This window comes from Flavobacterium amnicola (genome assembly GCF_004122165.1).
Classification (GTDB): domain Bacteria; phylum Bacteroidota; class Bacteroidia; order Flavobacteriales; family Flavobacteriaceae; genus Flavobacterium; species Flavobacterium amnicola.
In genome coordinates this window covers 1,153,427-1,211,097 of sequence record NZ_SBKO01000001.1, presented here as the reverse complement: position 1 = coordinate 1,211,097, position 57,671 = coordinate 1,153,427, and the positions used below count along the sequence as shown (strand labels likewise).

At 35.6% G+C, this 57,671-nt stretch carries 44 protein-coding genes, 1 tRNA gene and 1 riboswitch (2 of these 46 running past the window's edge); of the genes, 14 read left to right on the top strand and 31 right to left on the bottom strand.

Going from position 1 to position 57,671, the window contains the following annotated elements; genetic code table 11:
* The 17 genes from metF to EQG63_RS05185 form a co-directional block, all read right to left on the bottom strand.
* Positions 1-291, bottom strand: partial view of a methylenetetrahydrofolate reductase [NAD(P)H] gene (gene metF, locus EQG63_RS05265; protein WP_129435148.1) — the start only. Its footprint begins 666 nt before the window's first position; 291 of the gene's 957 nt are visible here — the first part of the coding sequence; it begins with the start codon at positions 289-291; its stop codon lies beyond the left edge, outside the window.
* 1 nt (position 292) lies between these two features.
* On the bottom strand, positions 293-2,968 hold the full coding sequence (metH, locus tag EQG63_RS05260) for a methionine synthase (protein ID WP_129435146.1): 2,676 nt from the start codon (positions 2,966-2,968) through the stop codon (positions 293-295).
* A gap of 25 nt (positions 2,969-2,993) precedes the next feature.
* The gene (locus EQG63_RS05255; RefSeq protein WP_129435144.1) at positions 2,994-3,983 is read right to left on the bottom strand and encodes a homocysteine S-methyltransferase family protein; all 990 of its coding nucleotides are present in this window, start codon (positions 3,981-3,983) and stop codon (positions 2,994-2,996) included.
* 83 nt (positions 3,984-4,066) lie between these two features.
* Positions 4,067-4,190: riboswitch (SAM riboswitch) on the bottom strand.
* A 129-nt stretch (positions 4,191-4,319) separates the two neighbouring features.
* Positions 4,320-6,728: a bifunctional aspartate kinase/homoserine dehydrogenase I gene (thrA, locus tag EQG63_RS05250; protein WP_129435142.1), complete on the bottom strand. Its 2,409-nt coding sequence runs from the start codon at positions 6,726-6,728 to the stop codon at positions 4,320-4,322.
* A 69-nt stretch (positions 6,729-6,797) separates the two neighbouring features.
* The gene (locus tag EQG63_RS05245; RefSeq protein WP_129435140.1) at positions 6,798-7,772 is read right to left on the bottom strand and encodes an alpha/beta fold hydrolase; all 975 of its coding nucleotides are present in this window, start codon (positions 7,770-7,772) and stop codon (positions 6,798-6,800) included.
* 481 nt (positions 7,773-8,253) lie between these two features.
* Positions 8,254-9,708 (bottom strand): TSUP family transporter, encoded by a 1,455-nt coding sequence (locus EQG63_RS05240; protein WP_129435138.1) that lies wholly within the window; start codon positions 9,706-9,708, stop codon positions 8,254-8,256.
* A complete protein-coding gene (locus EQG63_RS05235) occupies positions 9,701-10,447 on the bottom strand; it encodes a DUF2490 domain-containing protein (protein WP_129435136.1) in 747 nt (248 codons plus the stop codon). Before EQG63_RS05235 ends, EQG63_RS05240 begins: the two co-directional genes overlap by 8 nt.
* On the bottom strand, positions 10,444-12,090 hold the full coding sequence (locus EQG63_RS05230; RefSeq protein WP_129435134.1) for an NADPH-dependent assimilatory sulfite reductase hemoprotein subunit: 1,647 nt from the start codon (positions 12,088-12,090) through the stop codon (positions 10,444-10,446). Before EQG63_RS05230 ends, EQG63_RS05235 begins: the two co-directional genes overlap by 4 nt.
* A 47-nt stretch (positions 12,091-12,137) precedes the next feature.
* Positions 12,138-13,790, bottom strand: a complete 1,653-nt coding sequence (locus EQG63_RS05225) for a diflavin oxidoreductase (RefSeq protein ID WP_129435132.1) — start codon at positions 13,788-13,790, stop codon at positions 12,138-12,140.
* Complete coding sequence (gene cobA, locus EQG63_RS05220; RefSeq protein ID WP_129435130.1) at positions 13,780-14,598, bottom strand: uroporphyrinogen-III C-methyltransferase; 819 nt, start codon at positions 14,596-14,598, stop codon at positions 13,780-13,782. The genes EQG63_RS05225 and cobA overlap by 11 nt, the downstream gene beginning before the upstream one ends.
* Before the next feature lie 80 nt (positions 14,599-14,678).
* Complete coding sequence (cysK, locus tag EQG63_RS05215) at positions 14,679-15,587, bottom strand: cysteine synthase A (RefSeq protein WP_129435128.1); 909 nt, start codon at positions 15,585-15,587, stop codon at positions 14,679-14,681.
* Positions 15,588-15,793: 206 nt separating this feature from the next.
* Positions 15,794-16,609 carry a serine O-acetyltransferase EpsC gene (gene epsC, locus EQG63_RS05210; RefSeq protein ID WP_129435126.1) on the bottom strand — a complete coding sequence of 272 codons (816 nt, stop codon included), beginning with the start codon at positions 16,607-16,609 and terminating at the stop codon, positions 15,794-15,796.
* 1 nt (position 16,610) lies between these two features.
* Entirely contained in the window at positions 16,611-17,843 is a 1,233-nt protein-coding gene (locus tag EQG63_RS05205) for a sulfate adenylyltransferase subunit 1 (protein ID WP_129435124.1), read from the bottom strand.
* Positions 17,844-17,861: 18 nt separating this feature from the next.
* Positions 17,862-18,767: a sulfate adenylyltransferase subunit CysD gene (gene cysD, locus EQG63_RS05200; RefSeq protein ID WP_129435122.1), complete on the bottom strand. Its 906-nt coding sequence runs from the start codon at positions 18,765-18,767 to the stop codon at positions 17,862-17,864.
* A gap of 18 nt (positions 18,768-18,785) precedes the next feature.
* On the bottom strand, positions 18,786-19,481 hold the full coding sequence (locus EQG63_RS05195; protein WP_129435120.1) for a phosphoadenylyl-sulfate reductase: 696 nt from the start codon (positions 19,479-19,481) through the stop codon (positions 18,786-18,788).
* Positions 19,482-19,983: 502 nt separating this feature from the next.
* Positions 19,984-21,465 carry a PLP-dependent transferase gene (locus tag EQG63_RS05190; RefSeq protein WP_164974455.1) on the bottom strand — a complete coding sequence of 494 codons (1,482 nt, stop codon included), beginning with the start codon at positions 21,463-21,465 and terminating at the stop codon, positions 19,984-19,986.
* Complete coding sequence (locus EQG63_RS05185) at positions 21,465-22,637, bottom strand: trans-sulfuration enzyme family protein (protein ID WP_129435116.1); 1,173 nt, start codon at positions 22,635-22,637, stop codon at positions 21,465-21,467. The genes EQG63_RS05190 and EQG63_RS05185 overlap by 1 nt, the downstream gene beginning before the upstream one ends.
* 509 nt (positions 22,638-23,146) lie before the next feature.
* Between EQG63_RS05185 and metK the strand changes: the two genes are divergently transcribed.
* Both metK and EQG63_RS05175 read left to right on the top strand, forming a co-directional pair.
* A complete protein-coding gene (metK, locus tag EQG63_RS05180) occupies positions 23,147-24,397 on the top strand; it encodes a methionine adenosyltransferase (protein ID WP_129435114.1) in 1,251 nt (416 codons plus the stop codon).
* Positions 24,398-24,497: 100 nt separating this feature from the next.
* The gene (locus EQG63_RS05175) at positions 24,498-25,340 is read left to right on the top strand and encodes an outer membrane beta-barrel protein (protein WP_129435112.1); all 843 of its coding nucleotides are present in this window, start codon (positions 24,498-24,500) and stop codon (positions 25,338-25,340) included.
* A 44-nt stretch (positions 25,341-25,384) separates the two neighbouring features.
* Here EQG63_RS05175 and EQG63_RS05170 read toward each other — a convergent pair whose 3' ends face one another.
* Both EQG63_RS05170 and EQG63_RS05165 read right to left on the bottom strand, forming a co-directional pair.
* On the bottom strand, positions 25,385-28,090 hold the full coding sequence (locus EQG63_RS05170) for a TonB-dependent receptor (RefSeq protein ID WP_129435110.1): 2,706 nt from the start codon (positions 28,088-28,090) through the stop codon (positions 25,385-25,387).
* A gap of 1 nt (position 28,091) precedes the next feature.
* Positions 28,092-28,982, bottom strand: a complete 891-nt coding sequence (locus EQG63_RS05165) for a GLPGLI family protein (RefSeq protein ID WP_129435108.1) — start codon at positions 28,980-28,982, stop codon at positions 28,092-28,094.
* 122 nt (positions 28,983-29,104) lie between these two features.
* Between EQG63_RS05165 and EQG63_RS05160 the strand changes: the two genes are divergently transcribed.
* Both EQG63_RS05160 and EQG63_RS05155 read left to right on the top strand, forming a co-directional pair.
* Positions 29,105-29,896: a hypothetical protein gene (locus EQG63_RS05160; protein ID WP_129435106.1), complete on the top strand. Its 792-nt coding sequence runs from the start codon at positions 29,105-29,107 to the stop codon at positions 29,894-29,896.
* Positions 29,896-30,510: a deoxynucleoside kinase gene (locus tag EQG63_RS05155; RefSeq protein WP_129435104.1), complete on the top strand. Its 615-nt coding sequence runs from the start codon at positions 29,896-29,898 to the stop codon at positions 30,508-30,510. Before EQG63_RS05160 ends, EQG63_RS05155 begins: the two co-directional genes overlap by 1 nt.
* Before the next feature lie 53 nt (positions 30,511-30,563).
* Here EQG63_RS05155 and EQG63_RS05150 read toward each other — a convergent pair.
* The 7 genes from EQG63_RS05150 to EQG63_RS05120 form a co-directional block, all read right to left on the bottom strand.
* Positions 30,564-30,636 (bottom strand) — tRNA-Gly (locus EQG63_RS05150).
* A gap of 124 nt (positions 30,637-30,760) precedes the next feature.
* Positions 30,761-33,343, bottom strand: a complete 2,583-nt coding sequence (locus EQG63_RS05145) for a sodium-translocating pyrophosphatase (RefSeq protein WP_129435102.1) — start codon at positions 33,341-33,343, stop codon at positions 30,761-30,763.
* Between the two features lie 113 nt (positions 33,344-33,456).
* Positions 33,457-34,314 (bottom strand): T9SS type A sorting domain-containing protein, encoded by an 858-nt coding sequence (locus tag EQG63_RS05140; protein WP_164974454.1) that lies wholly within the window; start codon positions 34,312-34,314, stop codon positions 33,457-33,459.
* A gap of 65 nt (positions 34,315-34,379) precedes the next feature.
* Complete coding sequence (locus EQG63_RS05135) at positions 34,380-34,910, bottom strand: inorganic diphosphatase (RefSeq protein WP_129435098.1); 531 nt, start codon at positions 34,908-34,910, stop codon at positions 34,380-34,382.
* A gap of 87 nt (positions 34,911-34,997) precedes the next feature.
* The gene (locus EQG63_RS05130) at positions 34,998-35,609 is read right to left on the bottom strand and encodes a DNA-3-methyladenine glycosylase family protein (RefSeq protein WP_129435096.1); all 612 of its coding nucleotides are present in this window, start codon (positions 35,607-35,609) and stop codon (positions 34,998-35,000) included.
* On the bottom strand, positions 35,609-38,077 hold the full coding sequence (locus EQG63_RS05125) for a DUF5686 family protein (RefSeq protein ID WP_129435094.1): 2,469 nt from the start codon (positions 38,075-38,077) through the stop codon (positions 35,609-35,611). Before EQG63_RS05125 ends, EQG63_RS05130 begins: the two co-directional genes overlap by 1 nt.
* Before the next feature lie 156 nt (positions 38,078-38,233).
* Positions 38,234-39,211 carry a pyruvate dehydrogenase complex E1 component subunit beta gene (locus EQG63_RS05120; protein ID WP_129435092.1) on the bottom strand — a complete coding sequence of 326 codons (978 nt, stop codon included), beginning with the start codon at positions 39,209-39,211 and terminating at the stop codon, positions 38,234-38,236.
* Between the two features lie 169 nt (positions 39,212-39,380).
* On the opposite strand from EQG63_RS05120, the gene tamL reads away from it, so the two are divergent.
* From tamL to accD, 3 genes are all read left to right on the top strand, one after another.
* Entirely contained in the window at positions 39,381-41,927 is a 2,547-nt protein-coding gene (gene tamL, locus EQG63_RS05115; RefSeq protein ID WP_129435090.1) for a translocation and assembly module lipoprotein TamL, read from the top strand.
* Positions 41,928-41,968: 41 nt separating this feature from the next.
* The gene (fbaA, locus tag EQG63_RS05110; RefSeq protein ID WP_129435088.1) at positions 41,969-43,036 is read left to right on the top strand and encodes a class II fructose-bisphosphate aldolase; all 1,068 of its coding nucleotides are present in this window, start codon (positions 41,969-41,971) and stop codon (positions 43,034-43,036) included.
* Between the two features lie 115 nt (positions 43,037-43,151).
* Entirely contained in the window at positions 43,152-44,006 is an 855-nt protein-coding gene (gene accD / locus EQG63_RS05105; RefSeq protein ID WP_129435086.1) for an acetyl-CoA carboxylase, carboxyltransferase subunit beta, read from the top strand.
* A 74-nt stretch (positions 44,007-44,080) separates the two neighbouring features.
* Here accD and EQG63_RS05100 read toward each other — a convergent pair whose 3' ends face one another.
* Positions 44,081-45,331: an ABC transporter permease gene (locus EQG63_RS05100; RefSeq protein ID WP_129435085.1), complete on the bottom strand. Its 1,251-nt coding sequence runs from the start codon at positions 45,329-45,331 to the stop codon at positions 44,081-44,083.
* A 122-nt stretch (positions 45,332-45,453) separates the two neighbouring features.
* On the opposite strand from EQG63_RS05100, the gene purH reads away from it, so the two are divergent.
* From purH to rodA, 6 genes are all read left to right on the top strand, one after another.
* On the top strand, positions 45,454-46,986 hold the full coding sequence (purH, locus tag EQG63_RS05095) for a bifunctional phosphoribosylaminoimidazolecarboxamide formyltransferase/IMP cyclohydrolase (protein WP_129435083.1): 1,533 nt from the start codon (positions 45,454-45,456) through the stop codon (positions 46,984-46,986).
* Positions 46,987-47,128: 142 nt separating this feature from the next.
* On the top strand, positions 47,129-48,157 hold the full coding sequence (locus EQG63_RS05090) for a rod shape-determining protein (RefSeq protein WP_129435081.1): 1,029 nt from the start codon (positions 47,129-47,131) through the stop codon (positions 48,155-48,157).
* Between the two features lie 78 nt (positions 48,158-48,235).
* Entirely contained in the window at positions 48,236-49,066 is an 831-nt protein-coding gene (gene mreC / locus EQG63_RS05085) for a rod shape-determining protein MreC (protein ID WP_129435079.1), read from the top strand.
* Entirely contained in the window at positions 49,059-49,565 is a 507-nt protein-coding gene (locus EQG63_RS05080) for a rod shape-determining protein MreD (RefSeq protein WP_129435077.1), read from the top strand. The genes mreC and EQG63_RS05080 overlap by 8 nt, the downstream gene beginning before the upstream one ends.
* Complete coding sequence (gene mrdA / locus EQG63_RS05075; RefSeq protein ID WP_129435075.1) at positions 49,562-51,502, top strand: penicillin-binding protein 2; 1,941 nt, start codon at positions 49,562-49,564, stop codon at positions 51,500-51,502. The genes EQG63_RS05080 and mrdA overlap by 4 nt, the downstream gene beginning before the upstream one ends.
* Positions 51,502-52,758: a rod shape-determining protein RodA gene (gene rodA, locus EQG63_RS05070; protein ID WP_129435073.1), complete on the top strand. Its 1,257-nt coding sequence runs from the start codon at positions 51,502-51,504 to the stop codon at positions 52,756-52,758. The genes mrdA and rodA overlap by 1 nt, the downstream gene beginning before the upstream one ends.
* A 1-nt stretch (position 52,759) precedes the next feature.
* Here rodA and EQG63_RS05065 read toward each other — a convergent pair whose 3' ends face one another.
* Positions 52,760-53,572 carry a DNA/RNA non-specific endonuclease gene (locus EQG63_RS05065; RefSeq protein WP_129435071.1) on the bottom strand — a complete coding sequence of 271 codons (813 nt, stop codon included), beginning with the start codon at positions 53,570-53,572 and terminating at the stop codon, positions 52,760-52,762.
* Between the two features lie 81 nt (positions 53,573-53,653).
* Here EQG63_RS05065 and EQG63_RS05060 point away from each other — a divergent pair, with 81 nt between their 5' ends.
* Positions 53,654-54,337, top strand: a complete 684-nt coding sequence (locus tag EQG63_RS05060) for a hypothetical protein (RefSeq protein WP_129435069.1) — start codon at positions 53,654-53,656, stop codon at positions 54,335-54,337.
* Positions 54,338-54,392: 55 nt separating this feature from the next.
* Here EQG63_RS05060 and EQG63_RS05055 read toward each other — a convergent pair whose 3' ends face one another.
* The 3 genes in view from EQG63_RS05055 to EQG63_RS05045 are tightly spaced (at most 26 nt apart) and all read right to left on the bottom strand, a layout consistent with a single transcriptional unit that may run on beyond the window.
* Complete coding sequence (locus EQG63_RS05055) at positions 54,393-56,498, bottom strand: OmpA family protein (RefSeq protein ID WP_129435067.1); 2,106 nt, start codon at positions 56,496-56,498, stop codon at positions 54,393-54,395.
* A 10-nt stretch (positions 56,499-56,508) separates the two neighbouring features.
* Positions 56,509-57,444 (bottom strand): PorP/SprF family type IX secretion system membrane protein, encoded by a 936-nt coding sequence (locus tag EQG63_RS05050; RefSeq protein WP_129435065.1) that lies wholly within the window; start codon positions 57,442-57,444, stop codon positions 56,509-56,511.
* Between the two features lie 26 nt (positions 57,445-57,470).
* Positions 57,471-57,671 carry the end of a gliding motility-associated C-terminal domain-containing protein gene (locus EQG63_RS05045; RefSeq protein ID WP_129435063.1) on the bottom strand. Its footprint extends 2,958 nt past the window's final position, so 201 of the gene's 3,159 nt are visible here — the last part of the coding sequence; its start codon lies off the right edge, out of view — the gene reads right to left on this strand; its stop codon occupies positions 57,471-57,473.

Below are 57,671 nucleotides of genomic sequence, written 5' to 3'. Positions count from 1 at the left end.
TAAAATATGTGGTATGGCATCTACATCGTACTTATTTTGAATTCCGGCACAAATCCCCACCGTTCCTGGGCGTTTTTTTACAATTTTCTTTTGCAACAATCCGTTTTCCAATTCTTTGAATTCGTATTCTTCACGGTGGTACGTAACATCAATAAATGGGGGCTTGAATTCCATTAATGGATCAATTCCGTCATAAATCGATTGGATATTTTGTCCTTTTAAAGGCGGTAAAATTTCGAAGGAAAACAAAGGCTTCCCGTTGGCGTTTTCGATATGTTGCGTTACTTTCATTTTAATCTGCGATATTTGGAGCAAGCCATTTTGTGGCTTCTGCTATACTTATATTTCTTCTTTTGGCGTAATTTTCTACTTGATCTTCTTTGATTTTCCCTAGTCCGAAATACTTACTTTGCGGATTGGCAAAATAGTACCCTGAAACCGATGATGCCGGCCACATCGCCATACTTTCGGTTAGTTTCACTCCTATTTTTTCTTCTACTTTTAATAATTCCCAAATGGTTGGTTTTTCTAAGTGATCAGGACAAGCCGGATAACCTGGCGCAGGACGTATGCCATTATAATTTTCTTTAATCAATTCTTCGTTGCTTAGATTTTCATCGGAAGCATAACCCCAAATTTCTTTACGAACTTTTAAGTGTAAAAATTCAGCGAATGCTTCTGCCAGACGATCACCCAAAGCTTTGACTAAAATTGAATTATAATCATCCAATTGTTGTTCGAATTCGGTAGCTTTTTCATCCACTCCGAAACCGGTAGTGACACAAAAACAACCCATATAATCCTGAATTTCTTCTATTGGCGCTATAAAATCGGATAGCGCAATATTTGGTGCCCCTGCCGTTTTTTGCGATTGCTGGCGTAAGGTTAAAAACGTAACCAATTCCTTTCCGTTTTCATCACTGATCAAAACATCATCATCATTCACTTGATTGGCCGGGTAAATCCCCAGAATACCTTTAGCAGTGAACCATTTTTCAGAAATGATTTGCGAAAGCATCTTTTGTGCATCTTCAAACAAGGCTGTGGCTTGTTCGCCTACCACCTCATCGGTTAAAATGGCCGGATATTTCCCATACAATTCCCAGGATTGAAAAAACGGTGTCCAGTCAATAAAATCGACCAATTCGGATAAATCTACTTCGATAGTTTTGGTTCCGATGAAATTCGGTTTCACCGGTTCGTAATTCTTCCAATCGATTTGAAATTTATTTTGTCGCGCTTGTGCAATGGAAAGAAAATTCTTTTCTCGGCTTCGGTTCAAATAACCTTCACGCAAGGTGTCGTATTCCTCTCGAAGCGAAGCAGAAAAAGCAACTTTAGTTTCACTTTGCAATAAATTGGAAGCCACGGTAACCGCTCGCGATGCATCATTCACATGCACAACCGTTGATTGGTATTCGGGAGCAATTTTCACAGCAGTATGCGCACGTGAAGTCGTAGCCCCACCAATCATTACGGGTATTTTAATATTCAGTTTGTCCATTTCTTTGGCCAAATACACCATTTCATCAAGCGATGGCGTAATCAAACCACTCAAACCAATAATATCTACATTTTCTTTTACAGCCGTTTCAATAATTTTTTCGGGTGGCACCATTACTCCCAAATCAATGATTTCGAAATTATTACAAGCCAAGACCACCGATACAATATTTTTACCAATATCGTGTACGTCTCCTTTTACCGTTGCCATTAAGACTTTACCCGCGCTAGAAGATTTTCCGTCTTTTTGTGCTTCGATATAGGGCAACAAATAGGCCACGGCTTTTTTCATCACACGCGCCGATTTTACTACTTGAGGTAAGAACATTTTTCCGCTTCCGAACAAATCACCAACCACATTCATTCCTGCCATCAAATTGATTTCGATGACTTCGATGGGTTTGGAAGCCAATTGACGGGCTTCTTCAATGTCAATTTCGATAAATTCATCAATTCCTTTTACCAAAGAATGCGTTAAACGTTCCTGTACCGAACCATTTCGCCACTCCGCAATTACTTTCTCATTTAGTTTGACATCGCCTTTAAAACTTTCGGCTAAGTCTAATAAACGCTCTGTAGCATCGTCACGACGGTTTAACAAAACATCTTCCACATGTTCCAACAAAACAGGGTCGATTTCATCGTAAATCTCTAACATTTCAGGATTTACGATTCCCATCGTCATTCCGTGTTGGATGGCATGGTATAAAAATGCCGAATGCATCGCTTCGCGCACTTTATCATTTCCACGGAACGAAAACGACACGTTGCTTACTCCACCTGAAATATTGGCGTAAGGTAAGTTTTCACGAATCCATTCAGTAGCTTTAAAAAAGTCAAGTGCATTTAATTTATGTTCATCCATTCCCGTAGCAACAGGGAAAATATTTGGATCAAAAATGATATCTTCGGCAGGAAACCCTACTTCATTCACCAAAATATCATAGGAACGTTTGCAAATTTCAATACGACGTTCATAGGTATCCGCCTGACCATTTTCATCAAAAGCCATTACAATTACGGCAGCACCATAACGTTTGATTAATTTGGCATGATGAATAAAAGTGGCTTCACCTTCTTTTAACGAAATCGAATTTACGACCCCTTTTCCTTGAATAACTTTCAGTCCCGCTTCAATAATTTCCCATTTGGAGCTATCGATCATCACCGGAACTCGTGCGATGTCTGGTTCGGCGGCAATTAGATTTAAGAATTTTGTCATAGCATACACGCCATCCAACATTCCCTCATCCATATTCACATCGATAATTTGGGCACCTCCTTCTACTTGCTCTCGTGCTATTGAAAGCGCTTCATTATATTTCTCTTCCTTGATTAATCGAAGAAATTTACGCGATCCCGTTACATTAGTGCGTTCACCAACGTTTACGAAAATAGATTCTTCGTTAACGAAAAGCGGCTCTAAACCGGAGAGTTGTAACTTTATTTTATTTGTTCTTGACATTTTTATGTTTTTGGCCACGTGTATTTTAAATCAAAACTTCTGATTGACGTGGTTTAAATTCTGCAGCTACTTCTGCAATTAATTTAATATGTTCTGGAGTAGTTCCGCAGCAACCTCCGATAATGTTAATTAAATCATCTTTAAGATAGTCGCGAATTAATTCCTGCATTTCTTCAGGGGTTTGATCGTATTGCCCGAAAGCATTTGGCAAGCCAGCATTAGGATGCGCAGAAATATTTAATTGGGTGTTGTGTGCTAATCGTTTTAAATAGGATTTCAACTGATCGGCTCCTAGGGCGCAATTAAACCCGACACTCAACAAAGGAATATGCTGAATCGAAATCAAAAAAGCTTCCACGGTTTGTCCGGAAAGCGTTCGTCCCGAAGCATCGGTGATGGTACCGGAAACCATGACTGGAATATCCAGATGGCGTTCTTCTTTTACTTCTTCAATCGCAAAAAGTGCTGCTTTGGCATTCAAGGTGTCAAAAATTGTCTCCACCAAAAGTAAGTCACAACCACCATCGATTAAGGCTTCTACTTGTTCGCGATAGGCCACTTTCAAATCATCAAAAGTGACCGCACGAAAACCTGGATCATTGACATCGGGCGACATGGATGCCGTTCTATTGGTAGGTCCTATGGAACCTGCAACAAAACGAGGCTTATCGGTAAATTCGTCGGCTACTTCTCTAGCAATTTTAGCGGATTGGAAATTGAGCTCATAAACCAAATCTTCCATGTGGTAATCGGCCATACCAATAGTCGTTCCAGAAAACGTGTTGGTTTCAACAATGTCGGCACCCGCTTGAAAATACAAGCGGTGTACCTCCTTTACTGCTTCTGGTTGGGTTAAAGTAAGTAAGTCATTGTTTCCTTTTAACGGATGCGGAAAGTCTTTGAAACGATCGCTTTGAAAGTCTTCTTCTTCAAATTTATTACGTTGCAACATGGTTCCCATTGCTCCATCGAGCACGAGAATACGCTTTTTGATTTCTTCTTGAATTTTTGACATATATAATAACATAATAGGCAACACATGCCTTTTTTTGGGCCACAAAATTTCATACGTTATCTAAAAGAGAGAGAGAATTACTCTAGTTATCTTTGCCTGTTTATATCGAAATAATCCAATTGACAAGGTTAGAATGTAGCACCTTCTACAAGTGTAGGGTTGCTAAGGTTTCATAGGGTCTATTCCCTCCACCTTTCGTGATAACGACACTAAAATTATGAACAGGGCAAATGTATCACTAATTTTTTGAAATTGAAAATTTATCTGAAATCTACTTTAAATTTACAAAATAATAATTTATTTTTCTACAAAATATACTTTTACTGGTTTATAAATCTAATTTTTATCTACTATTCTTAAAATATCTCCGAAGACACCTCGTGCTGTTACCGATGCACCGGCACCGGCACCTTGAATCACAATAGGGCGTTCTCCGTAGGATTCGGTATAAATTTCAAAAATAGAATCGGAACCTTTCAATTGCCCGAGCGCAGAACTCTCGGGTACCGAAACCAATTTCACTTCCAGATTTCCTTTGTCCTGTTGTAAATCACCCGAAAGCTCACCCACATAGCGCAATACATTTCCTTGTTTTTGAGATAATTTTACCGTTTCATAATATTCGTCTAATGCTTCTAGATTGGATAAAAAAGCCTCCGTTGAAATTTGTTGTAATTTCTCAGGAATTAAATTCTGGATCTGAATTTCATCGAATTCATTTTGCAGATCCAATTCTCTGGCCAAAATCAATAATTTTCGAGCCACATCATTTCCACATAAATCCTCGCGTGGATCCGGTTCTGTAAAACCATTTGAAATAGCACCTTGCAACACTTCACTGAATGGCTTTTCTTCTACCGAAAAGTGATTGAATATAAAACTCAATGAACCCGAAAAAACCCCTTTGATTTTGGTAATATTTTCACCCGACAAATGCAACAACTTTATGGTATCAATAAGAGGTAAACCTGCCCCCACATTGGTTTCATATAAATAATTCTTCTGATTTTTTTCTAAGGCATTTCGAAGTTTTTTATAAAATTCATAACTCAAAGTATTGGCAACCTTATTGGAAGAAACCACATCAAAACTATTCTCAATCAATTCTACATAATTCGTCACAAAATCTTTGCTTGCCGTATTATCTACTGCGATTAAATTCTCTAAATGATTCTCATTGGCAAATTGAATAATATCCTGAATTGTATAAGGAATTCCATTTGTTGTGATTTCTGATTTCCAGTTATTAGTAACGCCTTTTTTATTCAGAAGGATTTTCGTAGAATTTGCAATAGCAAAAACATTCAATTTGATTCCTTTTTTCTCTTCGATTGTTTTGGCCGAAGACAAAATCTGGTCGATTAATGTTCCGCCCACCAACCCGTGACCAAAAATGGCAATGTTGATTTTTTTAGACACTCCGAAGATTTCACCATGAATCACATTCAGTGCTCTTTTTAAATCCGGCTTTTTAATCACCAAACTGATATTTCTTCCCGTACTTGTATTGTTAAACAAAATAGGAACAATCTTATTTCGGATTAAAGCGGTATACGGTTTATGGAACGTACTCAAATCCTGACCAATGATAGAAATCACCGAAATATCATCGTCGACCGTAATTTTGTTCACATCACGGGTATAAAAATCGGTTTCAAATTCCTTTTCTAATCCGATTAAGGCATCCGAAGCTCTCTCGGTATTCACTACAATTCCGATACCTCTTTCAGAGGAACCTTGCGAAATAATACTCACACTGATAGCATTATCAGCCATAACCTTAAAAATTCGAGCATCGACTCCAGTTTTACCTAGCAATCCTCTTCCTTCCAGATTAATTAAAGAAACATTATCTAAAATTGACAACGATTTGATACCTTCATTGGTTTGCTCTGCAGTTATTAGAGTTCCTTCATTGTCCGGATTGAATACATTTAAAATGCGCAACGGAATATTTTTTTCCACTAATGGAATGATCGTTTTGGCATGGAGAATATTGGCTCCAAAATTGGCCAACTCATTTGCCTCATTAAAGGACAATCGCTCAATTTTTTTAGCATCCGAGACCAAATCTGGATTTGCCGTATAAATTCCGTCGACATGGGTAAAATTCTGAAACTCTTCTGCATCTAGATAATTCGCCAATAAAGACGCTGTGTAATTACTTCCGTTACGACCTAAAGTTGTGGTTTCACCTTGTAAAGTCGAAGCAATAAATCCAGTTACCACCGAAATTCCTTCGTTATTTTCAAAAGATTTTTGGATGTTTTTTTGGGTTACTGAATCGATAGGTTGTGCGTTTCCGAAAGTAGCATCGGTTTTAATCAATTCTCTAGCGTCAACAAATCGGGCTTTCAATCCTTTTTCGTTCAAAACCGAAGTCACATATTTCGCGGAAAGAATTTCACCAAAAGCCACCACCTGATCTTTAATTTTTTCACTATAATCACCTAATAAGCTAACCCCTTCAAGCAATTTTTCCAAGCTCAAGAATTCTGTTTTGAACAAACTTGGACAAAAATTATTCGTTTGATACGTTTTAAAAAGATTCAAATTTGATTCATAATCCGAACCTTTTTTAGCTGCTTCCAAAAGTTCCAAAAGTTCATCAGTAGCATTTCCTCTAGCCGAAACGACCACTGAAATTGTTTCACCATCAAAATACTTTTTTGCAATAATTGAAATTACTTGATCAATTCCTTTTCCGTTCCCAAGGGACTTCCCTCCAAATTTTAATATCTTCATTGTTGTGTTTTTTTTTTAAATAACCGGCAAGTCAACATGGTACTTACCGGCTTGCTGTGTGTTTTGTGTTTAGTTAGTTTGTATTGTAAAAATGGGCTTTAAAATCGTATTCAGCTGTTCGTATTCGATTAAAAAAGCATCGTGGCCATGGATAGAATCAATTTCAGAATACTGTATTTTATCATTTAGCATTTTTAATTTCTGATGGGTTTTGCGATTTTCCTCGGGTATAAAAAAATAATCACTATTGATTGCAATCTGATGTATTACTGCTTTGGTCTCGACAGCAAAAGCGAGTAAATCGTTTTCTGTGATACTTTGACCAATGGTTTTCAACAAATGATTCATCAACTTATAAGAAGACAATAAAAATCGCTCTTCCAATTTATTTCCGTGGTGCAACAACCAGGATTCGACCTGAAACAATCCTTCTTTTTCTTCGGCAAGGAACTTAGTCTGCAATGAATGTGGCGTTCTATACAACAACATGGCATGCAAACGTGCGTCGTGTATGGGTCGAATCGAATTATTCAGAATCTGATCCTGTACCAAAACATTACCAATAAGCCAGTCAGTCGCTTTATAATTTGTGGCAATCGGGATAATGAATTGAATCGCTTTAGGTTTTAAAAACCCCATTTCCCAAGCTATTCCTCCACCTAAACTTCCTCCGATAACTGCAAAAAGCTGATTTACACCTATTTTTTCTAATCCTTCCCAAAACAAAGCTGCAATAACAGTCGTTGAATATTCTTTATAGTTGTCAATACTATTTTCAACCTTTCCATCAAAACCATTTCCGGGTATATTGAAACAGATTACCGTAAATTTTTCGGTATCAATGACTTCTTTTTCACCAATTAAACTTTTCCACCATCCGTTTTTCCCTGATACATTTGAATTTCCCGTGAGTGCATGATTGACTACAACCACTGGAGCAGTAGCAATTGGTCGACCAAAAACCTGATAGCTCAGTTCGACATCGTTCCCAACCAGTATTGCTTGTAGTGGGTTACTTTCAATTATGTTAAATACATCACTCATACATTTTTTTTTAAAAGACCACCTTCAGTATTAAAACCAAAGGCAGTCTTAACAAACAAAAAACAAATTTTAAAACCGTAATGACATCATTACAAGACTAAGTATTCATAAAAAAACCTCTGGTTTTAAGCAGAGGTTGTATTGGCATTTTATAATTTAAAATTATGCAATAATATCCTCAGCGGCATATAGCCACATCATCATTATCATATTGCACATTGTTGTTTTCATATATGTAAAATTTATTTTTTAGCGGTCATATATGGTATCGCTTTTATTTTTTGGTGTTTGCTTGCGCAAACTTCTTCTTAATGGCGATTTCATATCATTTATTTACAGGGCAAATGTAGAATGTTTTTCTAATTAAAAAAATATTATAGATTATTTTTCTAAATTTTGCTTAGTAATTTAATTATATTGGTTTATTTTTCTAATCACATTCATTTTAAATTGAAATAATTCTACCATTAGTCCTTTTACGTTAAAATATCTTTAGTAACATTCTTACACTGAATACAATTACCAAAAAAGCAACCAACAATAATGCTGTTTTTTGAGGTAGTTTACCTGCCATTCTAGCTCCGATGGGTGCTGCAGCAGAACCACCCAGAATCAATCCCAAAATAATATACCAATGACTGATACCCAATGATGCAAAAAAAGTAATGGAAGCCGCCAACGTGACAAAGAATTCCGCCAGACTCACGGTACCAATCACATAGCTAGATTTTCTTCCTTTGGCTAATAGTGTGGAGGTCACAATTGGCCCCCAGCCACCGCCGCCGAAAGCATCAAAAAAGCCACCTGAAAAACCAAGAAATCCTGTATTCTTTAATTTTTGCTTTTCGATTTTTTTTCTGAAAGCCAGAATAATCAATCGGATTCCAATCAGTAATGTATAACTCGCTAGAATTCCATAAGTAATTACTTCGTATTTTTCACCCAGATAAATTAAGAGCAAAGCGCCGGCTATCGCTCCAATTACACCCGGAATGGCAATCCAGAAAAACAATTTCTTGTTTACGTTTCCGAATTTATAATGCGAAAAACCACTGATTCCACTAGAAAACATTTCGGCAGTATGAATACTTCCACTGATGGCTGGCAGTTTAATTCCGAGTAACATCATGCTTGTAGAACATGTTACCCCATAACCCAAACCCAAAGCACCATCCACTAATTGCGCAAAAAAACCAACCAGAAGCATTCCGAAGAAAACATTCGTGATTTTTTGAAAATAAGAAACCGTTTCATCAAAAGTAACAAACTTCGATACTCCGAAACCAACAAAAAAAACCATAAATAACAATGTTATTTCAAGCACTAATCTTTGGTATTTCTTCGTTGCTTTCTTCTCTCTTTTTTTGGAAGAAAGACTTTCTGTTGCCCTGTTCAAATCGGCTAATTTTTGACCAAAATCACCTTTATGTTCCCTTCTGTATTGATTCAATTGATCAATACTTTTGTCGATTCCATCCGGAATGACATCTGTAAAATATTCCCGCATTCTTTTTGCCAAAACGGGTGATTTACCATTAGTGGAAATCGCAATCTTCAGTGTTCCTTTATTGACAATAGATCCAAGGTAAAAATCACACAAATCAGGCTGATCGGCAGCATTGACTTTGATTCCTTCCGCTTTGGCTAATTCTCTGATTCTGGAATTTAATATTGGCACATCGGTAGCGATGATGACAAAATCCTTTTCTAAAACATCAGCACCTTCGAAAGGCCTCTCCAAAAGCACTACATTGTTATTTTGAGCGCCAATTTCAAGCACTTTCGGATGAAAATAAGTCGCAACAATTGTGATTCTAATAGCAGGATTTTGCCGCAATAAAGTTTCGGTTTTTTCCAAACCAACATTTCCACCGCCTACGATTAAAAAGTGAGCCGTTTCTGTTTTCAAAAAAATTGGGAAAAGCGTATTAGTCATTTTCTTTCTTTTTTAAATCAATAGTGTGAAATACAGAAAATCTTAAGATGTCTCTATTGTAAAAATCAACTCCTGTCTTTTGTTGTTGAAACCAGTCCATACAACCCATTTCAATCGCATAGGAATCATTAAACTTATAATTCAGCGCAAGATAAACTCTGTTTTGATCGAACGTATTTTTAACTATTTTACTCCCTACATTAAACATTATTTCATCTTTCAACTTTAAAATTATTTTCTCTTTTTCTTTTTTTTTCCATAGTGGAAAATCTAAACCCAGCTGATACCTAAATCTGAAGTTTGAAAACCGAAATCCATCAACCAATTTGCCATTTTTTACATCGTGAAAAAAACGAGCTTCAGCTTTGTAACGATGATTAATAGTAATAAAGCTAAGTTTTTGTTTATTATTAAATCCTAAGTCTGGCCTAAGTTCAGGAACTGTGAGATTACTTTCAGATTCAGGATTATTGGGATTTTGTAAAAAATAAGTTACTCCTGCAGATGCATTCCAATTACCTATCAACTTTCTTTCCAAATATGATCTAAAAACCAACTGATGTTGTGCTGTTGGATTATAGAATTGGCGCTCTTGAATTTCACTCAACAAAGACCATTTTTCATTAAATTTTAATGTATTATAATATCCATACCAAATAAGCTGTTGTTTTTCTATATTTTTTTGTGCCAATAAAAGCTTTGGAAATAATAAAACTGTAAGCAAAATTATTTTTTTCATTTTTCTAAAATCACACGATAAGTAAAATCGCCAAAAGTTTCTTGTTCCAGCTTTTCATTCACATACCTTCCTAATAAAACATCTATTTCTTCTAAAATCTGAGTTTCCGTTTGTTTCTCTTTGTAAATTGTATTCAAGCGCGTTCCGAAACGATCGCCTCCCAACATAAAATTGTATTGTTCGGGTCCTGTTCCCACAAAGCCAAGTTCTGCGACATACGGACGTCCACATCCATTAGGACACCCGGTCATGCGAATGGTAATTTCATCTTGTGTTAACTCATGCTTAGCCAACATTGGTTCGATTTTAGTCACCAATTCCGGCAGGTAACGTTGTGCTTCAGCCAATGCTAGCGGACAAGTTGGCAATGCCACACAGGCCATCGAATTTTTTCGCAAAGCACTCACCTGTTTCTCAATATCATGTTGAAGCAATAAAGCTTCCACTTTTGCTTTATTATTCTCATCAATTTCTCCCAAAATCAGATTTTGATTTCCTGAAAAAATGAAATTGTTAACATTCAATTGTGCTAATTCGTACAAAAATTGTTTTTGATACGGTTTCACCACTCCGTGTTCGACAAATAGTGTATAAAACCATTTTCCATCATGATTTTGTTCCCAACCAAAACGATCACTTCTTTCGGTAAAAGTGTACGGTCTTTCTGGCTCCAATTCAAATCCGATACGGCTTTCCAACTCTTTTTTGAAACCTTCTACGGTTAATTTATCGACTGTATATTTCAATCGGGATAATTTTCTATCTACACGATTTCCGAAGTCACGTTGTACCGTTAAAATTTCATACACAGCCTTCAACGTTTTTTCTTCGGTATCGGTAAATCCGATAATACTTCCCAAGCGCGAATACGTATTCGGATTACCGTGCGTTGTTGCCAACCCACCACCAATTGCGATATTAAAACCTTTTAATTCTTCTTTTTCAATAATGGCTATCAACCCAATATCATTGGTAAACACATCGACATCGTTACTTGGCGGAATCGCGATTGCAATTTTAAATTTTCGAGGCAAATAGCGATCTTCATACAACGGATCGGCTTCCGATGAACGTTCGTAAATTTTTTCACCGTCGATAAACACTTCGTAATAGGATTGCGTTTTAGGTAGAAGTAACGTTGAAATCTTATCGGCATATTCATAAATCTGCTGATGAATGGGTGAAATTTGTGGATGCGAACTCACAATTACATTTCGGTTTACGTCACCACATGCCGCGATAGAATCTAATTTCGCAGTATTAAACGCCTGAATTGTTGGTCGTAATTGATGTTTTAGCAAACCATGCAATTGTACCGTTTGTCTGGTGGTAATTTTTAATGTTCCTGTTCCGTACTGTTCCGAAATTTCGTGTGTAGCCAACCATTGCTTAGCATTAATTACGCCACCAGGAATACGCAAACGAATCATAAATGAATACAATTTGTCTAACTTTTTTGCCGCTCTTTCGGCGCGGCGGTCACGGTCATCCTGCACATACATGCCGTGGAATTTCACTAGGGTTTCATCATCCGGACGTACATTACCCGTATGATTATCCAAATCGATACTTTCTTTCAAAGTACCTCGAAGACCATCACTCTTGGTCTTAATATGTTCTACTGCTGATAATTTATCGCTCATTTTATTTTTAGCTTTCAGCTACTAGCATTTAGCTATTAGCTGGATTATTAATACACGTCTTTTTGGTATTTTCCTTGATTTTCCAATGCCTCCAGAACTTTTTTTGCTTCATCAACTGAGACATTACGTTCTTTTGCAATCACTTCCAGAATCACTTCTTCCACATCTTGACTCATCGGATTTTTTTGTCCACAGATATAAATGGATGCGCCATTTTCCAACCAAGCATTGAATTCTTTTCCTTTTTCTCGGATTCGATCCTGCACATAAATTTTGCGTTCCTGATCTCTTGAAAAAGCCGTATCCAACTTCGTTAAAACACCTGTAGTCAGCCACTCCTGAATTTCCGTTTGGTAATAGAAATCCAATACAAAATGCTGTTCCCCAAAAAACAGCCAGTTTTTACCTTCTGCGCCAGTTACATCTCTTTCTGCCAAGAAACTTCTGAAAGGGGCAATACCCGTTCCCGGACCAATCATAATGATATCGATTTCAGCTTTTGGTAATCGGAAATTTTGATTTTTATGGATGTAGAATTCTAATACTGAATTCATTGGAAAATCAGCTAAAAACCGAGAAGCCAAGCCTGTCCTTAACTCATCATCAACGCTAAACTTATTCAAATTTACCGTCAGATGTACTTGTCCGTCATGCGCTTCAGCTGAAGAAGAAATCGAATACAATCGTGGAGCAATAGGATGAAGCAAATCAACTACTTCAGCTAATTTTACCTTTTTTGGTTGGTATTTCTGAATGATATCTAACAAATTCGCTTTCTCTTCATTGATTTCAATTTCAAACAAAGTTGAAAAAGCTTCCATTGTTTTTTTAGACAAACCCCGAACATTTTTATCGGCAAGAATTGTAAATTTTTCTTCACCGAAATAGGCAGCAATAGCTTTAATTTCTTCCTCATTATTTTTCGGAAAAACACCTAAAGCATCTCCAGGTTCATATACTACCTCATCATCCGAAGTAATTTCGATGTGATAGGTTTCTTTATTCGAACCGCTATCATTCAACACAACTTTATGACTAATTATTCCCGTGTGATTTTTTTTATGAGAAACTGATGTTGACTGTTTTACTTGAACTGCTGTGGTTCCTTGATTTTGAAAAACTTTTTGTAAATCGGATTCCCAATGGCTGACAACATCGCTATAATCGACATCGGCTTTTACTAATGGTATTAATCTTTTAGCTCCTTTTTCGGCCAAAACCTCATCCAACAAAACACCCGCATTACAGAACAACGGATAAGAAGAATCACCAAGCCCAAGTACGGCATACGAAACCTTGTTCAAATTTGCTTCCGAAGCCTTCAATTTTTCATAAAAACCTACTGCATTTTGAGGAAATTCTCCTTCTCCTTGCGTACTCATCACAAATAGCACCAAATTTTCTTTTTCCAGTTTGGCCACATCGTATTGAAACACATCGACAGCCTTTGCTAGGATTTTATTCTTTTTGAAAGTTGCCAATAATTGCGAGGCTACTTTTTTAGAATTTCCGGTTTCGGTACCATAAATAATCAATGGTTTTACTGCCACTGGCAAACTTGTTGCAATTGCAGGAATCGTTACTCCTAATCGGTTTTGATCTAAAAACCCAGCGAGGTATCCTTTCGTCCAAATGATTTCGTCATTGGATGCGTTTTGCACCAATTGTTGTAATAAACTTAATTTAGTATCAGATAGCATTTTGATAAATTATTTTATGGTTATCGAAATAAGATTCCGTTGTACTTTTTTCTGTGAACCATTGAAATTGATGGTGTAGATTCACAACTTTACCAATAATCAGCAGTGTAGGCACGTACTCAAATTCGGGCAATTCCTTATGCTGAATTTCCTCAAAAGAAAACACCCTGGTTTTTTGGTCGGGCGTAGTCGCTTGTTGCACTACCGCTATTCCTTTTGTTGTATCAATTTTATGATGTAAAAGCTGTTGGGTTAACGTATTCAATCGCTGACCACTCATGTAAAATACCAAAGTATCTTCAGTCGTTGCCCAATCCTTCCATTGATGCGACGAAACAGTATTCAAATCATACAAAGTCAGAAAACGCACCCCTCTCGAATGATCCCTGGCTGTTAACGGAATTCCCGTGTAAGCCGCAGCCCCAAAGGCAGCCGAAACACCCGGAATAATTTCATATGGTATTTCATGTTTCTTAACTGTTTGCAATTCATCTAAAACATTAGAAAACAAAGTAGCATCGCCACCTTTTAATCGCAATACTAATTTACCTTGCAATGCAAATTCCACTATAAGTTCATTAATATCTCTTTGAGGTGTCCAAATACCTTTAGAACATTGTTTGCCTACGTAAATTACTTCTGCGTCTTTGCGTGCATATTGATCAATTAATAAAGGCGACACCAATCGGTCGGTTAAAACCACATCGGCAGTTTGTAAATATTTTAAGGCTTTCAGGCTGATTAAATCGGGATCACCCGGACCAGCTCCCGCCAAAACAACTTTCCCTTTTTTTGCTATTTGTATCATATTCTTTTTAAAAATTAAGCATAGAAATGGCTGTTCCGCATTCAAAACGAAAGATAATTTCTACAAAAAATTACTGCTTTTTAGAACAATCCTTCTATGGAAAGATACCGTTCGCCAGTATCGTAATTAAAGGTTAATACTACCGCATCATCAGGTAATGACGCTACTTTTTTGGCTACGGCTGCTAATGAAGCCCCTGTTGAAATTCCGACTAAAATTCCTTCTTGCTTGGCAATATTTCTGGTGTATCCAAAGGCTTCTTCTTTAGAAACTTGAATCACCTCATCAATTAAACTTCCATGGTAATTTTCTGGAACAAAGCCAGCACCAATTCCTTGAATTGGATGCGGAGATGGACTACCACCACTTAAAACAGGTGACAATTCTGGTTCAACTGCAATCACTTTAACATTCGGAAATTTGGCTTTAACCACCGAAGCAACGCCCGAAATATGCCCACCTGTTCCTACACCGGTAATGATGTAATCCAATCCGTCGGGGAAATCGGCAAGGATTTCCTGAGCGGTGGTTTTTTGATGCACTTCAATATTTGCTGGGTTATTAAACTGTGAGGGCGACCAGGCATTAGGTGTTTGATTCACCAATTCGGCAGCACGTTCAATGGCTCCTTTCATTCCTTTTTCACGGGGTGTAAGGTCAAATTCGGCACCATAAATCTCCATCAACTTTCGACGCTCTACACTCATCGATTCTGGCATTACCAAAATCACTTTATAACCTTTCACTGCAGCTACCAAAGCCAATCCGATTCCAGTATTTCCAGAAGTGGGCTCGACAATAACGCTTTCTGGTTTTAAAATTCCTTTGGCTTCCGCATCTTCAATCATGGCTAACGCAATACGATCTTTGATACTGTTTCCGGGATTATTTCTTTCTATTTTTATGTAAACATTTTTGTTCCCAAAAAGTTTATTGATTTTTACCACGGGTGTATTTCCTATGGTTTCTAAAATAGTATTTGCTTTCATTTCGCTATGTGTTTATTTGTTATTTACTTCGTCTGTTCGCTAGCACTCGTGTGTGCTCAATGCTGTCGCTTTTGCTCAAGTCATCTCGCTTGATTTTATTTTATTAATGTTTCGATGCTGTCGCCTTTGCTTCGCCAATTCGCAATAGCTCGGGTCAGGCTCGAGTCATTTCTACTGTATTGTTTATTATTATTCGCTGATAGTTATTAAATCACGTAATTCAACGCTTCCGGGAATTCGCTTTTTTGTTTGATTTCGATTTCGCTTTTATGATACACTAGTGAACTTTGAGGAACCGAATGCGTTAACCAAACATTACCTCCAATTATTGAATTTTCACCTATTATGGTATTCCCTCCTAAAATGGTGGCATTCGCATAAATGGTTACATTATTTTCAATGGTTGGATGACGTTTTACGGAAGCATTTTCTTTTGAAACCGACAAAGCTCCTAGCGTTACGCCTTGGTAAATTTTTACATTATTTCCAATTTTAGAAGTTTCACCAATTACAATTCCTGTTCCGTGATCGATGAAAAAGTTTTCTCCAATTTCGGCTCCGGGATGAATATCAATACCCGTCTTACCATGCACATATTCCGTAATAATTCGAGGAATTACAGGTACATTTAATTTCCAAAACACATTGGCAATTCGGTAAGCGGTAATGGCGAAAAATCCAGGATAAGCTATTAATACTTCTTCTTTCGATTTTGCTGCCGGATCAAATTTTACAATAGTTTCCAAATCATTGGTCAACACATAGTGTAACGTTTCTATTTGTTCGAAAAAGTAATTGGAATACACTACAATTTGATTGGTATCTTCGACCGTTTTAGCCAAAATATTCTGAAGTTTAATTTGGAGTAATTTTTCTTTATTCTGAAAAAATCGATAATTATTATACTCCTGATTGATATCAAACAACCAATTGATCAGCTCGTCAATCCATTCTTCAACATTCTTTTTGTTGATTGGATTTCGGGATCTTTCTTGATTTTTTAAGTAAATTGAATAGGACATATTACAAAAACATTAAGGCTCCCACCGTGTTATAACTTGTTTCATCTATCAGTATAGCATTTCCCGATTTTGGATTTTTATCAAACGGATCATAAAACAATGGCTGATTGGTTTTCAGACTAATTTGAGCTATATCATTTAATCCTATCGTTGTATCCTTCGTAAATTCCCAATCGTTGACATTCCATTTCTGATTTATCGCCTGCACCTTTACCCTTACATTTTTAAAACGATGTTGTAACAAATACGTTTTTCCCAATTGAAATGGCTGTGTATCCAACCAAGAAATCCATGAAGTAATTTCGGCAGACTCAGTAGGCAGTTCGTTTGACAATACGACAGTATCACCACGACTGATGTCTATTTCTTTTTCAAAGTGCAGCACCACATTATCACCCGCTAGTGCCCAATTAATTTCTTCCCCATTTTTCTCCACTTTTACAATTTTTGTTTCGATTCGAGCTGGAAGGATTGTCACTATATCACCTACTTTATACGCTCCGCTCAATACTAGTCCAGCATACCCTCGGTAGTCGTGATACTTCTCATCTTTTGGACGAATTACCCATTGCACTTGAAATCGCGAAGCCAGATCTTCCGTTGTATTTAATTCAACCGATTCTAACGTTTCCAGCAACGCCTTTCCTTGGTACCAAGGTGTATTTTCTGATTTTCGAACAATATTATCTCCAACCAAAGCACTTACCGGAATGTATGTCACGGCATCATATTTCAATTCTTTTTTAATCGTTTCAAAATCGGCTTTAATTTGGTTGAAAGTCGGTTCAGAATAATTCAGCAAATCAATTTTATTGATAGCGATGATGGCTTTTTTAATCCCCATCAGCGAACCGATACTGGCGTGACGTTTGGTTTGTTCAGTAATTCCTTTACGCGCATCTACCAATAGAATAATCAAATCCGAATTGGACGCACCCGTAACCATATTTCGGGTATATTGCTCATGGCCAGGCGCATCGGCAATGATGAATTTTCTTTTCTTGGTTGAAAAATACTTATAGGCTACATCAATGGTAATTCCTTGTTCGCGTTCGGCACGAAGACCATCGGTAATTAGTGATAAATCAATATCCACTCCTTCTTGTTTCGTTTGCTTTTGCAAAACGCCTAACTGGTCAGTATGTATGCTGTCGGAATCATAAAGTAAGCGTCCTATCAAGGTACTTTTACCATCGTCTACGTTTCCTGCTGTTATAAATCGTAATGTGTTCATTTTCTTGTTGCTTTAAGCTTAAAAATATCCTTGTTTTTTTCGGTCTTCCATGGCAGCTTCCGATAATTGATCGTCTAATCGGGTTTGGCCTCTTTCGCTGATTCTGGTTTGAATAATATCTTCAATAATATCCTGAATTGTTGCGGCGGAAGAAGGAACTGCGGCGGTACAGGTCATATCACCAACGGTCCTATAGCGTACTTTTTCAACTACTACCGTATCGTGTTTTTCTGGCTGAATAAATTGTGACGTTGCCACTAATTTATCCTGGTGCAGTATGCATTCTCTGTTATGGGCGAAATACAGACTTGGCAATTCGATATTGTATTTTTGAATGTAATTCCACACATCTAATTCGGTCCAATTACTGATTGGAAAGACCCGTACGTTATGTCCTTTTTGTACTTTCCCATTTAAAACATCCCATAATTCAGGACGTTGCAACTTAGGATCCCACTGACCAAAATCATCACGTACCGAAAAAATACGTTCTTTCGCTCTTGCTTTTTCCTCGTCGCGACGCGCTCCACCAATGCAGGCGTCAAATTCATTTTCCTGAATCGTGTCGAGTAAAGAATAGGTTTGCAAAGCATTCCGAGAAGGAAATTTGCCTGCCGTTTCTTTTAAATTGTATTTTTTTATACTGTCTTCTACATTTCCAACAATTAGTTTTTCGCCAATTTCATGGACTAATTTATCTCTGAAGGCAATCGCTTCTGGAAAATTATGTCCTGTATCAATATGTACCAATGGAAATGGAAATTTTCCTGGTCGAAAGGCTTTCAGCGCCAAATGCACCAACACAATTGAATCTTTTCCTCCTGAAAACAATAGTGCCGGTTTTTCAAATTGTGCCGCCGTTTCACGAAGAATATAAATCGCTTCGTTTTCTAATTGCTCTAAATAATTATTTGATATTGACATTTGTTTTTCTCTTTTGATTTATTGATGTAATCCACATTCTTTTTTGGTTTGGTCTTCCCACCACCAGCGTCCTGCTCTGAAATCTTCACCCTGCCGCACTGCTCTAGTACAGGGTGCACATCCGATGCTGATAAAATTCTGATCGTGTAATGTATTGTAGGGTACTCCTTTCTGTTTTAAATAATGAAGCACTTCATCTGTTGTCCAATACAACAACGGATTGTATTTGTACAACTGATTTTGTTCGTCCCATTGAATGATTTCGAAGTCATTTCGGTTGTCTGATTGTTCTGCCCGTAACCCAGTTATCCAAATTTTAGCCCCTTTCAACGCTTTTTTCAACGGCACTACTTTTCGGATATGACAACATTCTTTTCGAAGACTAACCGAATTATAAAAACCATTGATACCGTTTTGGTTGACATAGGTTTCCAAATCATCGGCATCTGGATAATACACCCGAATGGGCTGATTGTATTGTAGCAAGGTTTTATCCCAAACGGCATAGGTTTCCGGGAATAATCGTCCGGTATCTAAGGTAAAAGTTTCCACATTTTTTAATTTCTGATGGAACACCGCATGACTGATTACCTGATCTTCGATTCCGAAACTCGTGGAAAAAACAATTTTATCTTTAAAATTTTCCGAGAGAAAACGCAATCCATCCTCCAAGTTTTCGATTTGCGATAATTGATTTAAAAAACTAGTACTCATTTGTTTTTGTTTGTTGTTTTAAAATAAAAAAGTCCTTTTGGAGCTATTACCAAAAGGACTTTATAGTGGAACTATAACAAGATTAAGTCTTCATATATGGCAATAGAGAGTTGGAGTGCTTACAGCACTTCGCACAACAACAGTTTGACATCTTATTTATAATTCTTTTTGACATTATTTATTTTCTTCTGATAATTTAAATTCTTTTAAACAAAAAAACCTCTGCTTGCGGCAGAGGTTCTTTAATATATTGCAAAACAATTTATACAATACTGTCCCCTGCGGAAATCTTCCCCATGAAGCAACAAGTAATACAAATTGTCTGTTTCATTTTTATTAATTTTCAACTTTGCAAATGTAGATTAATTTTCTTTAAATACAAGTTTTAAAGATTATTTTTCTGTATTTTGTTAATTAAACTATTGTTTTTAGATTTCAGTTCTAAATTTTTATTCTTAATCAGAATAATAATTTACGAAAAAGCAGTATTCTAATTCTTTTATCACTCTTCAAAAACCGAATTAAAAACCCTTATAATATCTTCAATGCGTTCGTTACCGACAGAAACCCTCAAGATATTAGGATTCATACCTTTTTCGTGTAATAATTTTATTCCTTCTTCCGATTTTGTCAATTCATAATGTGCCAAATACACATAAGGCATCACCAACGTAAATTCGGTTCCCAAACTTGGTCCTTTAGCGACTTGTAATTGATCATAATACGGTGCGATATCCTCTTCCAATTCAATTGTCAACAAACCTGGGATGACTCCAGAATTATTGAGTTTTTTATAATTTTCAGCCGAAGCATTTTCCAAGACACTCCAAACCTTTTTTATTGCTTTTTTTTGAGTAAGCACTTCTATTAACTGCTTCGTATTTTCAGAAGATTTTAAAACCCTTTTTTCATAATCCACAATTTCGAAACCTATCCTATCCGCTTCATTCTTGTGAGGTGGCACTACAAAAATTTCAAAAATTTCAGGTGAAATTCCGGATGATTCAGCAACAAAAATCACCCCCATCAAGACATCACCTTTTCCACAAGCAAACTTAGACAAACTCTCTACAGCTACATCGCAATATTGTAAAACTGAAGCATTAAAAGGCGTTATCAAAGTAGCATCTAACACCAATTTTACTCGGTATTTTTTACAAATCGAATACAAAGCAATAATATCTACACATTGAATTTTAGGATTCGAAACCACTTCCGTCACTACAACCGACACTTTTGTATGATTAACTTGCAACCAGCTTTCCAATTGTTGTAAATCATGGACATTTAATTGCAAATACGATTGTTGGCTTCTTTTCTGAATGACTTCCATCGTATCTACATACAACCAACCCAACTGCACGACAACATTTTTTTCTTTTGATTTTTCAGATGAAACCAAACCTTCACAAACCGCAAAAAAAGCATTTGCTCCCGAATTGGTCAGCACCACATTTTCAGTCTTTGCCTTATAAGCATCCGACAAAACAGAGACCACCGCATTATGCCCTGATACTACTCTATCCTCTTCAAAAGGTTTTTCCAAAAGCCCCAAATTACACAAAGTTGATTCTGCTTGACGCGAACTAATGATTAGTCCTGCGTTTCGAATATAATCTTTGATTTGTTGGATTCGGCTGTCGTTTTGATTCAGAAGTACAAAAACATTTCCATCCAATTCTATATAATCCAACTTATCTTGAATCAAATATGACAAAATCCCATATGCTTTCAACGATGTTATAGGCAACAAAATCAAATCAGCAGCAACCTCAAATCGCTCCACAACGTAATCCAGTAATACTTGTACTTGTTTGTTTCTGAAAAATCTCGGATAGCCTGATTTCATTTTTCCAATTACGGAAATATCACCTTCTTCATAGCCAATCACATCATCAAGTGTAGGCAAACTCACCGAAACCGCATGCGGATTTAGAAATGGCAACGCTTCACCACATGGAATATGACACAGATAATCGCTCATTAATTCACGCATTTTAAAACCACCGATGCAATTGCCTGTTTCAAATCCTGAATTAAATCTTCAGTATCTTCCAAACCCACAGAAATTCTCACGGTCGCTTTTGTTAAACCAATTTTCTTTAAATCTGCTTCAGAATAAGTCGCATGACTCATTCTTGCCGGAATTTCCAAACGAGAATCAGCCGTTCCGAAAGAAACTTTCTCGCCGAACAATTTTGAATTTTTAATCAACGCTTCTGCTAGCGCTTCACTTTCCAATTGCACTGTTAAGACCGAAGGCACAATTTTCATCTGTCTCTTTACCAATTCGTATTGCGGATGAGATGGCAAACCAGGAAATTTCACATCAATAACTTCCGGAATTTCCAGTAAATATTGGGCTAAACGCAAGGCACTTTGCTCTTGTGTTTTCATTCTGTAGACCAATGTTGGCAGACCAAGGGAAACTAAAAAAACATCAAATGGACTTTGAGCCCTTCCTTGTGCATTCGAAAAATACTGCAATTTTTCAGCCCAATCCTGAGATTTTGCCACAATAGCACCCGCCACTACACTTCCATGACCGGATATAAATTTAGTAGCAGAAAACAAAGAGAAATCAGCACCTAAATCCAATGGTCGCTGCGAAGCGAATGTAGCCATACTGTTATCGACCGCAAATAGTGAATCATACTTTTTAACCCTCTTTGCAATACTTTCCAAATCGATAATTTTCAACCCAGGATTTGTAGGCGATTCACACAACACCAATCGGATAGCATTGTTTTTCAAGATTTCTTCCACCTCTTCTTCTTCGGTAAAATCAGCATAAAACGTTTGGATATTATTTTTTTCAAAAAGTACATTCAGCAAACGATACGTTCCTCCGTAACAATCTTTTTCAACCAAAACAACATCACCCGATTTCAATACCGTTTCAAACAACAAAGAAATAGCCGCAATCCCTGTGTTTGTACACACACCGCCTGCGCCATTTTCAGCTAGTGTAAAAATCTCCTCTAATGCATTACGGGTAGGATTGTCAGTACGCGAATAATCATACACCTTATCACATCCGAATTGTCGTTTTAAATCGAAGGTCGCTGTATTATATATCGGAAGATGTGTCGCTCCATAAGCATCTATGGTGTTACAATGTTGTGTGATATTTGCTAATAATGTTTCCAGTTGCATAATTTATGTTGTTTAATGTTTAGTAAAAAAAAACCTCTGCAAAAGCAGAGGTGACTATTATTTCGATTGAATTTATAGCATAACATCCTCTGCAGAATTCCTCCACATCATCATGAATGCCATCATATTTTTAAATTCTTTTTTCATTGCTTTATTTTAACAAGGCAAAATTAGAAATATTTTCTTTTAAAAAAACATTAATAGATTATTTTTCTATTTTTTATTATTTTAAATAAACAAACCAGTTTTTTATTCTAATTAAAATATTTTGAATAAAATTAAAATCTTAAAAAACAAGAATTCACCAACTTAAATTTCAGCGAGTTATAAAAAATAAAGTCAATATTAATTTGTAATTCAATTTGCTTTCATACATTTGCACTCGAAATCGAGAGGAAAAATTTGAACTGATTGCAACCTCATTAAAAAAATGCTAAAGCAGTAATTACTACTCTTTAGGCAATCCCTGCAATTATTTCCTCGCTTAATTAAATTTAAAATTAAATTTTATGGCTTATTTATTTACGTCAGAATCAGTGAGTGAAGGACATCCAGACAAAGTGGCTGATCAAATCAGTGATGCATTAATCGATAATTTTTTGGCATTTGATGCTGATTCCAAAGTTGCGTGCGAAACTTTAGTAACTACAGGTCAAGTGATTCTTGCAGGTGAAGTAAAATCTAAAACGTATCTAGACGTTCAACAAATTGCACGAGAAGTGATCCGTAAAATCGGATATACTAAAAGTGAATACATGTTTGAAGCCGATTCTTGTGGGGTTTTATCTGCCATTCACGAGCAATCACAAGACATCAACCAAGGAGTAGACAGAGCTAGCAAAGAAGAGCAAGGAGCAGGTGACCAAGGAATGATGTTTGGTTACGCTACGAATGAAACGGAAAATTACATGCCATTGGCTTTGGATTTATCTCATGCTATTTTGATTGAATTAGCCAACCTAAGAAGAGAGAACAATGAAATCAAATATTTGCGTCCAGATGCAAAATCGCAAGTAACTTTAGAATATTCAGACGACAACAAACCGGTTCGAATTGATGCCATTGTAGTATCTACGCAACATGATGATTTTGGCCCTGAAGCTGAAATGTTAGCTAAAATCAAGAAAGATATTATTGAGATTTTAATTCCAAGAGTGAAAGCAAAATACCCTCAATACGCTCACCTATTTAATGATAATATCACTTACCACATCAATCCTACTGGAAAATTCGTTATTGGAGGACCACACGGAGATACAGGGTTAACGGGAAGAAAAATTATCGTTGACACCTACGGTGGAAAAGGAGCTCACGGTGGTGGTGCATTTTCAGGAAAAGACCCATCAAAAGTTGACCGTTCGGCAGCTTATGCTACCCGCCACATTGCTAAAAACTTAGTTGCTGCAGGATTATGTGATGAAGTTTTGGTACAAGTATCGTATGCGATTGGAGTAGCAAAACCAACTTCAATCAACGTAGTAACTTACGGTACTTCTAAAGTGAGTTTAACAGACGGAGAAATCAGCAAAGTAGTAGAGAATGTTTTCGACATGCGTCCGTACTTTATTGAACAACGTTTAAAATTAAGAAACCCAATCTATAGTGAAACAGCGGCTTACGGCCACATGGGTAGAAAACCTGAGACCGTAACTAAAACGTTCCAATTGCCAAATGGCGCTCCTAAAACAGTTACAGTAGAATTGTTTACTTGGGAAAAATTAGATTATGTAGATCAAGTAAAAGCAGCTTTCGGAATTTAATTCTGAAACACCTATAACTTAAATCCCGATTCGTCGGGATTTTTTTATCACTATTGGTCAAAAAAAGCATAATTTTGTGCAAATTTTAAAACAAAAAAAAATGAAAAAACTAATTTTAAGTCTTGCCACAATTTCTTTATTTGCAGTAAATGCTAATGCCCAAATCAAGCAAGGACCTTATGCTAGCTTTAGTATTGGTTATAATTTTGCGAGCAATGCAAATTCAAATGCAATTTATGGCGACACTTTTCAATTTTACAACAGCGACGAAACCCCAGGACCCGACCGTTTTGAAACGATAAAATTATCTCTAGGAAAAGGAGTTAATTTTTCTGGACAATTTGGCTACATGTTTAATAAAAACATTGGAGCTGAAATGGGTATCGGATATGTAATGGGAGCCGAAACTTCTGCAAATCAAAATTCCTCAAACGGTTCAGGATGGAATAGATCAGAATTGACTTTAAAAGCCAACCAACTTCAAATCAAACCAGCATTAGTTTTAGCGGCAGGATACTCAAAAATCAATCCATACGCAAAACTGGGATTAGTAGTAGGAATGGGTAAAACTATTTTCACTAACAACCAAAGTGATTCGACTGGAGATGTAGGAGAATATGAAGTAGAATTAACAGGTGGTACAATGATTGGAATTAGAGCCAGTGCAGGTCTTAATTTCGCCATCAACGATAAAGTTTCATTATTTGCCGAATTAACTTCTATTAGCGGTAACATCAAACCAAGCGAAGGGAAATTCACAAAAGCAACTGTTAATGGAGTTGATGTATTACCTATGATGACTTACAACGACTCAAACATTGTATTCGAGGACGAGATTACAACTGCAGGTCCAGAACTTGACTCACAGCCTCACAAAGCTATCAAACCTTCTTTTAGCGCTAATAGTTTAGGATTAAATTTTGGTGTGGCTTATCATTTCTAATTAGATAGAGCACAATTAAAAAGTCCCGCATTAGCGGGACTTTTTTATATATTATACTTCACAGAAAAAATCACATATCTAGGTTGCACAGCATATTGCGAAGTTCTCACAAATGTTTGGTTAAATGAATCGTCATTTAATGAGGTTGTATTTAACAAATTAGTACCTGATACTTTGTATTCCATTTTACCACCTTTCTTTTGATAGATTACACTAGCGGAAAGAAAATCATATTCGTTTTGAACAGTTTTATCACTGTTATAATAGTTATTGTATTCGTATTCGGCCACAAACGAAAAAGCATTTAAAAAATAATAATCTAGTTTTACAGAAGGTCTATCGGTGCTAAAAGTTCCGCCGTTGTATTTATTTAAAACTTTACTGAAACCAAACTCAAGATTTGGCAATTCTTTATAATTGGTAGCCGCTTTTACCGAATACGTTTGTGAAAAACTTTCTGTAGTTTGGTTTTGAATACCTCTCAAATTGTTGAATTTAGACCAATTGATATTTGCATTCAAACTAGCTTTATAATACCTCGCAAAACCGCGACCATAACCTGCCACTCCATTCAGTGATTCATCCGCAAAATTGGAATTGATTGCCGTAGAAAATTGATTTACCTGATTGGCAATAACCGAACTTTTTACCGCATCCAGTCGTTTGGAATAATTAATATTCCCGAAGATGTTTTCAAAATTAAACATGTTGTATTTAAAATAGCGTAACGAATGAGTATGTGATAATGCGTTTTCTAAATTTCGATTTCCTTTATACAACGAGTTGTAATTACTAAAAACAGCCCCTTGCGCAAATTTATTTATATCCGTAAATTCATTTGTAATGGCATAATTATACGACAGTGTTTCCGATTTTTTGATTTGATATAACGCGAAAAAATCAGGCAACATGCGATAAAAATTATCGGTAACTTTCGTATTCAACTGATCGTTATAGGTAGTATACTTGTGCGCTGTAAATCCGGGAGTAAGCGTAAATTTCCCTGCCAAAATTTTATAATGAAATCCGAAGTACAAATCGGTAAAAACATATTTTACATCGTTATTAAAATCAGCATCAGTAATTACATTTTGACTAGCATTATCCAAAGTTTGGAAAATATAAGAATCAAAATTTTGAGAAGAATTTGTCGCTCCAAACGTAAAGTTCAAATTACTTTTCGGTGTTAACACATAGTAATAATCTAGTTTACCGTCTAATTTATTGGTGCGAACAAATCGTTGCTGATTGATGACATCTCGGTCTTGAAGCAAATCATATCCTGTAAATTCAAAGGGCACAAAATCTAAATTGGCTTTATAAAAAGGATCTTCGTTTTGATAAAGATGTTGCATTTCTAAAGCGAAAATATTTTTCTCACTTTTTGTAAAATACGTACTCCAATTTTGATTTACGGTTATCGGATCTTGCTTTTTATTGGTGAGAATTGTTTGTGAATTTAAAAAAGTATTCGCGCCATCAAAGGTTTGCTGCAAAGCCGAATTGTCTTCGTTTTGTTGAGATGTCTTTGTTAAAACATCATATTCTAATTGCCATTTTTCATTTGGTTTGTATGAAGTTGACAATTTAAACAATCCCAAATTATTATTTTGCTTCGACAATTCTTCTCTATTTTCAGTCGTTTTGATTTGTTTGTTTTCGTCTAAAAAACTGGTTTTATTTTTTGTTTCCAATTCTGTTTCCGTTCCAGATAAAATGGCAAATCCAGAAAAACTAAGTTTCTTATTCGGATTAAACGAAAAATTGGCAGCACCAAATTCGGATACAATTTCCTTGGCTCGATTGTTTCGAAGTAGTGATATTCCTAAATCGTTTGAAGTTACCGAAAAATTAGTACCACTCCGGCGTGCCATACTTCTAAATCCACCGGTAAACTTAAAATAATCTTGAATCGTTAAAGGCAATTCTCCAATATTATTCAAGTTGCCTATAAAATTCAAACTGTACTTTGGACTGTAATAAAACAATTTCGGATTCACCAAATAGCGTTCATCGGTGTGCGCAACACCAGCGCCTGCAGCAACATCTCCAAACCAAAAGTTTTTCTTCCCACTTTTCAGCTTGATATTCATAGCCACATTTTCCTCATTGTTTTCAACGCCTTTAAGAGCCCCAATTTCATTATAATTTCTCAGCACCTGTACTTTATCAATCGCATCCGCTGGAATATTTTTTACGCCAAGCTTCGTATCGCCATCAAAAAAATCTTTGCCTTCCACCATTAATTTAGAGACTTTCTTTCCTTCCACCTCTACTTCACCATTCGCATTTACTTCAACTCCTGGTAACTTTTTCAACACGTCCTCAAGCTTTCGTTCGGTGCCTGTCTTAAAGGAATCGGCGTTATAAATTAGCGTATCACCTTTCACAGAAACCGGCATTTGTTTCACCACTTCTATTTCCGAAAGCTGGCTAGCATCCGAAATAAGTGAAATGTTTTTAACAATATCTTTTTCCTCTGTCGTTACCGAAATAGTCTTCGTTTTTAATCCCAGATAGGAAAATCGGACATTATAATTTGCATTGGGTTTTAAATTTAGTAAAAAACGCCCCTTATCGTTGGTAATCGAATAGGCATCAACCGCTTTAGTGGTCTGGTTGACTGCCATAACATTTGCCATTTCTAAAGGGGTACTCGTGGTGTCTTTTACAATTCCTTCCAATCGAATTGTTTGCGCATAAAATGAAACAGAAAACAACACTAAAAAACAAGAGGGGAAAATTTTCATTTTAATTCCCCATTCTAATTTGCATACCACCATTACCACCTCTCGACTGAAACATTTCACGCATTTCTTCCATTTTTTTCTTCATGATTTCGTCATACTCATTTTGCGTAACAACCTTCCCGTTGGTAGGTGCTTTGAGTTCTTTTTTGTCCTTTACATTCATCACCACTTTAGAACACAAAATAGTTGTTCTCCCTTTGGTTACTTCCAAAATTAATCCAGGTAATCCTTGAAAATTTTCTGGTCCATTATTGACGGGAACATCTGGTGTATACCAAGCGACCACCTCTAACTCTTTAGGCACTTCGCCTTCTGGAAGCATGTTGGTGGTTTTCTTTTCTTCATCTGTTTTGACTTTGGTTTCTTTACTCTCTTCACGCATTCTAAAATTTCTAAAATCGGAAGCCGGATTTTTCACTTTTGCAGTGGCTTTAAAACATAAATAATCCCCAATTTGTTTGGTTTCTTGAGTTAGGTTCCATTTTATAGTTTCTAACGTATCTTTTACTAAGAATTCTTTACCAAACATTTCTTTATCGATGACATACACTTTTTCTTTTACATTTTTATAATGTGTTCCGCCGCCACCCATAAAAGAACCCATCATTCGCATATTCCCATTACTAGTACCGGGAGTCTCTAACTTTTCTTCTTCCTTATAAATAGAAGCATTCTTATCGAAATTTAGAGTAAATGTCTTTTCCAGCATTTTTTTCATTCGTTCTTCGATTCGCTTTTGCATTTCAGGGGTAATATCTCTATTGCCTTGAAAACGAGCCGACATATCGCTGGAAGAAGTTTTCGATTCATAAACTGCCATTCCTTGAAAATCCTGCGCTAAAGCCAATCCAAAAATTAAAAAAGCAGAAAAGGTGAAAAATAAGTTTTTCATTATATTTGAGTTTAATGTAATACCTAATATGACTATAAAGCACCAGATTTGTTACTAATGATTTGTTAAATAAATTCTTAGACATTAAATAAATATAAAAGTTTAATTGTAAATTAGCTTTCATGAAAAAAATCCTTTTATTTTTATTTGTCATAAGTTCCATTTCGTTTCACGCGCAATACACGAATCCAGTGGCTTCGCAAATGAGCACAAAATTTATTGAAGCAGATGAATATATCGGAACCGATGCCTTAGGCTACGATTTCTTCACAAAAAATAACACTCTATTCAAGTTTAAAAATTCTGAAAAATACCAATATAAAAATGTAAGCTTGGGTAAGATTTCCAAAGTTGACATTCAAAATTCGTTACGAATCTTAATTTTTTATGAAAACTTCAACATGATTATCGCCTTAGACAATCAGTTAAATGAAGTAGAAAAATTAAACTTATCGCAAACCGATTACAACATCACTGCCAGTGCAATAGGCACTTCTTCGCAAAATAACTATTGGATTTATAATACGCTTACACAACGTTTGGGATTATACAATTATGCCAAAGAGTCTTTTAAATACATTACCAATGCATTTACTAAAGAAATTAAAATCTACAAAGCAACTTACACGCATTTTTACTGGGTAGACATTGACAATCAACTCAATTCGTGTTCAATTTATGGAAAAGTATCAAATTTAGGGGTATTGCCTAGTTTTGACCAAATACATCTATCAGACGAAACCGTAATTGCCTATCAAAAAAACGGTCAACTCTATTTATATGATGTCATTAATAAGACTTCCACTCCTGTAGAAAATATTCAAAAAACCTTTAAAAGTTTTAGCTACAAAAACCAAAATTTAGCTATTTTTACTGCCGAAGGAATTACCAATTACAAAATTAATTTACCATAATGCATATAGCAGTAGCAGGAAACATCGGAGCCGGAAAAACAACACTTACCAGACTTTTGGCCAAACATTTTAAATGGGAACCTCACTTTGAAGATGTAGTTGACAATCCGTATTTGGACGATTTTTACCATTCGATGGATCGCTGGTCGTTTAACCTACAAATTTATTTCTTAAATAGCCGTTTTCGACAAATTTTAAAAATACGCGAAAGTGGCAAAAAAATAATTCAAGACCGGACGATATACGAAGACGCTCATATTTTTGCGCCGAATTTACATGCTATGGGCTTGATGAGTAACCGTGATTTTGAAAATTATTCCTCTCTTTTTGAATTGATGGAAAATTTGGTGGCGCCTCCTGATTTATTAATTTATTTAAGAAGCTCTATTCCGAACTTAGTGGGTCAAATTCACAAACGTGGACGTGATTATGAAAACTCTATTTCTATTGAGTATTTAAGTCGATTAAACGAACGTTATGAAGCTTGGATCCAAACGTATGACAAAGGAAAATTATTAATTATAGATGTTGATAATATTAATTTCGTTGACAATCCTGAAGATTTAGGAATGATTATTAATAGAATTGATGCTGAAATTAATGGATTATTCTAACATATTCTGAAAAAACAAAAAGCCTCAAAGTAAACTTTGAGGCTTTTTTTATGAGCGGAAGACGAGGCTCGAACTCGCGACAACCAGCTTGGAAGGCTGGAGCTCTACCAACTGAGCTACTTCCGCATTAGCGAGTGCAAATATAGAATAAGTTTTAATGTTTACAAATTTTTTAATAAAATAATTATCCATTTTTATGTATAAAAAAAGTCCTCGATCACTCGAGGACTTTTAACTGATCACTATACTTTTATTTTAAAGCATCTAATTTTGCTTGTACTTCAGCTTCAGTACCTTCAAAAACCTCAACTGCTTCAGCAGTTTTATCACCACTTGTAGTTGTAGTAGTAACGGTAGCTTTCACCTTACCATTTACCATTTCTTTTTTAATAGAAACTTCTTTTTTGATTTCCATTTTACCACCTGTAGCTGACTCAGCACAACAAGCCATTTTACAATCGACCTTTTTTGCAAACTTGCCATCTGCACCATAATGAGACAAACACATTTCTTTCTCTTCAGCTGTACAACCATTATCGTCACACATTTTCGCGCACTCTTCTTTGGTCATAGTAGCACATTTGGTCATGTCACATTTCATCATTTTGATCTCGCACTTTTCAACTTTAGCACAACAATCTTCTTTTGCTTTTCCTGCCGAATGTCCTCCTAAAATTGGCGCAATTACCAAACCAATCAAACATGTCAATTTGATTAATATATTCATTGAAGGCCCTGAAGTATCTTTGAAAGGATCTCCAACTGTGTCTCCAGTTACTGCCGCTTTGTGCGCATCAGAACCTTTGTAAGTCATTTCTCCGTTAATCATTACTCCAGCTTCAAATGATTTTTTAGCATTGTCCCAAGCGCCACCAGCATTATTTTGGAAAACTGCCCAAAGTACCCCTGAAACGGTAACTCCGGCCATATATCCTCCTAACATCTCCGCAATTAATTGATTGTTATCACCATAAACTAATTTACCGACAAGTACAATTGCAATAGGAAAACCAATCGTTAAAATACCTGGCAACATCATTTCGCGTAATGCTGCTTTGGTAGAAATTTCAACACATTTACCATATTCAGGACGTCCAGTTCCTTCCATAATTCCTGGAATTTCTTTAAACTGACGACGTACTTCATATACCATATCCATAGCCGCTTTACCCACTGAATTCATAGCCAAAGCAGAGAAAACTACTGGAATCATTCCACCCACGAATAGCATCGCTAATACAGGCGCTTTGAAGATATTAATTCCATCGATTCCTGTAAATGTTACATACGCAGCAAACAATGCCAGAGACGTCAATGCCGCCGAAGCAATGGCAAAACCTTTACCTGTTGCTGCTGTTGTATTTCCAACTGAATCTAAAATATCCGTTCTTGTACGAACTTCTTTTGGTAGTTCACTCATTTCAGCAATACCACCCGCGTTATCAGAAATTGGCCCGAAAGCATCAATTGCTAATTGCATTGCTGTTGTTGCCATCATAGCTGATGCTGCTAAAGCCACACCATAAAATCCAGCCAACGCATAGGTTGACCAAATGGCAGCCGCAAATAAAATTACGGTTGGAAAAGTAGAAATCATTCCCGTTGCCAAACCTGCAATTACATTCGTCCCTGCTCCTGTTGATGATTTTTGAACAATTGCCAATACAGGCTTCGTTCCTAATCCAGTATAATATTCTGTTACCGATGAAATCGCTCCACCTACAAAAAGTCCGATTAAAGTTGCGTAAAACACACGCATTGAAGAAATTTGTTGTGCCCCTTCTCCGAAGAATTCCATAGTCATTACCTCAGGTAACATTTGTTGTACTAAAAAGAAACAACAAACAGCCGTTAACGCAATCGAAACCCAGTTCCCAATGTTTAATGCTTTTTGCACTTCCGCTTCTTTAGCATCATCACTAGAAATTTTTACTAACATCGTTCCTACGATAGAAAATAAAATTCCAAAACCAGCAATTGCCATTGGTAATAAGATTGGCCCAATTCCGCCAAAATGGTCTTGGATAGCACCACCCATATCTTTAATAACATAATTCCCTAAAACCATCGCAGCTAGTACAGTTGCAACGTATGAACCGAATAAATCAGCCCCCATACCTGCAACGTCACCTACGTTATCACCAACATTATCAGCAATAGTAGCTGGATTACGAGGATCATCTTCAGGAATTCCTGCTTCCACTTTTCCTACTAAGTCAGCGCCCACATCGGCCGCTTTGGTATAAATACCACCACCTACGCGAGCAAACAAAGCGATAGATTCTGCTCCAAGAGAGAAACCAGCCAATGTTTCAAGTACAATAGTCATATCTTCGGTAGACGTCCAAACGCCTCCCATAAACACTTTAAAGAAAATGATAAAAAACCCTGTAAGACCTAATACCGCTAAGCCTGCAACACCTAACCCCATTACTGTTCCACCACCAAAAGATACTTTTAATGCTTGAGGCAAACTGGTACGAGCCGCTTGTGTTGTTCTTACGTTTGTTTTAGTCGCAATTTTCATTCCCATGTTTCCTGCTAAAGCCGAAAAGAAAGCTCCGAAAATAAATGCGACTACTATTAGAATATGAGTTGTAGGCACAATAAATGAAATACCTGCTAAAGCTAAACTGGCTCCAATTACGAAGAAAGTCAGCAAGCGGTATTCTGCTTTAAGGAAAGCCAAAGCACCTTCATAAATGTAATCTGAAATTTCTTTCATTTTGCCGTCTCCAGCATCTTGTTTGAGCACCCAAGCCCTTTTCATTGCCATAAACACAAGCCCTACAAGAGCCATGATAATTGGCACATAAATCATCATTGAATTCATAATTTGTTTGTTGGTTAATTAGTTAATATTCGTAAATGTAACAAATTGAATGTAAATAAAAAAGCAATACTCAATTAAGAATATTGCCTTTTTTAATTACATTCAATTATATTTTAATTCTTTATTACTTTACTAATAGAAGTCCCTTGATTCGAATGCATTTTAAAGATATAGATTCCTGATGACAAGTCTTCAATATTGATAGCATTCGAATTGTTCTCAAGTTGTTGAGAAAACAACTTTCGACCGTTAACATCCAAAACTTCCACATTAACTTGTTCTAAATCTTGAAAATCAATTTTCACGTTATTTGACGTTGGATTTGGATACACTTGAATTTTAGACTTTAATTCAAATTCACTCAACCTTAAAACTGGGCTACTTACTTGAATAGCATTAATACTGTGATTACTGTATTGTTGAGCTCCTTGATAGCCACCTGCAGAAATATAAAATCGAACCTCGTCTACATTTTCAAATGCTGTGGATAAGAGAATTGTATTGGATAAAAAAGGATTGTTATAGCCTTGAAATGTTGTAGACGCTACTTCAATCCCATTTCTATATCCTTTAATTGTATTTACTGCGCCATCAGTTTGACTTTCTCCCCAATTTAAATATGCAAACTGATGAAGCTTAAACTCGGCACCACTAACCGATTTTATAAGCATTCCTTTTGTTCCTGTCCCTACATTTGCTGTTAATCCCGTGTAGGTACCTGCGGTGTAAAAACCAGCATTTTCCCATGACAACGGAGAAACAAAAGCACCAGCTGTATTTGAAATGTTATAAATTTGAATATCAATATCCGTAATATTTACCGAACCACCTTCACCATCGGTAGCGATATTATCGGCAGAAATTCCAGTATTACTTGTAAAAGTTAGAGTTGGAGCAGAACTTAATGTTTGTCCAAAAGTGAATGGAAAACTAAAAATTCCAACTAAGAAGTAAAAGTATTTTTTCATCATAAAAAAAGGCATTAGATTATTTTACAAATCTAACACCTTTATTATAAATACATTTTATAAAGTAACTATTTTATACTAAACAATCCTGCTGGTTTATTTTCAATAGCATCGAAACGATCTACACATTGTTTGATGATTTCTCTTGCCTCGTTTACATCTCCCCAACCTTCTACATCCACTTGTTTGTTTTCTAAATCTTTGTACACTTGGAAAAAGTGCTCGATTTCTTTCAATAAGTGATCATTAATATCGGATAAATCATTCAAAGAATTCCAGATTGGATCTGAAACCGGTACACAAATAATTTTTTCATCTGGACCTTTATCATCGGCCATGTGGAAAACACCAATTGGTTTTACTTCAATCACACAACCAGGAAATGTTGGCTTTGTTACTAACACTAATACATCTAACGGATCTCCGTCTAAAGCTAAGGTTTCTGGAATAAAACCATAATCAGCTGGATACATCATTGATGAAAACAACATACGATCGAAACGCATTCTTTTTAAATCGAAATCGTATTCATATTTATTTCTACTTCCTCTTGGAATTTCAACTAATACATCGAAAGTTTTTACCTTATCTGCAGTCATTTTTTTAATCTTTTACATTTTTTGAGGGTGCAAAAGTACTGTAAAAAGTTAGAAGTTAGAAGCTAAAAGTCAAAAGTTTTTTATGACTTAGTACTGGTACGTAATTTTTCTGCCTCTTTTTTGAAGATAATGATGCCAAAGCAAGAAAGAAGCCATGGTTCTATGAGGTGACCACAATGTTGCATAGGCTTCCATTTCCATTTTATCGTGGATATTGAGTAGCTCTTTCATCGTGTTTACAATAGCCACATCACCAATTGGCAATACATCGGGCGATTGCAAACTAAACATCAAATAGACATCGATGGTCCAATTGCCAATTCCTTTAATTTTGATGAGTTCGGAACGGATTTCATCAGAAGATTTCGAGGCAAGACTTTCCAAATCGAGACTTTTGTCCAAAATAGCTTCCGACAAGCATTTGATGTATTTTGCTTTTTGTCGGCTTACCCCAAAAGCTCTAAATTCTTCTTCAGATACTGCAATTAAAACAGAAGGCTGAATATTGGCAACTCCATTTCGCATTCGAAGAAAAGTGGCTTTCGCCGAATCGATGGATACTTGTTGCTCCAATATTAGTAAAACTAAAGTTTCAAAACCTTCTGGTCGAGAAGGAATGATTTCAGGAAAACCAAATTCATCAATAATTTGTTGAAAAATTTTGTCTTTTTGAATAAGATATTGAACCGATTCTTTCATTAAAAATAGAACCCGAAACCTCCTTTAACCGTGAATTTTTTCGCATCTGGCAATTCAAGATAATTTCCTCTCCAAGCGAAATCAATTCGGAATACTTTGAAAATATTGGCAATTCCGGCATGATATTCAATATACCCTTTGGTTGGTGCCAAATAATTTAGTCCAGAAGCATTAATTGCTTTGTTTTCATCGGAAACACTTCCATAAACCGCTTTCACTCCAACAATTTCTCTCCAATTTAGTTTTTTCACATAGGGAATTCTAGAAAAAATTCGACCATTAAAATGCTGTTCCAAATGAAGTGAGGTATATTGATCGGTAACAAATTCGTAGTAATTCATCAAATTATAGGTGTTATCAATCACAAAATACGATTGATTTCCAGGCACCACCGCCATTAACCCTAAAGGCACAGTTCCGAATATTTTACCCGTTTCGAAAGTCGCAAACAAACGTCCCATTCCTCCCATATAAATCGGTTGGCGGTAATACAATTGCAACTTACTATAATCGAAATCGCTATTAAAAAGACCTTTAACTCCTTGGCTATAATTGACAAAAATTCTGGAATAATTATTATCCACTTCCAAGCGTTCTACCCCATATCCCACTGTTTTCTTTTTAGGAGTATAATCTACTCCAAAGGACAATTCCGATTGATTGATTTTCGAAAAGACATTTGACCCAATTTTATAATCCAAACTAAAGGTAGGTGAAGCCGATTCTAAAGTTCTAATTGACAATCCCGTTTTAAAAACCAAACTTTTTACCGGTTCGATTTCTGCCGAAAAAGCCGAAAGATTCACGTTAGTCAATTTACTATTATCACCACTAGCAAACACAGAAGAAGAGGCAAAACTTCGTCCTAAAACATCATTAGAAGCTGTTAAACTCACCCCTATTTGCTCTACATCGCGACGATTTCCTGCACTCAAGATAATTCGGTTTTTCTTGTCGATCATCCATTTTCCAGAAAGACCATATTTGAATTTATTATCTTTAAATCCATAAGCAGTATACCCTTCAATTCGCCATTTATCATTCGCACTAAAATAAGTTCTTCCACCCAGACGAATACGTTGTCCTTCAACATCATTGTTGCCAAAAATGGAGTAAATTGGTCCGAAATCAATATGTCCTTTCTGAATATAACCGCTGGCTAAAATCGTAGTTAGGTTGTACAATCGCTTAAATTTTCCGACCGTTTTTAAGGTGTCTAGCATTTTGTAAACCCCTAGTTCATCTTTACTAAGATTTTCCATGCGGTTTTCCTCCCAAAAGGCCTCATCTCTTTTATAGACAGATGCATCAAACTCGTTCACACTTTCTTTATAAAATTTCTCAGGCTTAACTTCATTAAACTTATGATCGCTATAAATAGTAGTTCTTTTTCCGTACACTCCTTTTGATTTTTCCTTTTTATTTAAAGCAAAATCAGACATCATATAATCTCTTTTCAATAAGAAAACAGAATCGTTAAGCACATCAAATTCCTGTTCGATATAAATATCTTTTACCCAGTTAATATTGGCACTTTTTGATGCTGCCATGTTGATTTTTTTGATGGCAAAAGTGGTATCGTTTACCCAAAAATCTCCTTTAAAAGTCAATTCGTTCTTACGTCTTGGATAATACACAATATTGTAACACCATTTATTATCGATATACGTACTGTCGGCCAAAACATAATTATAGGTATTAATTCCTGTTTTAGACAATGGACTTACGAAGTTCTTATCGAAAAAGTTCAGGTAATTATTGTAAATATCATAATCGGAATACAAGTCTTTGATAAATGTTTCTACCCCAGCGCCTTCTCCTAATCCTGAATTTTTGTTCGCATTTAGCACTTCTTTTTTCTTCCCATTCGTATTGTCTCCATAAACGTCATATAACGATTCGTTTATAAAAATTGGCAAATACGTTTTCCCGGTAATTTTAGAGGTGTCTACTTGTTTGAAAATAAATTCCAATCCTTTAAAAACACGATTTTTCATAAAAGCCGAATCGATTGAATTCATATCGAATTCGACTTTTTCGTACTTTTTCATGGCATATTGATTGAATTTATACAATCCGTTACTGCGTTTTTTCTCCCAAATTTTTCTCAGTATATCTAGTGCTGGATTGTTCTTCTTGGAAGTTTTTCCTCCGTATACTTTGACTTCATCTAAGATGTTATTACCTCCAAAAACCACTTTCAAATCGTAGCTTACCGCTTTGTTAAGTTTGATCTCTGTAGTAGTATACCCCACGTAGGATATTACCAAAACCGTATGATTGTTTTCCGATTGAATATAAAATCGCCCATTCTCATCTGAAGTTACGCATTCACGAGTTCCTTTAAAACAAATATTAGCATAGGGCACTGTTTGCTTCGTATCATCATAAACAACACCACTTACTTTTGTTTGTGAATAAGCAACATTAACCAGGATTATAAAAAAGAAAAGAATTATTTTTTTCATGGGACTTATTTTTAAACGGAACAAAACAATAATCATTCCGCTTTTTTCAAATGAAAACTCCATCAAATAGATGGAGTTTTCAAATATAGTTTTTTTTTAGACTTTTAGACTTCTTAGATCATTAGAACACTAGACTTCTACAAGGTCTAAGTCAGTCTATTTATACATTACTTTCTTAACCGCCTTTACCACGTCTTGTGCGTTTGGCAACCATTCTTTCAATAAAGTTGGCGAATACGGCGCAGGCGTATCGGCAGTTGTAATTCTTTGTACTGGAGCATCTAAATAATCGAAAGCTCTTTCTTGTACCATATACGTAATTTCTGAAGCAACAGATGCGAATGGCCAAGCTTCCTCTAACACTACTAATCTATTTGTTTTTTTCACCGAATAAATGATACAATCATAATCCATTGGACGAACCGTACGTAAATCGATAATTTCACAAGAAATACCTTCCTTTGCTAATTCTTCGGCTGCAATATGCGCTTCTTTGATGATTTTTCCGAAAGAAACAATAGTCACATCGGTTCCTTCTCTTTTAATATCAGCTACTCCTAACGGAATTGTATATTCTCCTTCCGGCACTTCTCCTTTATCCCCATACATTTGCTCACTTTCCATGAAAATAACCGGATCGTTATCACGAATAGCTGCTTTCAATAAACCTTTCGCATCGTAAACTGTACTTGGCACCACCACTTTTAATCCTGGAGTATTAGCAAACCAGTTTTCAAAAGCTTGTGAGTGTGTTGCCCCTAATTGTCCTGCAGAAGCAGTTGGTCCACGAAAAACCATCGGCATTGGAAATTGTCCCGCCGACATTTGACGCATTTTTGCTGCGTTATTTATAATTTGATCAATCCCAACCAGTGAGAAATTGAATGTCATATATTCCACAATAGGACGACAACCATTCATAGCAGAACCAACAGCAATACCAGCAAAACCTAATTCGGCAATTGGAGTATCTATTACACGTTTCGGTCCAAACTCATCCAGCATTCCTTTAGAAGCTTTGTACGCTCCATTGTATTCGGCCACTTCTTCACCCATTAAATACACCGATTCGTCACGGCGCATTTCTTCACTCATGGCTTCAGCAATTGCTTCTCTAAATTGTATCGTTCTCATAGTATATATGTGTCTTCTGTAAAATTGAAATGCAAAAATAAAAATTTTATATTAGTTAATCTATTATTTACTCCAATATAAGTAAAATTTAATAAATTGAGTGAAATACGATTCATTTGGTTTTTGCTAACCATAAAAAAGTGTATTTTTGAATTAAATTTCTTTCAGTTTGCACAATCTCTCTTCAAAAATATCAATACTCGTTCTTATTGCTGTCCTTATTTCGGCCTGTGATGCTGTAAAAAAGGTTCCTTCCGAAAAACACTTATTAACGAAAAACAAAGTAAAAGTCGACGGAAAAAACATCAAAGACGAAGCTATTATTGAACAATTAGTACAACAACCCAATTCGAGTCTTTTAGGCTTCAAACTAAGGCTACACATGTACAATTTAGCCAAAGAGAATATGGATTCTGTTTTCAAAGCAAAATACACCAATAATCCGGAAAAGTATGCTCGAGCATCAAAATGGTTATCGCAAAAACAAGTCCATCGGTTAGGCAAATCATTTTGGTATTCCGGTTGGCATAATTTTTTAAAAAAAACAGGCGAAGTTCCTGTAATAATTGACACTACAAAAACCAAAAGAACCTTAAAAAGATTAAAAGCTCATTATTTTAATCAGGGGTATTTCAGAGCCAAATCCAATTATAAAATCAATTATTTAGAAAAGAAAAGAGCGACTGTTGATTATTCCTTAACCAAAGGGGAACCTTCTTTTTTAGACACAATACATAAAGACATTGAAAGTCCAGATTTAGATTCTTTATACACATTGACTGAAAAAAAATCTTTGGTAAAACAAGGACAACAATTTAATGATGAAATCGTAAAAAACGAAATCAGCAGACTTACCAATTATTTCCGAAACAAAGGAGTATACCATTTTCAGCAACAAAATATTTTATTTGTGATGGACACGGCCTCCTTAAAAATGCCTGTTGTTATAAAAATATCGGATAGAAAAATAAAACAGGGTGATACAACTGTAACACAACCATTCAAAATTTATAAAATCGACAAAGTAAATATTTATACGAACGATTTGGCCACCAAAAATCAAAAATACTATACCGATAGCGCCACTTATAAAAATTTCAACATTTACAGCACCAACAAACTACGCTACCGCCCAAAAGCCCTTGCCGATGCCGTTTTTATTCAAAAAGACAGTTTGTTTAGCGAAGAAAGAAGAACACAAACACTTCGTTCCTTAAGCAATTTAAGAGTGTTTAATTTTCCCAACATCGTTTATACCGAAAATCCGGAAAATGAAACCTTAACTGCAAACATTTATTTAACTTCAAAAGACAAGTATGGATTTAAGGCCAACGCCGATTTTACACATTCGAACATTCAAGATTTTGGTATTTCCGGGAATACTTCGCTTTCCATTCGAAACATATTTAGAGGTGCTGAAACATTAGAACTAGGAATTAGAGGGAATATTGGTTCTTCAAAAGATTTAGCCAACCCCGACAATCGCTTTTTCAACATTACCGAAATTGGATCGGATTTACGACTTTCTTTTCCAAGACTGTTTTCTCCTTTCAATACTGAAAAAATAATTCCTAAAACCATGTTCCCTAATACACTTATTAGTGCAGGTTTTGCTAAACAACAAAACATCGGTTTAGACAAAGAAAGCTTCACCTCATATATTAATTACAATTGGGTGCCTAGTAAAAGTACCAGTGTAAAATTTGACTTGTTAAACGTTCAATATGTCAAAAACATCAACATTGCCAATTACTTCAATGTCTATACCTCAACCTATAATCGATTGAATGATTTGGCTCAAATTTATAATGACGACCCTTTAATTTTAGATGAAAATGGAAATTTAACCAAAGATGAAGGAGGTGCTGATTTATTTATTGACTATGCTTTGAACGGATTATTACCCAATTTAGACATCAATGGAAACGACTATAAAATCATAAAAAGTATTAAAGAGCGTAAAGACAGGTTAACGGAAAACAACTTGATTTTTGCTTCCAATTTTGTCTATTCTAAAACGTCGCAAACCGATTTTTTCGACAAACAATTTTACAGTTTCAAAAGCAAAATTGAATTGGCAGGAAACACGCTTTCCTTATTAGCAAATGTCAGCAACCAACCCAAAAGTTTGGACGGTTCGAGAAATCTTTTCGGATTACAATACTCCCAATATGTGAAAGGCGAATTTGATTTTGTAAAACATTGGGATTTAAAAAGAGACAAAGTATTTGCTGTCCATAGTTTTTTTGGATTAGCAATCCCTTATGGAAACTCCCAATCGATTCCTTTTTCTCGAAGTTATTTTGCAGGAGGCTCTAACGACAACCGTGGTTGGCAATCTTACAGTTTAGGCCCCGGAAAATCGGGTGGATTAAACGATTTTAACGAAGCCAATATGAAAATCACCTTGAATGCCGAATTTCGTTTTAAATTTTTCGGAAACTTTCACGGAGCTCTTTTTGCCGATTGTGGTAATATTTGGAACGTTCTGGATAGTGAAACCGATGAAGCCAAAATTTTTTCAGGAATAAAGTCATTGGAAAGTTTAGCACTCGGCACCGGTATTGGATTTCGATATGATTTTAGTTTCTTTGTAGCGCGTTTGGATTTCGGATTTAAAACGTATAATCCTTCGCTTGACACTAGTAAACGCTGGTTCAAAGAAATGGCATTAAATAAATCGGTTTTAAATATTGGTATAAACTATCCGTTCTAAAAGTAAATTTGTAATTTTGTCCTCTTAAAAAAATCAATCAAATGGCACATAACATAAAACCAGGAGTTGCAACTGGCGACCAAGTTCAAGAGATTTTTAATTATGCAAAACAAAAAGGTTTTGCATTACCTGCAGTAAATGTTGTAGGATCTAGCACTATTAATGGTGTTTTAGAAACCGCAGCCAAATTAAATGCCCCTGTTATTATTCAGTTTTCAAATGGAGGAGCGCAATTTAATGCTGGTAAAGGTTTATCGAATGCAAATGAAAAATCGGCAATTGCTGGTGCAGTAGCTGGAGCAAAACATATTCATACTTTAGCCGAAGCATATGGCGCTACTGTTATTTTACATACGGACCATTGTGCTAAAAAATTATTGCCTTGGATTGATGGATTATTAGAGGCTTCTGAAAAACATTTTGCAGAAACAGGAAAACCTTTATATTCTTCGCACATGATTGATTTGTCTGAAGAACCAATTGAAGAAAACATAGAAATTTGCAAAGAATACCTAGCGAGAATGAGCAAAATGGGTATGACTTTGGAAATTGAATTAGGAATAACTGGTGGTGAAGAAGACGGAGTAGACAACAGTGATGTGGATAGTTCAAAATTATACACGCAACCAGAAGAAGTAGCTTATGCTTATGAAGAATTGATGAAAGTTTCTCCTCGATTTACTATCGCAGCTGCTTTTGGAAACGTCCACGGCGTATACAAACCAGGAAATGTAAAATTGACTCCAAAAATCTTGAAAAATTCTCAAGATTATGTTCAAAATAAATTTAATACAGGACACAACCCTGTTGACTTTGTTTTCCACGGAGGTTCTGGTTCTACTTTAGAAGAAATTAGAGAAGCTATTTCGTATGGCGTAATCAAAATGAATATTGATACCGATTTACAATTCGCGTTTACTGAAGGAATTCGTGACTATATGACTTCAAAAATTGATTATTTAAAAACACAAATTGGAAGTCCAGATGGCGCTGATTCTCCAAATAAAAAACACTACGACCCGAGAAAATGGGTTCGTGAAGGAGAAGTTACTTTCAACACAAGATTAGAACAGGCTTTTGCCGATTTAAATAACGTAAACACATTATAAAAAGTACAAAGTACAAAGTAAAAAGTACAAAGTACGAAGAAAAGAATATTAATAATGATGTTAGATTTTAAGGATTAATCCTTCTAACTTCTAACTTCTAACTTCTAACTTAACTATGGCTTGGTTTAAAAGAAAAGAAAAAGGAATTACTACTGCTACCGAAGATAAAATGGACGTACCAAAAGGATTATGGTACAAATCCCCAACAGGTAAAATTGTCGATGCTGAAGAATTAGCAAAGAACTTATGGGTAAGCCCAGAAGATGATTTTCATGTACGAATTGGTAGTAAAGAATACTTTGAAATATTATTTGACGAGAATCAGTTTACCGAACTAGACGCTAATATGACTGCTAAGGATCCGCTAGGATTTGAGGATACTAAAAAGTATTCTGATCGTTTAGTGGATGCAATTGGCAAAACCAAATTGAAAGATGCGGTTCGTACTGCAGTTGGAAAATCGAAAGGAAAAGACCTAGTCGTTTGTTGTATGGACTTCGCCTTTATTGGGGGATCTATGGGAGCTGTTGTAGGTGAAAAAATTGCTCGTGGAATTGATTATTCGATTAAAAACAATGTGCCGTTTGTGATGATTTCAAAATCAGGAGGAGCGCGTATGATGGAAGCTGCTTATTCGTTAATGCAATTAGCCAAAACCTCTGCAAAATTAGCACAATTAGCAGAAGCCAAAATTCCGTACATCTCTTTATGTACTGATCCAACCACTGGTGGAACAACCGCTTCTTATGCCATGCTTGGTGATATTAATATCGCTGAACCAGGAGCCTTAATTGGATTTGCGGGACCACGTGTGGTAAAAGATACGACCGGAAAAGATTTACCAGAAGGTTTCCAAACGGCAGAATTCGTGTTAGATCACGGTTTCCTTGATTTTATCTCACACAGAAAAGAGTTAAAAAACAAAATCAATTTATACATCGATTTAATTCTGAATCAAGAAATAAGATAAAAATTCAAATCCCGTCTGGTAAAACAAGACGGGATTTTTTTTATAATATAAGATTGTTTCGTTCCTCGCAATAATTACATACCACTTCTAATCGCTTCTACTGGATCTAATTTTGAGGCAGAAATGGCAGGTATAATTCCAGCAATTAGTCCAACAATTACAGACAAGCCAAAACCCCACATAATATTGGCAAAACTGAGCACAAAATCAAACTCAAGCGCTTGTGATAATACGCTGGTTATTATCCATACTAAAACAATTCCAATTAATCCACCAATCACACAAAGCGTCACCGCTTCAAATAAAAACTGAAGCAAAATAAATTTGTTTTTAGCTCCAAGTGATTTCTGAATTCCAATCAAATTCGTTCGTTCCTTCACCGAAACAAACATAATATTGGCAATTCCAAACCCACCTACTAGAAAGGAAAACAAACTAATAATAATCCCGCCCATACGAAGTCCAGAAATAATCCCATCCAACATATCGGTAAATCCTGAAAGCACATTAATAAAAAAATTATCGATCTCCCCTACTTTTACCCCTCTAAATTGTCTTAATTTTTGGCTCAATTCTCCTTTAAAAGCCTCAATATCAACACCATCAACAGGCTTTATTAATATTGCAGGCGTAATTAATTCGTTATTGTCACCATACAAATTTCTCAAAAAATTGACAGGTATATAAACTGAGGTATCTTCATTATTATCAAAAATACCGGCTCCTTTCTTTTTCATCACCCCGATAACTGTAAATTTTTGACCGTACAAACGTACTTTTTTTCCTAAAGGGTCAAAGTTTTCAAATAAACTCTTGGCAATTTCATGTCCTAAAACAATAACAGCAGTGCCTGAATTTGACTCTGATTCATTAAAAAAACGCCCTTTTTGAAATTCCAACATTTGAACATCTTCTAACTCATAGGTAGTTGGCCCTATATTTACAGAACTTACTGTTTTACCTTCATATTTTATATTCTCGTTTTTAGTAAACATTTGAAAACACATCGCATCAAGGTCATTCAAGGATTTCTTCAAATATTCAAACTCATCATAGGTAACATTAGGAAATTGGTCGGTTTTCCAATCCGGGATATCGGAAGGCCCAAAAGAAAACTTCATTAAATAAATAGAATTTTTATCAAGTGTGCTTAAATCTCCTTTAATTTTTCTATCCAAAGAATCTACGGCTGCCAGTACCGCTATGATAGAAAAAATACCAATTGTAACCCCCAGTAATGACAGTAATGTACGCAATTTATTATTTCGTAATGCATTTATTGCAAAACCAAAACTTTCTGTAAGCAAGCGTAAATAGATCATCATTTTTAAAAGGCTTTTAAGGTTAGTAGCGTATTTAAATCATTTGTTACAATTAAAAAAGCAAAAATTAGATTGTTTCGTTCCTTGCAATGCCCTACTTTTGCAAAACAATTTACAACAACACAATGAACACTACAAAATCTATTAAATCAGCACTAATTTCTGTGTTTGACAAAACCGGACTTGAACCAATCGTTCGTGAACTTCACAAACAAAATGTAACTTTTTATTCTACTGGTGGCACCGAAGAATTCATTCTAAATCTTGGCATTCCTGTAGTCCCTGTTGAAGATGTAACCAATTACCCTTCCATTTTAGGCGGAAGAGTTAAAACATTACACCCAAAAGTTTTCGGTGGTATTTTGAATCGCCAAGACAATCAACAAGATATTCTTCAAATGCAAGAATATGAAATTCCGCAAATAGATGTGGTTATTGTTGATTTATATCCTTTTGAAAAAACAGTAGCTTCTGGAGCTAGTGATGCTGATATTATTGAAAAAATTGACATCGGAGGCATTTCATTAATTCGTGCTGCTGCCAAAAACTTTAAAGACACAGTAATTGTACCTTCGGTGAATGAATACCCATTGTTTTTAGATATTATTTCCACTCAAAACGGAGCAACTACTCTAGCACAAAGAACCACTTTTGCAGCAAAAGCCTTTAATGTTTCTTCACATTACGATTCGGCGATTTTTAATTATTTCAACAAAAATCAAGAAGAAGCGGTTTTAAAAATTAGCGAAACCCAATGTGACATTCTTCGTTATGGGGAAAACCCACACCAAAAAGGATTCTTCTTCGGTGATTTTGAAAAGATGTTCGACAAGTTACATGGTAAAGAACTATCATACAACAACTTATTAGATGTCGACGCTGCTGTAAATTTAATGAGTGAATTTAAAAACGACAACCCAACGTTTGCTATTTTAAAACACAATAATGCTTGTGGAATTGCGACACGTAAAACGATGAAAGAAGCGTATTTGGATGCGTTAGCGGGTGATCCGACTTCGGCTTTTGGAGGTGTTTTAATTGCGAATGGAAATATTGATTTAGCAACGGCAGAAGAAATTAATAAATTATTTTGCGAAGTGATTATCGCGCCAAGTTACGACAGTAGCGCTCTAGCCATTTTAGAAGAAAAGAAAAACAGAATCATTTTAGTTCAAAAAGAAGTAGCATTATCCAAAACTTCAGTACGTACTTGTTTAAATGGAGTTTTGGTTCAAGACAAGGATTTAATTACCGATACAAAGGAAATCCTAAAAACAACCACTACGAAAACAGCGACAGCTCAAGAAATTGACGATTTATTGTTTGCTTCTAAAATTTGCAAGCACACAAAATCGAATACAATTGTTTTGGCTAAAAACGGTCAATTATTAGCTTCAGGAACGGGACAAACTTCACGAGTTGATGCATTGCGTCATGCGATTGAAAAAGCCAATTCTTTTCAATTTGATTTAAAGGGATCGGTTATGGCGAGTGATGCTTTTTTCCCTTTCCCAGATTGTGTTGAAATTGCGAAAAATGCCGGAATCACAGCGGTTATTCAACCTGGAGGTTCTATAAAAGACGAGTTAAGTATCGCCTATTGCAACGAAAATAATGTCGCCATGGTCTTCACTGGAATTCGACATTTCAAGCATTAGAAAAAACAAAAAAACATATATTTCACAAACGCAGCAATTCTTTTTAATTTGCTGCGTTTTTATTTTGAATTAAACCAAATTATTTTTATACTTTTGCGTTTAGAATTATCTACTTTAAATAAATAAACCCTTACAGAAAAATATGGGATTTTTTGATTTCATGACCGAGGACATCGCGATTGACCTTGGAACCGCAAATACGCTAATTATTCACAACGATAAAGTTGTCATAGATAGCCCTTCAATTGTAGCCCGCGACCGTATTACTGGCAAAATTATTGCCGTAGGAAAAGAAGCGAATATGATGCAGGGAAAAACACACGAAAATATTAAAACAATACGTCCGTTGAAAGACGGAGTTATTGCCGATTTTGATGCTTCGGAGCAAATGATAAAAATGCTTATCAGAAGTATTCCTGCTTTACAAAAACGTTTATTCACGCCAGCATTACGTATGGTTATTTGTATTCCTTCTGGAATTACAGAGGTGGAGATGCGTGCGGTAAAAGAATCTGCTGAGCGTGTAAACGGAAAAGAAGTATACTTAATTCATGAGCCTATGGCTGCTTCTATCGGTATTGGTATCGATATTATGCAACCGAAAGGAAATATGATTGTAGACATAGGGGGTGGTACAACCGAAATTGCAGTAATTGCATTAGGTGGAATTGTGTGTGACAAATCGGTAAAAATTGCCGGTGACGTTTTTACTAACGACATCATTTACTACATGCGAACGCAACACAATTTATTCGTAGGAGAAACGACTGCTGAAAAAATTAAAATTGAAATTGGTGCTGCTATTGAAGATTTAGATGCTGCTCCGGAAGACATGTCGGTTCAAGGACGTGACTTGTTAACGGGCAAACCTAAACAAGTAGAAGTTTCCTCAAGAGAAATAGCCAAAGCCTTAGACAAATCGATTCAACGTATTGAAGATGCGATTATGGAAACGTTATCACAAACGCCACCAGAATTAGCTGCTGATATTTACAACACAGGTATTTATCTTGCCGGTGGAGGTTCGATGTTAAGAGGCTTAGACAAACGTATTTCTCAAAAAACAGATTTACCAGTTTTTATTGCTGAAGATCCTTTGAGAGCGGTTGTTCGCGGAACAGGAATGGCACTTAAAAACTTAACCAAATACAGAAGCATCTTAATTAAATAACAAATTCCAAAAGACAGTAAACAAATTTATTTTGCGCCTGTCATTTTACATTGGTTTCATAAATTTTAATTTTATTCAATGCAGCAAATATTTAATTTTATACTTAAAAACAGCTATCGATTGCTGTTTTTGCTGCTTTTGACAACTTCATTAGTACTAACCATTCAATCGCACTCCTACCACAGAAGTCAAATGGTAAATTCGACTAATGCCATCAGTGGTTCGGTGTATAGTGAAATTAATGAAGTGAACACTTACTTTAGCTTAGAAGATCAAAATGAAAAATTAGCCAAAGAAAATGCTTACTTAAAAAAGCTGCTTTACAACAAAAAAGACAGCACTTCCACCCTAGCTAAAGATTCTGTAAAGGCGTATGACAAAATTGATGTGATTCAATCGAAAGTCATCAATAATTCCTACAACAGAGCTGAAAATTATTTGACCATAAATTCTGGCGCCATAAAAGGAATCAAACCAGATATGGGAGTAGTGAGCAGTCAAGGTATTGTAGGTGTAATTGAGAAAGTATCCCCAAGATACGCTACCATTATCAGTGTTTTAAACATTAAATCAAAAATAAACGCCAAAGTAAAACGCACGAATCACTTTGGATCGATGATTTGGAACGCAAAAAATGCAGGTTATGTACAGTTGAGAGAAATTCCAAGATTGGCTTCGGTAAAAAAAGGAGATACCATTGTAACTGGTGGACGTTCTACTATTTTTCCTGAAAACATTCCAGTTGGAATCATTGATAAAATTTACATCGATACCGAAACTAATTATTACACGTTAGATGTTCGTTTATTTACAGATATGACGAACCTTAATCATGTGTACATCATTTCAAATAAAGAAATTGATGAAATAAATAAATTGGAAGCAGAAACCACAAAAAAAGATGAATAGCGCTATACTTTTTAATATCGTTAGGTTTGTGTTATTGATAGCTGCTCAAGTTGTTATCTTTAACAATATCGATTTGTTCGGATTTGTCAATCCATTTCCGTATATCCTATTTATTTTATTATATCCCGTTAATTCCAATCGTGCTGGGCTATTAGTGGCAAGTTTCTTTTTAGGTTTAACCATCGATATGTTTGAAAATTCTGGAGGTGTTCACGCAGCAGCCTGCCTTATTTTGGCTAATTTAAGGCCAACCTTTTTCAAATTTGCCTTTGGTTTGAGTTATGAATACCAAACGATTAAAATTAACGATAAACTTTCACCAGAGCGTTTTACCTTTATTTTTATTTCTATTTTAACGCACCATCTTGTTTTATTTATACTAGAATTCTTTAAATTTAGTTTTATACTAGATGCACTTTGGAGAACACTATTGTCTTCCATTTTCACGTTGATAGTAAGTATTATAATCATCTATTTATTCAAGCCAAGTAAAAAATGAGAAAGCTATTACTACCCGGTATGATAATAGTTTCTGCTATTCTAATCATAGCAAGGCTTTTTTATTTACAAATTATCGATGAAGAGTTAAAATTAAAATCTGAAAACATCTCCATTAAAATTAAATACGACTACCCTGAGCGTGGTTATATTTATGACCGAAACGGAGTACTTTTAGTAGCCAACCAACCTTCGTACGATATCATGGTGGTCCCTCGTGAGATCAAAGATTTAGATACGATTGAATTTTGCAAACTTTTAAATATTACGAAAGAAGAATTTCATAAAAAGCTTAAAAAGGCCGTTGTGTATTCTCCTTTGCTTCCTTCTGTTTTCTTAGGTCAGCTAAACAAAATGGAATATGCTGCTTTTCAAGAAAAAGAACGAAAATTTGAAGGTTTTTACATTCAGCAACGTTCGCTTAGAGATTATCAAATTGATTGTGGTGGAAATGTCTTCGGATTTATCACCCAAGTAAACGAGGCCGTAATCAACAAAAACCCTTATTATAAAAGTGGGGATTTATTTGGAAAACAAGGAGTAGAAGAAACCTATGAAGAAATCCTAAGAGGTCAAAAAGGAGTAAAACACATTCAGCGCGACCGTTTTAATCGCGAAATGGGCGTCTACAAAGAAGGAAAATACGATACGATTGCTGTTCAAGGTAAAGATATAACACTTACCATTGATGCCGAACTTCAAAAATACGGTGAAGCTTTAATGAAAAATAAACGTGGTGGTATTATAGCGATTGAACCCAAAACCGGTGAAATTCTTGCCTTAATTAGCGCCCCATCGTACAATCCGAATATTTTAGTTGGGCGTCAGCGTTCTAGAAATTACACAAAACTATACAACGATTCATTAGCAAAACCATTATATGACCGAAGTCTTTTAGCCGAATACCCTCCAGGTTCGCCATTTAAAATTTTAACGGCTTTGGTAGGGTTACAGGAAAATGTAATCGATACTTCTACCGTTTTTGCTTGTCGAGGAGGATTTAGTTATGGCCGTGGACGTTTTATGCGTTGTCACTGTGGTGGCGGCATGCGTAAATTACATATGGGAATTGCAAAATCTTGTAATGCCTATTTTGGAAATACTTACCTGAATACCATTAATCATTTCAGCACTCCTTCTATTGGTGTGGACACTTGGAGTAATCATTTAAAAAGTTTTGGATTGGGGCAATTCATGGGTTATGATTTACCAACTGGACGAAGAGGAAATATTCCAACATCCAAAACATACGAAAAGATTTATCCTAATGGCGGCTGGAGAGCCACTGCCATTGTTTCCAATTCGATTGGACAAGGAGAAGTTTTAATGACGCCAATTCAATTGGCGAACATGATGGCTACCATTGCCAACAGAGGTTATTATTACACACCTCACATCATCAAAAAAATCAAAGGGCAAGCTATCGATCCTAAATTCAGAACCAAACATGTTACCACGATTGACAAGAAACATTACGAACCTGTTATTGAAGGTTTAGCGGAGGTATTTAAAACGGGTACAGCCTATTTTCTTGGGGTTGAAGGTATTGAAATTTGCGGAAAAACAGGTACTGCCGAAAACTTTGCTAGAATTAATGGCAAAAAAGTGCAGTTAGAAGATCACTCTATTTTTGTGGCTTTTGCCCCAAAAGACAATCCTAAAATTGCGATTGCCGTTTTTGTTGAAAATGGAGGTTACGGTGCCACTATTGCCGGACCAATCACTTCTTTAATGATTGAAAAATATATTAAAGGCAAAACCACCAACAAATTTAGAGAAGAGAACATGATGAATCGTAGTTTACAACACGAATACAATAAGTTTTCAAGAAAGTATATTGATTCTATGTATAAAATCAAACTACGAAAAGATTCAATTCTCCGAGTAAAAAATTTAAAAAAATTAGATTCAATAAAAAAAGCTAATGCTGCAAAATAATGAAGAATCAAAGTGTTTCAAATAATATTGACTGGATAACCATTCTGATTTACACCTTATTAGTAATATTAGGGTGGATGAATATTTATTCAGCTGATATCACACCCGATTCGAGTTATATTTTTGACATCAATCAAAACTACGGTAAGCAACTAATTTTTATTGGTTTTACCATCATTCTAGTTATAGTAGTATTAACTATCGACTCCAAGTTTTACGAACGTTTCTCAAGTGTTTTTTACGGATTGGCTTTACTTTTATTAATTGGATTATTCCCTTTGGGTAAAACTATTGCCGGACAACGTTGTTGGTACGCCATTGGCTCTTTTACACTACAGCCATCCGAGTTTGCAAAAGCAGCCGTTAGTTTAGCGCTCGCGAAATATTTAAGTGATCCTCAAATCAATTTGAAGAATTTCAACCATCAAATTATCGGACTATTAATCATATTTGTTCCTGTCTTTTTGATCATTTTACAACCCGATGCTGGTAGTGCCTTAATCTTTTTAATGTTCATTTTTGTTTTAAATCGTGAAGGATTACCTTCTTGGTACTTATGGACTGCCTTGGGAGCTGTGGTTTTATTTATTATGTCGTTGTTGTTAAAACCACAGTATGTCGTTTTAATCTCTTTCCTTTCGATTCTATTTCATTATTTTAATTCGAGAAAAATTAAGCGAAATATTATTGCCAGTAGTATCGTCTTCATTTTAATGGCAGGTTTTACTATTTCTGTTGATTATGTTTTTGAAAATGTATTTCAGCAACACCACCGTGATCGATTTAATATCTTACTAGGTAAAGAAGTCGATTTGGCCGGAATTGGTTACAATACCAACCAATCTAAAATCGCGATTGGTTCAGGTGGATGGTTCGGAAAAGGTTGGTTAGAAGGCACTCAAACCAAAGGGAATTTTGTACCCGAACAACATACCGATTATATTTTTACCACTGTTGGAGAAGAATGGGGATTTGTGGGTTCTACCGTATTAATTTTACTTTTTACAGGTTTATTACTCCGCATCTTATACTTAGCTGAAAGACAGAAGACCAAGTTTAGTCGCGTGTATGGCTATGGAGTAGCTTCGGTATTATTTACCCACTTTTTTGTAAATGTTGCCATGGTGGTTGGGATATTCCCAACTATTGGCGTACCACTTCCCTTTTTATCGTATGGAGGATCAAGTTTGTGGGGTTTCACCATTTTGCTCTTCATTTTCGTAAAAATGGATGCCAATAAAGTAAATGAGTGGTAAGTTAAAAACTCCAGCCTTTATAATCTGCTTTTCGTTCTAATTGGTTTTCGATTGCATCCGGTAAATTCGGAAAGAAATCGATACCCGTCATTTTTTCGATGATATCGATAGAAACTACAAAGTTATTTAAGGCTTTATCTGATTCCTCATGCGGCATTAAAAAAGCAATAGCTTTATATTCTCCTCTAGATTTATCAATTAGTATTTTATAAAAATAGACCGGAACGGCAACATCTTCTTTTCCTATCACATCTAAATCATCACTCAAAACGCCTCCAGTAACCACATACAAACCATCATATTTTCTGGCCCAATATCTCGTTTTTTGCTCTAATCGGTTCCAAATACCCGCATTAAAATCGTTCTTCTGTGGAGAAATATTAGAAGTATAAAAAGTTTCATTAAAAGCCGCTTTAGAAAATCGACGATCACCAGCCGGACACAAATGACCACGATCATAACCCGAGCGAATATAGTTTTTCCAATTGGCAGAACCACTTTCCACTTCTGGATCCTCAATAAAATACGGACGACGGTGGTTGGTATAACTCAATTGCTCCTTTTTTAATTCATAAGCAACCCATTCAGCTTGTTCATGAGCTTCGCTATACGACAAGGTATAATAGTTATGTTTTACTATATCTCCAGTTGTAGAAGTCGGTAAATAAAAATCTGCATTCGAATAAGCTTCCAAAGTCGTATCACGTTGAACTGAATGCACTTCGAAATCTTTTTCCTTTTCATCTGAAATTTTGCAACTTTCAAACAAATAAAAAAAACAGATTATTGATAAATATTTTCCGATTCTTCTCATTTTGGAATAATAATTGTAAATTTAAAAAACAAATATACTTAAGTCGGCGACTAAAATTCAATTAAACTTAAAACAATAAAAATGAAATCAAAATTAATTCTTGCAGGAATAGCCACTTTTATAGGGTTGTCTGCAAATGCACAGGAAAAAATAACAAATGAAGCTCATAAACAAATTCCAATAAAAAACCAGGATTCAATTGCAAAAGTAAAAACAGTCCAATTACTAGATTTCAAAGAAGCTGAAATCAACGAAAATTTGACTGAAACAACAGCAAAAAAAGTAGAAAACGGGGCATTAAACGAAATGAGCAATGCAACTAATGATGCCCAAAAAGAAATGGAAAAAGCTGCTAAGAATGCTGAAAAAGCGAAAGCAAAAGCCTTAAAACTGGAAGAAGACAAAGTAAAAGCTGAAGAGAAACGTGTAAGAGCGGAAGAAAAAAGGCTAAAAGACATGGAAAAGGAAAGAAAACGAATGGAGAAAGAACGCGAAAAAGCAGAAAAAGAACGTAAGAAAGCCGAAAAAGAAAGAGAAAAAGCCGCTAAAGCCAAAGAAAAACTGGCGAATGCTAAAGAAAAAGAAGAAGATTTAAACAAAGAAATTGAGAAAGACCAAGCCAAATTTGACAAGCTAAACAAAAATGGAAAGCTCTCTCCGGAAGACATTGAAAAATGGAATGAAAAAATAAAGAAGAAAACGGAAAAAGTAGAAGAACAACGCAACAAAATCAAAAAAGCAGAAAAAGAAGCTTACAAATATTAACAAAAAAGAGGTCTACCAGTAGACCTCTTTTTTTATTTCCTTATGTGATTATCGATTACAAATCTTTAATTACAAATTCACTTCTACGGTTTAACTCGTGTTGCTCTTCCGAACATGCTTCCTCATTAGCACATTTTACAACGGGCTGACTTTCACCATATCCTTTGGCTTTTATTCGATTTGGATTGATTCCTTTGTCAATAAAATAATCACGTGTCGATTGGGCTCTGTTTTCAGATAAAATGTTGTTGTACGTTTTGCCTCCACGAATATCGGTGTGAGAACCGATTTCTACAATCATATCAGGGTATTTGTTCATCAAACCGATTACTTTGTCTAAAATAGGCTTAGAATCCCTTCTGATGTACCATAAATCGTAATCGAAATAAATTGGTTCCGTTTTGATAACTAATTTATCTTTTTCTTCTACTACATCTTTCTCTTTAGCTAAAATTTCTTTTACCTTTTCTTTTTTCTTGGCTTCTTTTTCTTTCTTTTCTTGCTCGGCTACTAGTTTTTCTTCCTCAAGCGCTTTTTGTTTGGCTTCTGCTTCCGCTTTTTTCTGTTCTTGAACCGCAACGGCTTGTTCCTCTTGAATTTTAGCCAGTGATTTCAATTCCATTGAAGCTTCGTTGATTTTCTTTCTATCCTTTTGAAGCGTTAAAGTACGCTCATCTTCTGTAAATCCATCTTTTGATGCTTTCACTACGTATCCTTTTTCACACTCGACGGTAAAATTGAATTTTCCATCGGCGCCTACCACTACTTTTTGAATATCTTTTTTACTGATAAAATCAAATAAAGCCACTTGAGCTCCTTCCAATGGAAGTTTCGAATCCACATCAGTAATCGTTCCTGCAATATATTGCATACAATCTTCTACAATCAACGGTTTGGTTTCAAGAATTGAATAAATATCATCACTTCCTTTTCCTCCTTTACGGTTGGAAGAAAAATACCCTTCTTTAGTATCCGAATCAATCGCAAAAGCAAAATCATCAACACCTGTGTTAATAGGTAATCCAACGTTAATCGGTTTGGCATAATTTCCGCCATTAATATCAGAAACAAAAACATCTAACGAACCAAAACCTTCATGCCCGTTTGAAGAGAAATATAATTTTCCATCTTTAGAAACAAATGGAAATTGTTCTCTACGGTTAGTATTGATTTTGTCTCCCAGATTTTTTGGAGTTCCAAAACTACCATTGTTGATCTCCACCGAATAAATATCGAAAGAACCCAAACTTCCCGGCATATCGGATGCAAAATATAATGTTTTCCCATCCGGACTTAAGGCTGGATGTGCTACCGAATAATCAGGATTATTTATAGGTAACGAAATAATGTTAGCCCATTTGCCGTTAACCATTTCGGCTTTATAAATTTGAAGTACCGATACTTTTTCTTTATTCTTATTTCTTTTCCCGTTCTTTTTAGTGTAGTTTCTCGTAAAATACATCGTTTTACCATCGGCTGAAAATAATGGAGTCGCATCATGCATTTTGGTATTCACCTCATCAGAAAAATAACTCACAATAGAATCTTTAGCATTGATGTTTGTCAAAGGAATAGATAAAACATTCAAATAGCCTTCATTATTCCATTTGTAAACTTTATCCATCATGCTAAGCTCTTTTTTTACTCCTGCAAAAACGAATTTATCATTATAATTAGCCCCACCAAATTCAGAATTAGCAGTATTCACTTCTAGATTTTTGATTTTGAATCGTTCTCCAATAGCTGTCACATTTTCTAATGTTTTCAAATCACTTTCGAAATTGTTCAACGCCTGGGTATTACCAGATTTCGCTAAGTAATCTTTGGTCATTTGATTCGCTTCTGCATAATTGGCCGTTGCTTTTAAAGATTGAGCAAAACGGAAATAATATTCTGCCGGCAAATCTTTACTGAAGTTTTTGATTAAAAAACGATAGTACTTTTGAGCACTTTTCAAATCATTCGTAAAATAATAACAATCGGCAATATTTTGAATCACTTCTTGCGACCGATTATTTTCAACAGCATTTTCATACAATGGCAATGCTTCGCTGTAATACGTTCGGTCAAAATATTTCTTGGCGCGATCTAAATCGGTTTCTTGAGCATTAGTAATTTGGAATGCCAACACTAATAATATAGATAGTAAAACTTTTTTCATAATGTAACTTTTAGAAGAATCGTGGCGATTTGTCATACCCTTTACCTAATAAATCCAAATTAAATAATAAGAACACCTCATGAGTTCCTGAATTGAACTGACCTAAATTCGACAAAGTATGATCGTAAGCATACCCAATTTTTAAGTTCTTTGTAGCATTAATAGCCATCAAACCACTTACCGAATCATCGATTCTATAGGCAGCTCCCAATTCAAATCGGTTATTATACAACACATTTGCCGAAACATCTACCGTAACTGGTGCTCCTTTAGCAAATTTTGCCATGGCAGCTGGTTTCAATTTAAACATATCGCTCAGTTGAAACACATATCCTGCCGTAGTAAAAAAGTGCATTTCTTCCGAACCCAAAGCATTAATTCCTTGACGTTCTTCTATGTGTTTTGTTGGTAACAAATTAGGCACGGATAATCCGATGTAATATTTATCAGTAAAATAAAATGCTCCTGCTCCAACATTAGGTTTAAAAACGTTGATGTTCTGATTAAAAGCCTCATCAGTAGTTGTATTACCACTCTCTAATTGAAATCCGTTAAAATTAGTGGTCATATTTGTAAATCCAGCTTTCATACCAAAGGAAAGTCTGTGACTTCCTTCAAACTGTAGGATGTAAGCAAAATCTGCATATAAATTATTTTCTTTTTTTGCTCCATCACCAATATCGTCGGAAATTACCGATAATCCCAATTCAATTTTCTTATTTACGGGCATGTGTGCAAATGCGGTTAATGTTTTGGGACCACCAACTGCTCCAACCCATTGGGTTCTGTATAAAGCACCTAAATCAAGCACTGATTGTTTTGCGGTGGCGTAAGCAGGGTTCACCACATTCATATTGTACATGTAATGCGTGTATTGTGGGTCTTGCTGTGCAAAAGTTGTATATGTAATTAGGAATAAACCCAATATTGCTATTATTCTTTTCATCTAAATTGTATTTTGATAGGTTTATCTTATTTGTTTAAGTACAAGCGACCTTGTTTCGCTGGCTTGTTGTCTTTATTAAAGTTAAGAACATAAAAATAGACTCCGTTTGGCGCTGTACCATCAATTACGTTGGTAGTCGTCGAGTTATTACCCGTCCAATCTTTAGACTTGTTTCCTTCAAATAAAAGTTTTCCGTATCTATTATAGATTTCGATAGTATAGTTTGG

Bases quoted from the DNA above. Each gene is read 5' to 3' on its own strand.
- mreC (WP_129435079.1), top strand. From the start codon at position 48,236: ATGCAGCAAATATTTAATTTTATACTTAAAAACAGCTATCGATTGCTG.
- EQG63_RS05125 (WP_129435094.1), bottom strand. From the start codon at position 38,077: ATGAAAAAAATAATTCTTTTCTTTTTTATAATCCTGGTTAATGTTGCT.
- EQG63_RS05065 (WP_129435071.1), bottom strand. From the start codon at position 53,572: ATGAGAAGAATCGGAAAATATTTATCAATAATCTGTTTTTTTTATTTG.
- EQG63_RS05060 (WP_129435069.1), top strand. From the start codon at position 53,654: ATGAAATCAAAATTAATTCTTGCAGGAATAGCCACTTTTATAGGGTTG.
- EQG63_RS05130 (WP_129435096.1), bottom strand. From the start codon at position 35,609: ATGAAAGAATCGGTTCAATATCTTATTCAAAAAGACAAAATTTTTCAA.
- fbaA (WP_129435088.1), top strand. From the start codon at position 41,969: ATGGCACATAACATAAAACCAGGAGTTGCAACTGGCGACCAAGTTCAA.
- EQG63_RS05240 (WP_129435138.1), bottom strand. From the start codon at position 9,708: ATGACTAATACGCTTTTCCCAATTTTTTTGAAAACAGAAACGGCTCAC.
- EQG63_RS05225 (WP_129435132.1), bottom strand. From the start codon at position 13,790: ATGCTATCTGATACTAAATTAAGTTTATTACAACAATTGGTGCAAAAC.
- EQG63_RS05090 (WP_129435081.1), top strand. From the start codon at position 47,129: ATGGGATTTTTTGATTTCATGACCGAGGACATCGCGATTGACCTTGGA.
- metK (WP_129435114.1), top strand. From the start codon at position 23,147: ATGGCTTATTTATTTACGTCAGAATCAGTGAGTGAAGGACATCCAGAC.
- EQG63_RS05080 (WP_129435077.1), top strand. From the start codon at position 49,059: ATGAATAGCGCTATACTTTTTAATATCGTTAGGTTTGTGTTATTGATA.
- cysD (WP_129435122.1), bottom strand. From the start codon at position 18,767: ATGTCAATATCAAATAATTATTTAGAGCAATTAGAAAACGAAGCGATT.
- EQG63_RS05135 (WP_129435098.1), bottom strand. From the start codon at position 34,910: ATGACTGCAGATAAGGTAAAAACTTTCGATGTATTAGTTGAAATTCCA.
- EQG63_RS05175 (WP_129435112.1), top strand. From the start codon at position 24,498: ATGAAAAAACTAATTTTAAGTCTTGCCACAATTTCTTTATTTGCAGTA.
- EQG63_RS05245 (WP_129435140.1), bottom strand. From the start codon at position 7,772: ATGAGTGATGTATTTAACATAATTGAAAGTAACCCACTACAAGCAATA.
- EQG63_RS05155 (WP_129435104.1), top strand. From the start codon at position 29,896: ATGCATATAGCAGTAGCAGGAAACATCGGAGCCGGAAAAACAACACTT.
- EQG63_RS05165 (WP_129435108.1), bottom strand. From the start codon at position 28,982: ATGAAAAACTTATTTTTCACCTTTTCTGCTTTTTTAATTTTTGGATTG.
- metH (WP_129435146.1), bottom strand. From the start codon at position 2,968: ATGTCAAGAACAAATAAAATAAAGTTACAACTCTCCGGTTTAGAGCCG.
- thrA (WP_129435142.1), bottom strand. From the start codon at position 6,728: ATGAAGATATTAAAATTTGGAGGGAAGTCCCTTGGGAACGGAAAAGGA.
- EQG63_RS05160 (WP_129435106.1), top strand. From the start codon at position 29,105: ATGAAAAAAATCCTTTTATTTTTATTTGTCATAAGTTCCATTTCGTTT.
- EQG63_RS05195 (WP_129435120.1), bottom strand. From the start codon at position 19,481: ATGAGTACTAGTTTTTTAAATCAATTATCGCAAATCGAAAACTTGGAG.
- EQG63_RS05055 (WP_129435067.1), bottom strand. From the start codon at position 56,498: ATGAAAAAAGTTTTACTATCTATATTATTAGTGTTGGCATTCCAAATT.
- epsC (WP_129435126.1), bottom strand. From the start codon at position 16,609: ATGTCCTATTCAATTTACTTAAAAAATCAAGAAAGATCCCGAAATCCA.
- purH (WP_129435083.1), top strand. From the start codon at position 45,454: ATGAACACTACAAAATCTATTAAATCAGCACTAATTTCTGTGTTTGAC.
- cysK (WP_129435128.1), bottom strand. From the start codon at position 15,587: ATGAAAGCAAATACTATTTTAGAAACCATAGGAAATACACCCGTGGTA.
- EQG63_RS05140 (WP_164974454.1), bottom strand. From the start codon at position 34,314: ATGATGAAAAAATACTTTTACTTCTTAGTTGGAATTTTTAGTTTTCCA.
- EQG63_RS05185 (WP_129435116.1), bottom strand. From the start codon at position 22,637: ATGCAACTGGAAACATTATTAGCAAATATCACACAACATTGTAACACC.
- EQG63_RS05205 (WP_129435124.1), bottom strand. From the start codon at position 17,843: ATGAACACATTACGATTTATAACAGCAGGAAACGTAGACGATGGTAAA.
- EQG63_RS05170 (WP_129435110.1), bottom strand. From the start codon at position 28,090: ATGAAAATTTTCCCCTCTTGTTTTTTAGTGTTGTTTTCTGTTTCATTT.
- EQG63_RS05120 (WP_129435092.1), bottom strand. From the start codon at position 39,211: ATGAGAACGATACAATTTAGAGAAGCAATTGCTGAAGCCATGAGTGAA.
- EQG63_RS05235 (WP_129435136.1), bottom strand. From the start codon at position 10,447: ATGAAAAAAATAATTTTGCTTACAGTTTTATTATTTCCAAAGCTTTTA.
- accD (WP_129435086.1), top strand. From the start codon at position 43,152: ATGGCTTGGTTTAAAAGAAAAGAAAAAGGAATTACTACTGCTACCGAA.
- mrdA (WP_129435075.1), top strand. From the start codon at position 49,562: ATGAGAAAGCTATTACTACCCGGTATGATAATAGTTTCTGCTATTCTA.
- rodA (WP_129435073.1), top strand. From the start codon at position 51,502: ATGAAGAATCAAAGTGTTTCAAATAATATTGACTGGATAACCATTCTG.
- EQG63_RS05050 (WP_129435065.1), bottom strand. From the start codon at position 57,444: ATGAAAAGAATAATAGCAATATTGGGTTTATTCCTAATTACATATACA.
- EQG63_RS05255 (WP_129435144.1), bottom strand. From the start codon at position 3,983: ATGTCAAAAATTCAAGAAGAAATCAAAAAGCGTATTCTCGTGCTCGAT.
- EQG63_RS05190 (WP_164974455.1), bottom strand. From the start codon at position 21,465: ATGAGCGATTATCTGTGTCATATTCCATGTGGTGAAGCGTTGCCATTT.
- EQG63_RS05100 (WP_129435085.1), bottom strand. From the start codon at position 45,331: ATGATGATCTATTTACGCTTGCTTACAGAAAGTTTTGGTTTTGCAATA.
- EQG63_RS05230 (WP_129435134.1), bottom strand. From the start codon at position 12,090: ATGAGCGATAAATTATCAGCAGTAGAACATATTAAGACCAAGAGTGAT.
- EQG63_RS05145 (WP_129435102.1), bottom strand. From the start codon at position 33,343: ATGAATTCAATGATGATTTATGTGCCAATTATCATGGCTCTTGTAGGG.
- cobA (WP_129435130.1), bottom strand. From the start codon at position 14,598: ATGATACAAATAGCAAAAAAAGGGAAAGTTGTTTTGGCGGGAGCTGGT.